The following is a 57,671-nucleotide window of genomic DNA, read 5'->3' on the forward strand; positions in this document are numbered from 1 at the left end:
TGAGCCTCGCCGCGGTCGGCTCCCTGATGTTCGCCTTTCCGCTCGCCTTCGACTTCGGCGACAGCGGGGCCGTCATCGCCATGCTGGGTCTGCTGATCTGCTCCTGTGCGGCCGGCTGGGGCATGATGGCTGCCCGCCGCGTGGGTTACACGTGGCCTGGGCTTCCGCAGCGTGGTTCCGGTCGCAGGCCGGACTGGCGCGTGGCGATCGCCTACATCGTGCTGGTCGCCGCCGTGGTCGTGCTCGCCGTCTGGCGCGTGGCCCGGCTGCGCTGATTCCCCACGCGCGCGGGGGTGTCGTACCCACCCCGTACGATCGAGGAATGAGCACGCGGATCGCCTTCCTCAAGGGGCACGGCACGGAGAACGACTTCGTGATCGTCCCGGACCCCGAGAACACCGTCGACCTCTCCCCGGCGGCTGTCGCCGCCCTGTGCGACCGCCGCGCGGGCATCGGCGGCGACGGACTGCTGCACGTCGTACGGTCCGCCGCGCACCCCGAGGCGAGGGGCATGGCGGCCGAGGCGGAGTGGTTCATGGACTACCGCAACGGCGACGGCTCGATCGCGGAGATGTGCGGCAACGGCGTGCGGGTCTTCGCGCGCTACCTGCAGCGCGCCGGATACGCGGGGGAGGGTGATCTCGCGGTCGCCACGCGCGGAGGTGTGAAGACCGTGCACATCGCCAAGGAGGGCGACGTCACGGTCGGTATGGGCAAGGCGCTGCTCCCCGAGGGGGACGTCACGGTCAGCGTCGGCGAGCGCGACTGGCCCGCGCGGAACGTGAGCATGGGCAACCCGCACGCGGTCGCCTTCGTGAGCGACCTGGCGCACGCGGGCAACCTGTACTCCCCGCCGCCGTTCAGCCCGGCCGCCGCCTATCCGGACGGGGTCAACGTCGAGTTCGTGGTCGACCGCGGGCCCCGGCACGTCGCCCTGCGGGTGTACGAGCGCGGCGCCGGCGAGACCCGCTCGTGCGGCACGGGCGCGTGCGCCGTCGCCGTGGCCGCCGCCCGCAGGGACGGCGCCGACCCGGCCGTCACCGGCACTCCGGTGACGTACACCGTCGACGTGCCCGGCGGCACCCTGGTGATCACCGAGCGGCCCGACGGCGAGATCGAGATGACCGGCCCCGCCGTGATTGTCGCCGAGGGGGAGATCGACGTGGAGTGGCTGGGAAGCGCGCTCCGCTGACCGATTGGGGTCAGAAGATGCGCAATCGTAAACCTATAAACCTTCGCTCGATTGGGTGATCCGTTTCACGCTCGACGAGAGGCGGTCAGTCGGCCGTGATGGGCTCGGTAGCATCAAGCACCGGCCCGGACGGGGGACAGATGCCATCCCCTGAGCCGCGTCAGCCCTGGGGCACCCGTCCGCCGGTCCACAGCCGGAGGTGCCCATGAGTGCAGAGGCCTCGAACCCTGCGACCCCGGGCCCGGTGGTGACATCGGGTCCGGCCACAGCGGATCCTGCCCTGCCGACGGCGCCCCGCAGAAAAGCCCGGGCCCGGATCGACCTGCGCCGCCTCGGCCGGGCCGCGCTGCTCGGCCCCGCCGCCCGTGACCGGCTGCCCGACGCCATCGGCCATGTGGCCGAGGTGCATCGCGCCCATCACCCCGACGCCGACCTCGAACTCCTGCGCCGCGCCTACGTCCTGGCCGAGTCCTCGCACCGCGGTCAGATGCGCAAGAGCGGTGAGCCCTACATCACCCACCCGCTCGCGGTGACCCTGATCCTTGCCGAACTCGGCGCCGAGACCACCACCCTGACGGCATCTCTGCTCCACGACACCGTCGAGGACACGGACGTGACGCTCGTTCAGGTCCGCGAGCAGTTCGGCGAGGAGGTCCGCTTCCTCGTCGACGGCGTGACCAAGCTGGAGAAGGTCGACTACGGCGCCGCCGCCGAGCCCGAGACCTTCCGCAAGATGCTCGTCGCCACCGGCAACGACGTCCGCGTGATGTCGATCAAACTCGCGGACCGACTGCACAACATGCGCACTCTCGGTGTGATGCGTCCCGAGAAACAGGCCCGCATCGCCAAGGTCACCCGCGACGTCCTCATCCCGCTCGCCGAACGGCTCGGTGTCCAGGCGCTCAAGACCGAACTGGAAGACCTGGTCTTCGCGATCCTGCACCCCGAGGAGTACGCGCACACGCGGGAGCTGATCGTCGGCAACGCCTCCCGCGCGGACGACCCGCTCGCCGAGACGGCCGACGACGTCCGGGCGGTCCTGCGCGACGCCGGCATCCAGGCCGAAGTCCTCATCCGGCCACGGCACTTCGTCTCGGTGCACCGTGTGGCCCGCAAACGCGGCCGGCTGCGTGGCGCCGACTTCGGCCGGCTGCTCGTGCTGGTGAACGAGGATGCCGACTGTTACGGCGTCCTGGGCGAACTGCACACCTGCCTGACGCCCGTGGTCTCGGAGTTCAAGGACTTCATCGCCGTACCGAAGTTCAACCTGTACCAGTCGCTGCACACCGCGGTGACCCGCCCCCGGGGCGGAGCGGACTCGCCCGGGGGCGCCCCCATGGCCGGGCAGGTGGTCGAAGTCCTCATCCGTACCCACCAGATGCACAAGGTCGCCGAGGCCGGCGTCATCGCGCTCGGCAATCCCTACGCCACTCCTTCGGAGGAGCAGACCGACGCCAAAGACGGCGAGCGCGTCGACCCGACCCGACCCGGCTGGCTCTCCCGCCTCCTCGACTGGCAGGAGGCCGCCTCCGACCCGGACACCTTCTGGTCCACGCTCCGCGAGGACCTCGCCCAGGACCGCGAGATCACCGTCTTCCGCCCCGACGGCGGCACCCTGGGGCTGCCCGACGGCGCGACCTGTGTGGACGCCGCGTACGCGCAGTACGGCGAGGACGCGCACGCCTGCATCGGCGCCCGCGTGAACGGCCGCCTGGCGACGCTGAGCACGGTCCTGCGGGACGGCGACACCGTCCAGCTCCTCATGGGACAGGACCCGGCCTCCGAGCCCTCCAGGGAATGGCTGAAGCACGCCCACACGCCCGCCGCCCGGATCGCCATCCAGCGGTGGATCGCTACGCATCCGGTGCCCGTCGCGGCGCCGGAGGACGAGCAGGCGTCGGCCCTCCAGGCCTCCGAGACAGCCTTCAGGCCCGCCGCCGACAGCCTCGCCCCCCGGAACGCCTCCCGGAACGCCTCCCGGAACGCCTCCCGGAACGCGCCTCGGGCCACCGCCGACCGTCTGGCTGCCGGGCAGGCCGAAGAGCCGGACACGGCCGACCGCCCCACCGTGAACGCCGTCGTCGACCTGCCCGGCGCGAGCGTACGGCTCGCCGGCTGTTGTACGCCTGTACCGCCCGACGAGGTGACCGGCTTCGCCGTACGTGGGGGAGCCGTGACCGTCCACCGCGTGGAGTGCGCGGCGGTGGAGCGCATGAAGCTCGCGGGGCGCGCGGAGGTCGGCGTGCGCTGGGGGGATACCACCGAGTGCCGGGTGACCCTGTTCGCTGAATCGTTCGGCCGCCCGCACCTGCTCGCGGACCTCACCGAAGCGATGGCCCTGGAGGGCGCGGAGATCGTCTCGGCGACCGTCGAACCCCCGAGCCGGCAGCGTGTCCGCCACACCTACACCGTCCAACTTCCGGACGCGGCCCATCTGCCGGCCCTGATGCGGGCCATGCGCAACGTGCCCGGCGTCTACGACGTGAGCCGGGCACAGCCCCAGGCGCTGGAAGACTGAGTGCTAGAGGGCTGAGTGTTGGCGGGCTGAGTCCGGGCGGGCTGAGCCTTGGAGGACGGAGTCACCTGCCGGTCACCCGTCCCACCCGTTCGGGTGGGACGATCGCGCGCCGCCGCCGAAGCGCACGCGCGCGCTGGTAGCGGTGGGGCATGCTGCTCACCCCCCGCACCCCGGTTCCCCGCGCCCTCCGCAGGAGCCTCCGCCGCCTGAAGGCGGTGGCACTGCTCGCCTCCGCCGTCGCCCTCATCGCCGCGAGCACCCCCGCCGCCCCGCTCGGGGTCGGCGACCGCCTCTTTCCGTACCTCGGCAATCCCGGGTACGACGTGGCGTCGTACGACCTGTCCTTCGTCTATCCCGGCACCAACAGCAAGCCGCTCCAGGCGGTCACCACGATCGACGCGTGGACGACGACCTCACTGGACCGCGTGAACCTCGACTTCGCGCGCGGCGAGGTCGACTCGGTCGACGTCGACGGAGAGCCCGCGGCCTTCACAAGCGCCGGCGAGGACCTGGTCGTCACGCCCGAGGAGCCGCTGCCGGAGGGGAGCTGGACGCGGATCACCGTCCGGCACACCAGCGACCCGGTGTCCGCCGAGGACCGTGACGGCGGCTGGGTACGCACCGCGGACGGTCTCGCCATGGCCAACCAGGCCGATGCCGCCCACCTGGTGTTCCCGTGCAACGACCACCCCTCCGACAAGGCCATGTTCACCATCCGGGTGAGCGCGCCGAAGGGCTACACGGCGGTGGCCAACGGTCTGCCCACCGACGTGGAACGGGCCGGCCGGGCGACGACCTGGACGTACCGGACACAGCACCCCATGGCCACCGAACTCGCACAGGTCTCCATCGGCCGCTCCACTGTGCTGAGCCGCACCGGCCCGCACAACCTGCCGGTCCGGGACGTCGTGCCCACCAAGGACCGGGCCGCACTCGAGCGGTGGCTGAAGAAGACCCCCGACCAGATCGCCTGGATGGAGGACAAGGTCGGGCCGTACCCCTTCGAGACGTACGGCCTGCTCATGGCCGAGGCCGACACCGGTTTCGAGCTGGAGACGCAGACTCTCTCCCTCTTCGAGAGGGGTCTGTTCACCGAAGCCGGATACCCCACGTGGTACGTCGAGTCGATCATGGTGCACGAGCTGGCGCACCAGTGGTTCGGCGACAGCGTCAGCCCGCGCACCTGGTCCGACCTGTGGCTCAGCGAAGGGCACGCGACCTGGTACGAGGCCCTGTACGCGGAGGAGGAGGCGGACCGGTCGATGGTGGACCGTATGAAGGCGGCCTACAGATCCTCCGACCGCTGGCGCGCCGCCGGCGGGCCCCCTGCGGCCCCCAAGGAGCCCGACCCCGGCCACAAGATCAGCATCTTCCGGCCGAACGTCTACGACGGTGCCGCACTCGTCCTGTACGCCCTGCGCCAGGAGATCGGCCGCCCGGCCTTCGAACAGCTGGAACGCGTCTGGGTGAGCGGCCACCAGGACGCCACGGCGACGACCGACGACTTCGTGCGCCTCGCCTCCCGGTTCTCCGGCCGCGATCTCGGCGGGTTCTTGGAGCCCTGGCTCTACGGCGACACGACTCCGCCGATGCCCGGCCACCCGACCTGGAAGTCGGCCGCACCCCAGCGCGCGGGTGCGGAATAACTCAGTGACGAGACGTGCCGTGCCGTGCGACCATCGTCAGGTCGGCGCGGCACGGGGCACGGGAATCTCCCGAGGTACTCGTGCGTTGTGAGTGGTGACGCAGCAGCTCAGAAGCTCCGCTTCCGCTCTGCCGCCGCACTGTCGGAATCCCCATCGACGTAAGGACCCAATGACCTCCTCTTCATCTTCTTCCCAGGACTCCCAGCGTCTCGCGGATGCCTACCACGAAGGTCTTCGGGCCGATGCCCTGATGGAAGAGGACGTCGCCTGGAGCCACGAGACGGACGGAGAGCGGGACGGCGAGCAGTTCGACCGTTCCGAGCGCGCGGCACTGCGCCGCGTCGCGGGCCTCTCCACCGAACTCGAGGACGTCACCGAGGTCGAGTACCGGCAGCTCCGCCTGGAGCGGGTCGTGCTCGTCGGCGTCTGGACCTCGGGGACCGCGCAGGATGCGGACAACTCCCTCGCGGAGCTCGCCGCCCTCGCCGAGACCGCGGGCGCGCTCGTGCTCGACGGCGTTATCCAGCGCCGCGACAAGCCCGACGCGGCCACCTACATCGGTTCCGGCAAGGCCGACGAGTTGCGGGACATCGTGCTCGAAACGGGCGCCGACACCGTCATCTGCGACGGTGAGCTCAGCCCGGGCCAGCTCATCCACCTCGAAGACGTCGTCAAGGTCAAGGTCATCGACCGTACGGCCCTGATCCTCGACATCTTCGCCCAGCACGCCAAGTCCCGAGAGGGCAAGGCGCAGGTCGCGCTCGCGCAGATGCAGTACATGCTGCCGAGGCTGCGAGGCTGGGGTCAGTCGCTGTCCCGTCAGATGGGCGGCGGCAAGGGCGGCGGCCTCGCCACCCGTGGTCCCGGTGAGACCAAGATCGAGACGGACCGGCGTCGGATCCGCGAGAAGATGGCGAAGATGCGCCGGGAGATCGCGGACATGAAGACCGGCCGCGAGATCAAGCGCCAGGAACGCAAGCGCCACAAGGTGCCCTCGGTCGCCATTGCGGGTTACACCAACGCCGGCAAGTCCTCGCTGCTCAACCGCCTCACGGGCGCGGGCGTGCTGGTGGAGAACTCCCTGTTCGCGACCCTCGACCCGACCGTGCGCCGGGCCGAGACCCCGAGCGGCCGGCTGTACACGCTGGCCGACACGGTCGGCTTCGTACGGCATCTGCCGCACCACCTGGTCGAGGCGTTCCGCTCCACCATGGAGGAGGTCGGCGAGTCCGACCTGATCCTGCACGTGGTGGACGGCTCGCACCCCGACCCCGAGGAGCAGCTGGCCGCCGTGCGCGAGGTGATCAGGGAAGTCGGTGCCACCGGCGTGCCCGAGATCGTCGTGATCAACAAAGCGGACGCGGCCGACCCGCTGACGCTACAGCGACTGATGCGGATCGAGAAGCGTTCCATCGCGGTCTCGGCTCGTACCGGCCGGGGCATCGCCGAACTGCTCGCGCTGATCGACAACGAACTGCCGCGACCGTCGGTCGAGATCGAGGCACTCGTGCCCTACACGCACGGCAAGCTGGTCGCCCGCGCGCACGACGAGGGCGAGGTGATCTCCGCGGAGCACACCCCGGAGGGCACCCTGCTCAAGGCGCGGGTGCACGAGGAACTGGCGGCGGATCTCGCGCCGTATGTTCCGGCGCCGCTCGCCTGACGGCGCAGCTCTTCAGGAGGGCCCTTCAAAACGGCCCTTCGAAAGCCTGGAAGGCCCGCCCCTGCTTGCCGCAGGGGCGGGCCTTTTAGTGCATACGTGTCACTGGCCGCCGTACGTCTTGCTCAGCTCGCCGGTGTGACCGAGGCCGCCTACCTCGTACCGCAGGTCATGGCCCTACGCGGGCGTGGTGCACGGTGGGCCGGCCTGTCGACCGGCCCATCGTGGGGTCACTGGCCCGCGAACTTCTCGTTGACCGAGTCGTACACACCCTTGGCCACCTCACCCAGACGCGGACCGGCCAGCCAGCCTGCGGTAGCCGGGCCGATCGAGGTGTTGGAGACCAGTGCCGGCTTGCCGTCCGAGCCCGTCGCGACCCAGCCACCGCCGGACGAACCGCCGGTCATGGTGCAGCCGATCCGGTACATCGTCGGGTCCGCCTTGTCGATCGACAGCCGACCCGGCTTGTCCTGGCACTGGTACAGCGCCTGCCCGCCGAACGGCGGCGCCGCCGGATAGCCCGTCGCCGTGATGCTGTCGACCTTGGTCACCGCCGGAGCGTTGAAGTCCACCGGAAGAGCCGAACCGACCGTCTCCTCCAGGGACTTGCCCTTGCCGCCCTGCTCCGGGGTCACATGAATGACCGCGAAGTCGTACGAGGCGCCGTCACCGCCCGTAGCGCCACCCTGCTCGATCCACTGGTCCGAGGTCTGCGCCCACTCGCCCCACCAGACGCCGTACGGAGAGACCTCCTCCTGTGTGGCGTTCCGCAGTTCCTCGCCCGACTTGCCCTCGTCGTTGTACGACGGCACGAACGCGATGTTCCGGTACCAGCCGCCCTTCTTGCCGGCGTGCACACAGTGGCCCGCCGTCCACACCGTGTTGGACTTGCCGGGATGCTCGGGGTCCTCCACGACCGTCGCCGAGCAGACCATCGTGCCCTCGGGGGAGTCGAAGAACACCTTGCCGGCCTCCGGCGCGTTGGCATGGTACGTAGGCGATACGGCCTTCGCGTCCACCGGCTCGGGCGTCGGGTCGGTCACACCCTGGTCACCGGAGAGGTCGCTGTTGTCGACGGCGTTGTCCGGGTCATCGGCGTCCCGCATCCGGTCCGGGTTCCACAGACCCTTGATGATCGGGTTGATGTACTCGTCGGCCTCGCGCAGCCAGTCGTCCTTGTCCCAGTTCTTCCAGGCGCCGTTCTTCCACTTGTCGATGTCGATACCGTGCTCTTTGAGCTTGTCCCTGACGTTGTCCGGGATCGTGATCTTGCCGTCGCCCTCGGATGCCGCGGAGGCGCTGGCCTCGCCGCCCGCCTCGGCATCGCCCGAGTCGCAGGCGGTGGCGGTGAGTGCGAGCGCCGACGCGAGCGCGACGGCAGCCAGCACGGGGGAGGTTCTGCGGCGCGCGTTCCTCCCCCGACGAGTGGCGAACGACGGCCTTATGGATCGCATGTCTGACTCCCCCTGAGTGGACGAACGTGGTGCTCTGGCCGTGGACCGCGGGCTGGACACCGCCGATCTCACACTGATCTCACGGCGGGTTCATGTCGGTCTCACGGACTTCGGGAACGGCCTCACACGATATGCGTTCGCAGTGGGGGACTTCGCACGGAACAGCATCGGTTCCGTCACACCAAGGATCTTGAGGCAACCCGTAACCCGGTGTGCGGCACGGGGTTGGTAGCGGTGGGGGGCTTGCTGCCGGTGGTGGCCGGCTCGGTCCCTTGTGCCCAATTCCCCGCAGATTTCGAGTCGAGGCTCGCGGGGGTTCGTATGTCGGGACGGGCGAGGACGCGAGTGACTGCACGCACCCTGGACAGCGGGAGGACGGGGAGAACCGTGACCGAGACTGCGCCCGGGGAGACCATTGGCGACGCGCAGACAACTGCGGCCGTGACCGACGGGGTCGCCGCCGCGGCCCGCAGAGTCGCCCCTGCCACCGCCGCCGCGCTCGCAGGAGCCATCGTCGATGGGTCGGGACGTTCCCCCGTCGGCGAGCCGGGGAACGCCGTGGCCGACGTGCCAGGGAACGCCGTGGCCGACGTGCCGGGAAAGGTCGCGGTCGTTGTGTCGGGAAGGGCGGTGGGTGCTGGGCTCGCAGATGCCGCGGTCGCTGTGGCCGGAGATGCCACCATCGCTTTGCTCGAAAATGCCGTCGACCGTGCACTTGAGGGTGCGGAACACGGCATGGGGGACGGCGGCACCGCTGAGCTTGGGGTGGCAGTGGTGCGGCGCGCCGGCGGCGGTGCCGGGGCTCCCGCCGGGACGCGTTCCCCGTACGAGGGCATCCTGAGGCGTCAGTCGGCGCGCGAGCCGGCGGCGCGCACCTACGCGCGCGCCCTGCCGATCGTCCCGGTGCGCGCGCGGGGGCTGACCATCGAGGGCGCGGACGGCCGCCGTTACCTGGACTGTTTCTCCGGCGCGGGGGCTCTCGCCCTCGGGCACAACCATCCCGTCGTCCTGGAGGCGATCCGCAAGGTCCTTGACTCGGGCGCGCCCCTGCACGCCCTCGATCTGGCGACCCCGGTCCAAGACGCCTTCACCGCCGAGCTGTTCCGCACTCTGCCGTCCGGACTCGCCGGCCGCGCGCGGGTGCGGTTCTGCGGACCGGCCGAGACGGACGCGGCGGGAGCAGCCTTCAAGCTCGTCCGCGCCGCGACCGGCCGCAGCGGCCTGCTCGCCTTCACCGATGCCTCGCACGGCGCGACCGCCGGGGCGGCGTTCGAAGCACTTGGGGCCCGCGACACACGGTTCGTACGTCTGCCCTATCCGCAGGATTACCGTTGCCCCTTCGGTGTCGGTGGCGCCCGCGGCGCCGAACTCGCGGCCAGTTGGGCCGAGTCCGCCCTCGACGCCCCCCAGTCGCGCACATCGCTGCCCGCCGGGATGATCCTCGAACCAGTGCAGGGTGAGGGCGGGGTGTTCCCCGCCCCGGACGAGTGGATGCGCCGCATGCGGCAGATCACCGCCGCACGGTCCGTCCCCCTGATCGCCGACGAGATCCAGACCGGCGTCGGTCGCACCGGAGCCTTCTGGGCGGTGGAACACAGCGGAGTCACCCCTGACGTGATGGTCCTCTCCAGGGCCATCGGCGGCAGCCTGCCCCTGGCCGTCGTGGTCTACCGCGACGATCTCGACAACGGGAGACCCGGCGCCCACACGGGCACGTTCCGCGGCAACCAACTCGCCATGGCCGCGGGAACGGCGACCTTGGCCTACGTCCGCGGAAACCGCCTCGCCGAACGCGCGGCCACGCTGGGCTCCCGCATGCTGACTCAACTCCGGGAGCTGGCCCGGGAGTTCGCGGTGATCGGTGAGGTGCGGGGGCTGGGGTTGATGATCGGCGTGGAGATGGTTGAGGCGGTCGGGGCGGTGGAGATTTCGAAGCGCGAGGGTGAGGCCGAGGGAGAGGGGGCCGGGCGCGGTGGGGGCGACGGTGGTGGTCGTGGTCGCGATGAGGGGCCTAGGGCGGATGGTGGGGGTGCCGACGGTGTCGGCCTGGAGGCTGCGGCGGATCCCGCCCGCGGACCTCGGGCCGCCGCTCCCGAACTCGCGGCCGCCGTCCAACGGGAGTGTCTGCGACGCGGCCTGATCGTCGAACTCGGCGGTCGTCATGGCAGCGTCGTACGGCTGCTTCCGCCGCTGACGATCAGCGACGAACAGGCGACCGCGGTGCTGGACAGACTGGCCGACGCGGTGGAGGCGGTGGCTCGCGGTCACGCACATGGCCACCAGCAGCGCCAACCGTGAGGGGGCCGGTGCGAGGGCAGTCCGCCGGTGCGTACCAGGGGGCTTGTGCACCCTCTCAGGCCTGTGGATGAGCAGGGAGGCACGGTCCCGAACACGGGCGCGCTCTCGCACGGGCTTGAGCGTCCACATCCGCTCGCGTGTCCGCCCCGGTCCCTTCATCCACGCAGGTCCGTATGAACGCGTTTGCCTGGTCGGCTCGCGCTTCGCCGACCGACATGTCCTGAACATCGCTCACCTCCAACAATCCCTTCGACTTAGGCAGGCCCCAAGCCTCAAGCCCTGTGGACGCCCTTTGCGCCCACACGTTGTCGATTCGTCCCGGCCACACGAGCCAGAACCACCCCGAGGAACACGCTTTGAACGTCAACTCCAACCCCCTGGGCCGTTTCCCCGCCCACTCGCGAGAATCCTCCGGTGCCGTTTCGCCGGGTGCCTGCGACGATCAGGCCTCCTGCCAGATGTCACCCGCGCCGACCGCCACCTCGGTCGAGCAACGACCAGCAGAGCCTTCGGTCCCAGGAGGAGAACCCTCGCCGGTGCGAGAGGAGCCCCCCGCACAGCGAGAGAACGCGCCGGCCCACACGACGCCGGCCCAGGGGAGCGCTCCGGCGGCCGAGTCGTTGCGTGGGGCCGCCCTCGACCTCTTGGAGCATCCCGACCCGCACACCGCAGCCGGGGCTGCGGCCGTGGAGAACCTGTTGCGCTGCTGGGTACGCGAGGCCAACCTCGCCGCCCCCGGCAACGGCATCCTGCGCATCCCGCTCCGGGCCAGCGGCACAGCTCTTCTCGCCCCCGTCCAGTACTGGTCCCCGACGGGATGGCACCGCTTCGGCCTCCCGTACCTCGCCGACGCCCCCGCGGAGTCCCCACCGGCCGACGCGGTCACGATCGCCGCGCTGCTCGCCAGGGAGACGCTGAACGACACGTCCTCGGATCTCGGCCCCGTCGAGTGCACCGCCGACAGCACCGCCGACAGCCCGGAGCCGAACGCCACTCCTTCCTCACCGCTCGACACCCCGACACCTCCCGCCCCCGTCACCCCCTCCATCACCCTCGCGGCTGACACGGCTCCCCCCGCGACCGGTGCAACCGTCCCCGAGGCCACTGCTCGGCCCCGCCCCCATTCGGCCATCGACACCGCCGACCTCGTCGCGCGTGTGGCCGACTCCGTTCGCCGAACCGGCACCTTCCTCAGCGACCGCCGTAAGCACCCGACCGACGCCCCCGACCTGTTTCTCGCCGCCGAACAGGCGCTCATGTTCGGTCATCCTCTGCACCCGACTCCCAAGAGCCGCGAGGGTCTCTCCGAAGCCGAAGCCCGGCTGTACTCGCCCGAGTTGCGCGGCTCCTTCTCCCTGCACTGGTTGGCTGTCGCTCCCTCCGTGCTCGCCTCCGACTCGGCCTGGACCGAGCGCGGCCGCCCCGTCCCCGCGGCCCAGCTCACCGCACGCCTGGCAGGCGCGGATCTGCCGCTGCCCGAAGGCCACACGGCCCTGCCGCTGCACCCCTGGCAACTGCGCGAGGTCCGGCAACGTCCCGAGGCGGCGGCCCTGTTCGAAGACGGGCTGCTCCAGGACCTCGGCACCCACGGCGCCCCCTGGCACCCCACCTCCTCGCTACGAACGGTCCACCGCTCCGACGCCCCCGCCATGCTCAAGCTGTCGCTGGGACTGCGCATCACCAACTCCCGTCGTGACAACCTCCGCAAGGAACTCCACCGAGGCGTCGAGGTGCACCGGCTGCTCCGCAGAGGCCTGTCCAAGCAGTGGCAGGCCGCTCACCGTGGTTTCGACATCGTCCGCGACCCGGCCTGGCTGGCCGTCGACGCATCGGATGGCCACCCCGTGCCCGGACTCGACGTGATGATCCGGCACAACCCCTTCAGCCCTTCGGACGACGTCTCCTGCATCGCCGGACTCGTCTCACCCCGCCCCCATGTCCCACCGCCGGCCGCAGGATGCCGAGGCTCCGACCGGCCTGTTATGCGATCCCGCCTGGCCGATGTCGTCACCCGCCTCGCCGGCCGGACCGGTCGTCCCCGAGGAACCGTCGCCGCCGAGTGGTTCCTGCGCTACCTCGAACAGGTGGTCCGTCCGGTCCTCTGGCTGGACGCGGAGGTAGGGATCGCCCTGGAGGCGCACCAGCAGAACACCCTGCTCCTCCTGGACGGAGACGGCTGGCCCGCCGGGGGCCGCTACCGCGACAACCAGGGCTACTACTTCCGCGAGTCCCGACGCGCGGAACTCGATGCCCGGCTCCCCGGAATCGGCGAACACAGCGACACCTTCGTCTCCGACGAGGTCACCGACGAGCGATTCACGTACTACCTCGTGATCAACAACGTGCTCGGTCTCATCGGTGCTTTCGGCTCCCAAGGTCTGGCCGACGAACGGCTTCTGCTCGCCGCCTTCCGCCGTTTCCTCACAGACGTGGCACATGGACCGGCCCGCCTGCGCGGCAACCTGCCCGCCCGCCTCCTCGACTCACCCGTCCTGCGCTGCAAGGCCAACCTGCTGACCCGCCTGCACGGCCTCGACGAACTGGTCGGCCCGGTGGACACCCAGTCCGTCTACGTCACCATCGCCAACCCCCTGCGCTGCTGACCAGCACGTCTGACCCGCGCCAACTCTCTTCTCCCTTCACCTCTGAGGAACATGACCCACCCCGCCATCCGAGAGGAGCGTCGCCGTGCCTCCCACCGACGCCCACGTCAACGCCTGTACCAGTCCGATCACAGACACCGTTGCCAGTGCCAGACCTCGTACCGGCGAAAGCAGAACCGGCATGGGCGGTCGACTGGGTGGTCCGGACGGCGAGGACACGCTGGACCTGCGCCTGCCCGACCAACTGCTCGCGCACGTCCAGGAGGTGGGAACCGGCCCTGGCTCCGCACGGCCCGGAACCGCAGGCACGGCACCTCTCACCTCCGCCCTCCCGACAGCTGACGACCTGCTCGACGGAATCGCCGGCCGGGGGCCGATCGCCACCCCCGTGGGCGTGTTCCAGCTCGTCCCGGTCCGGATCGAACGGGACCTGACGCTCGTCAGCCGGTGGATGAACGACGCTGCAGTCGCGGAGTTCTGGGCGCTCGCAGGACCTCAGGCCGCCACCGAGGAACACCTGCGGGGGCAACTCGTCGGTGACGGTCGCAGCGTCCCGTGTCTCGGCGTGCTGGACGGCACGCCGATGAGCTACTGGGAGATCTACCGCGCGGACCTCGATCCGCTGGCCCGTCACTATGCCGCCCGGCCTCACGACACCGGTATCCACCTTCTCGTCGGCGAAGTCTCCGCTCGTGGAAGAGGGCGTGGCAGCGTTCTGCTCAACGCCGTCGCTGATCTTGTGCTCGACACACGTCCCACCTGTGCCCGCGTCGTCGCGGAACCCGACCTTCGCAACATTCCCTCCGTCGCCGCCTTCCTGAGCGCCGGCTTCCGCTTCTCCGCCGAGGTCGACCTGCCCGCCAAGCGGGCCGCCCTCATGGTCCGAGACCGGTCCCTGCGCCATCTTCTGTAACGCCACGTCGCAGCGTCATCACTTTTGGTACACCGCTCGCGCCGATGCGGTTCCCACTCGCGCCGAATGGCTTTCCAGCCGAAGCGATCTCAGCCGAACCCGACCTCGTGATCCGGCCCGCGCCCCGCCGACGTATGGACCGTGACCTGCTAAGTCTCCGCCCAGACTGGTGGGATCTCCCCGGCGAACCAGCGGGGGCACCGCCCGGATCGGCTCCGCGATTCGTGCCTTGCGGTGGGTACGGAATCCGTCGCGACCAGCACAGCCACCGCCGTGCCCGGCCCACCCCGAAACCCGACCGACCCCTCGCTGCCCGAAACCGATGCGATCCCGGCTCGCAAGTGATCCACCCCGAACCCGAACACGCCAACTCCCGCTGCTGTCGGACTCATTCGATCCGCAACCGAGGAGCACCTGGTCTTGATCCCGTCCCTTCGCCGCGCCTTGACCACCCCTTTGTCGGTGCCGGGCCGTAGGGTGGTCGCGCTATGACGAAGCCCTCACTCCCCGAACTCCTGCATGCTGCCGTCACCGCCGTCGGCGGTACGGAGCGCCCCGGCCAGGTGACCATGGCCGAATCCGTCGAAAATGCGATCGACGACGGCTCCCATCTGCTGGTCCAGGCCGGCACCGGCACCGGAAAGTCGCTGGGCTATCTCGTGCCCGCGCTCGCGCACGGGGAACGTGTCGTCGTGGCGACCGCCACTCTCGCCCTGCAGCGCCAGCTCGTGGAGCGGGACCTGCCGCGCACGGTGGAAGCGCTGCACCCACTGCTGCGCCGCCGTCCTGAGTTCGCGATGCTCAAGGGCAGGTCGAACTACCTCTGTCTGCATCGCCTGCACGAGGGCGTCCCGCAGGACGAGGAGGAGGGCCTCTTCGACCAGTTCGAGGCGGCGGCACCGACCAGCAAGCTGGGCCAGGACCTGCTGCGGATGCGTGACTGGTCGGACGAGACCGAGACCGGCGACCGCGACGACCTCACGCCCGGCGTGTCCGACCGTGCCTGGGCGCAGGTGTCGGTCTCCTCGCGAGAGTGCCTGGGCGCCTCCAAATGCGCGTACGGCGCCGAGTGCTTCGCGGAGATGGCCCGCGAGCGCGCCAAGCTCTCCGAGGTCGTCGTCACCAACCACGCGCTGCTCGCGATCGACGCCATCCAGGACGCGCCGGTTCTCCCGCAGCACGAGGTGCTGATCGTCGACGAGGCGCACGAACTGGTCTCCCGGGTCACAGGGGTCGCCACCGGGGAACTCACCCCCGGCCAGGTGAACCGCGCGGTGCGCCGCGCCGCGAAGCTGGTCAATGAGAAGGCCGCCGATCAGCTCCAGACCGCCGCCGAGGGCTTCGAGAGACTGATGGAGCTGGCCCTGCCGGGCCGCCTGGAAGAGGTCCCGGAGGATCTCGGCTACGCGCTCATGGCACTGCGCGACGCCTGCCGCACCGTGATCTCCGGGATCGGTGCCACCCGCGACAAGTCCGTCCAGGACGAGGACGCGGTCCGTAAACAGGCGCTGGCCTCCGTGGAGACCGTGCACGACGTGGCGGAGCGAATCACGAACGGCTCCGAGTGGGACGTCGTCTGGTACGAGCGCCACGACCGCTTCGGTGCCTCCCTGCGTGTCGCGCCCATGTCCGTCTCGGGCCTGCTGAGGGAAAAGCTCTTCGCGGACCGCTCGGTGATCCTCACGTCCGCGACCCTGAAACTGGGCGGCGACTTCAACGGCGTCGGCGCCTCCCTGGGCCTCGCCCCCGAGGGCACCGAGGGCGAGGATGTACCGCAATGGAAGGGCGTCGACGTCGGCTCGCCCTTCGACTATCCCAAGCAGGGCATCCTGTACGTCGCCAAGCACTTGGCGCGTCCCGCGCGGGACGGAGACCGTGGGGACATGCTCGATGAGCTCACCGAGCTGATCCAGGCGGCCGGCGGCCGCACGCTCGGCCTGTTCTCCTCGATGCGGGGCGCCCAACTGGCCGCGGAGGAACTGCGCTCCCGTATCCCCGAGTTCCCGATCCTCCTGCAGGGCGAGGAGACCCTCGGTGAGCTGATCAAGAACTTCTCGGCGGATCCTCAGACCTGTCTCTTCGGTACGTTGTCGCTCTGGCAGGGCGTGGATGTGCCCGGGCCCAGCTGCCAGCTGGTCGTCATGGACAAGATCCCGTTCCCGCGGCCGGACGACCCGTTGATGAGTGCCCGCCAGAAGGCGGTCGAGGACGCCGGCGGCAACGGCTTCATGGCGGTCGCCGCCACCCACGCGGCGCTGCTCATGGCTCAGGGCGCCGGTCGCCTCGTACGCGCGTCGGGAGACCGCGGTGTGGTCGCCGTACTGGACCAGCGACTGGCCACAGCGCGATACGGGAGCTACCTCAAGGCGTCACTGCCTGATTTCTGGTACACGACGGACCGCAACCAGGTGCGCAGGTCGCTGGCCGCGATCGACGTGATGGCGAAGCAGGGGGAGGACGCGGTGGCGAAGCAGGCGGAAGAGGACGAAGCGCAGTGATCGGGGTTGGCCTGTCCCGGCTCCGGGACAGGCCAACCCCGATCACAGCCGGCTGCCACATGGGGCCGCGCAGCACAGGGCCCCGGAACCGGCGCAGGGGTCCCGGGGCCCGGTCAGAGGGCGGGGGCCTTGGAGGCCGCCCGCCGCGGCCGTCACACGCGCCGCAGGACGGCGACCACCTTGCCCAGAATGGTCGCGTCGTCGCCGGGGATCGGCTCGTAGGCGGAGTTGTGCGGGAGGAGCCAGACGTGGCCGTCCTCGCGCTTGAAGCGTTTGACGGTGGCTTCGCCGTCGAGCATCGCGGCCACGATGTCGCCGTTCTCGGCGACCGGCTGGCGGCGGACGGTGACCCAGTCGCCGTCGCAGATCGCGGCCTCGATCATGGAGTCGCCGACGACCTTGAGGACGAACAGCTCACCGTCACCGACCAGCTGGCGGGGGAGAGGGAAGACATCCTCGACGGATTCCTCGGCGAGGATCGGGCCACCGGCGGCGATGCGGCCGACCAGCGGGACGTACGACGCCGCGGGCTTCCCGGCGGTGTCGGTGGGCTGTACCGACGAGGCCTGGTCCGAGCCGCGTACCTCGTACGCGCGCGGGCGGTGCGGATCACGGCGCAGGAAGCCCTTGCGCTCCAGTGCCATCAGCTGGTGGGCGACGGAGGAGGTGCTGGAGAGGCCGACGGCCTGGCCGATCTCCCTCATCGACGGCGGGTAGCCGCGCCGCTGCACGGAGTCCCTGATGACCTCGATCACCCGGCGCTGCCGGTCGGTGAGTCCGGAGCTGTCCGCCCGGATGCCTGGAGGTCGGCCCGGCAGGGAGCGCTTGTGCCCCTCGGGATTCGTGGCTTCGTTCATCGCATGCACCGGCTCAAGTCGGCCCTGGGAGCGGTCCTGGGCAGTGATGGTGGCACTGTCTGCGGTGGTGGTCACGTCGGCCCCTCTCGATGGTCTCCCTGCTGGACAACGGTAGTTGCTTTCGAAAGGTTGCGCCAAACACACGTTCGAGTGAAAAATCGCGAATAGCCCGACTGGACCATGTGTCTGGGTGTATGGCTGACGTGGCACCTAGCGGGCAAAAGGGCTCATTGTTGTACTCTTCGCCGCCAGGATGGCGACCTCGTGGGTGCCGACCCAGTCTGCCATCCGCCCTCCCGGCAACCGGGAACCGGCCCTCATCTCTGCGGGAATCCCACGCTCCCTCCGTGCGGCGCCCACGCTATCTCCGCATGTGGCGAAGCGATACTGCTGCGTGCTCCCGAGTGTCGGCGCGGCGTAGGGGGCGACGGTGCATGCCCATGCCGGTGCGACACGCGCGGACGGCGTGCATGTATGGGCCAATCCCCACATCTAGTGGTTGGATTGCAGGAGTGGCCCAGAAGTTGTGGTCCCCCGGGTCTTCGGGCCCTCGGCGATCGCTTATGCTTGGGGCTGCTTCGTGGGGCCCGGGAGGCCTCCTGAGGCTATTGAGTCTGCTGTGAGGAGGGTTGGAAGTTCATGCACTGCCCCTTCTGCAGGCACTCCGACAGCCGTGTCGTCGACAGTCGTACGACCGACGACGGCACGTCGATCCGTAGGCGCCGCCAGTGCCCTGACTGCTCCCGTCGTTTCACGACCGTGGAGACGTGCTCGCTCATGGTGGTCAAGCGGTCCGGAGTCACCGAGCCTTTCAGTCGTACCAAGGTCATCAACGGTGTGCGCAAGGCATGCCAGGGACGGCCTGTCACCGAGGACGCGCTCGCTCAGCTCGGCCAGCGGGTCGAGGAGGCGGTGCGGGCCACCGGGAGCGCCGAACTGACCACCCACGACGTGGGGCTGGCCATGCTCGGCCCGTTGCAGGAGCTCGATCTCGTCGCCTATCTGCGATTCGCTTCCGTCTACCGGGCGTTCGACACGCTCGAGGACTTCGAAGCCGCGATCGCGGAACTCAGGGAGACGGGACCCTCCACCGCGGACGAAGAGGACCGCGTGGACGCCGACGACGGCGGGGGCGCTGTCGTGGGGAGCCAGGAAGACGACCGCGGGTCCGGAGGGACTGCACCAGCCCCCGAACCCGCGCGCGCCGCCGACTGACCGGCGGGACGGACCGGAGCCTCGGGCTGCGGATCCGGCCGGGCGGCGGCGAGGAGAAGACCTGTTGCGGGCCGTAGCGAGAGGCGCCCGCAACACCAGACAGAACATCGTGCCCGGGAACATCGGGGCACTTCAGGGCGTTTTAGCCCGTACAGGGAGGCGGCATGACAGAGACGGCGAGCGGTCCGGCACGGAGTTCCCGCGCCAAGGGCACCAAGGCGACCAAGGGACTGCGTATCGAGCGCATCCACACGACCCCCGGCGTGCATCCGTACGACGAGGTGTCCTGGGAGCGCCGTGACGTCGTCATGACCAACTGGCGCGACGGCTCGGTCAACTTCGAGCAGCGTGGCGTCGAGTTCCCCGGCTTCTGGTCGGTGAACGCGGTCAACATCGTCACCAGCAAGTACTTCCGCGGTGCCGTGGGCACCCCGCAGCGTGAGGTGAGCCTCAAGCAGCTCATCGACCGCATTGTGAAGACGTATCGGAAGGCGGGAGAGGACCACAAGTACTTCGCCTCGCCCGCTGACGCGGAGATCTTCGAGCACGAGCTGGCCCACGCCCTCCTGCACCAGATCTTCAGCTTCAACAGCCCCGTCTGGTTCAACGTCGGCACTCCTCAGCCGCAGCAGGTCTCCGCCTGTTTCATCCTGGCCGTCGACGACTCCATGGAGTCGATCCTCGACTGGTACAAGGAAGAGGGCATGATCTTCAAGGGCGGCTCCGGTGCCGGCCTGAACCTCTCCCGCATCCGCTCCTCCAAGGAGCTGCTGTCCTCCGGCGGCAACGCTTCGGGCCCGGTCTCCTTCATGCGCGGCGCCGACGCCTCGGCCGGCACCATCAAGTCGGGTGGCGCCACCCGCCGCGCCGCCAAGATGGTCATCCTCGACGTCGACCACCCCGACATCGAGGACTTCATCCAGACCAAGGTGAAGGAAGAGGAGAAGATCCGCGCCCTCCGTGACGCGGGCTTCGACATGGACCTGGGCGGCGACGACATCACGTCCGTCCAGTACCAGAACGCCAACAACTCGGTCCGCGTGAACGACACGTTCATGAAGGCCGTCGAGGCGGGCGGGAAGTTCGGCCTGACGTCCCGCATGACCGGCGAGGTCATCGAGGAGGTCGAAGCCAAGAGCCTCTTCCGCAAGATGGCCGAGGCCGCCTGGGCCTGCGCGGACCCCGGCATCCAGTACGACGACACCATCAACCACTGGCACACCTGCCCGGAGTCCGGCCGCATCAACGGCTCGAACCCCTGCAGCGAGTACATGCACCTGGACAACACGTCCTGCAACCTCGCCTCGCTGAACCTGATGAAGTTCCTGAAGGACGACGGCGAGGGCCACCAGTCCTTCGAGATCGAGCGCTTCTCGAAGGTCGTCGAGCTCGTCATCACCGCGATGGACATCTCCATCTGCTTCGCGGACTTCCCGACCCAGAAGATCGGCGAGAACACGCGCGCGTTCCGCCAGCTCGGCATCGGCTACGCCAACCTCGGTGCCCTGCTGATGGCGACCGGCCACGCGTACGACTCCGACGGCGGCCGCGCCCTGGCCGGCGCCATCACCTCCCTGATGACCGGCACGTCGTACAAGCGTTCCGCCGAACTCGCCGCGGTCGTCGGTCCGTACGACGGCTACGCCCGCAACGCGCAGCCGCACCTGCGTGTCATGAAGCAGCACTCCGACGAGAACGCCAAGGCCGTCCGCGTGGACGACCTGGACACGCCGATCTGGGCCGCCGCCACGGAGGCCTGGCAGGACGTCCTGCGCGTCGGTGAGAGGAACGGTTTCCGTAACTCCCAGGCGTCCGTCATCGCCCCGACCGGCACCATCGGTCTCGCGATGTCCTGCGACACCACCGGCCTTGAGCCCGACCTCGCGCTGGTCAAGTTCAAGAAGCTGGTCGGCGGCGGCTCGATGCAGATCGTCAACGGCACCGTGCCGCAGGCCCTGCGCCGCCTGGGCTACCAGGAGGAGCAGATCGAGGCGGTCGTCGCCCACATCGCCGACAACGGCAATGTGATCGACGCCCCCGGCCTCAAGCACGAGCACTACGAGGTGTTCGACTGCGCGATGGGCGAGCGCTCCATCTCCGCGATGGGCCACGTCCGCATGATGGCCGCGATCCAGCCGTGGATCTCCGGCGCACTCTCCAAGACGGTCAACCTGCCGGAGTCGGCGACCATCGAGGACGTCGAAGAGGTCTACTTCGAGGCCTGGAAGATGGGCGTCAAGGCGCTCGCCATCTACCGCGACAACTGCAAGGTCGGCCAGCCCCTCTCCGCGAAGACCAAGGAGAAGGAGAAGGTCGAGGTCACGGAGAAGGCCGAGGAGACGATCCGCGCGGCGGTCGAGAAGGTCGTCGAGTACCGTCCGGTCCGCAAGCGCCTCCCCAAGGGGCGCCCCGGCATCACGACGTCCTTCACCGTCGGCGGTGCCGAGGGCTACATGACCGCCAACTCCTATCCGGACGACGGTCTCGGCGAGGTCTTCCTGAAGATGTCGAAGCAGGGCTCCACCCTTGCGGGCATGATGGACGCCTTCTCCATCGCGGTCTCCGTCGGTCTCCAGTACGGCGTGCCGCTGGAGACGTACGTCTCGAAGTTCACGAACATGCGCTTCGAGCCGGCCGGCATGACGGACGACCCGGACGTGCGGATGGCGCAGTCGATCGTCGACTACATCTTCCGCCGCCTGGCGCTGGACTTCCTGCCCTTCGAGACGCGTTCCGCGCTCGGCATTCATTCCGCCGAGGAGCGTCAGCGCCACCTGGAGACCGGTTCGTACGAGCCGTCCGAGGATGAGGTCGACGTCGAGGGCCTGGCCCAGTCGGCGCCGCGCGCCCAGGAGCTGAAGGCCGTCGCCACACCGACGGCCGAGGTCGAAGCGGCCAAGCCCGCCCCGCAGCAGGCCCACACGAGCGCCGAGCTCGTGGAGATGCAGCTGGGTATCCAGGCGGACGCCCCGCTGTGCTTCTCCTGCGGTACGAAGATGCAGCGCGCCGGTTCCTGCTACATCTGCGAGGGCTGCGGCTCGACCAGCGGTTGCAGCTGATTCTGGGCACCCCCCGGGTGCGGATCTGATGGTCAGGGCGGTGGCGCCGGTTTCTCGGCGCCACCGCCTTCGGCGTTTGTGACGCCCGGCCGTTGTGCCCGAATGCGACAGGGGCCCGCGTAAGTGGTCTGTCGCGGCGTAGACGACCGCGGAACCGGCGGTGCCGTGCCCGCGGCCCGCCCGGCCGCCTCCTGGGGGCGGTGCCCCTGGCCCGCTCCTCGCGGTAGCGGGAGACCACGAACAGGGAGTATTCGATGCCGACCGCGAGCCCGAGCATCATGGCCAACTCGCTGGTCGTCGAGGACAGACCGAAGACATGGCCCAGGGCGCTGATCGAGGCGATGCTGATGCCGGCGCCGAGAAGGGTGGTGAGCAGCAGCAGCCCGGCGGCGGCCAGTGAACCGAAGGTGATCAACACCACCGCGGCGATGCCGACCGTCGCCACGGGTCGTCGATGGCCGCGCGGTTCACGGCCGAGGTGACCTTCTGCCCGTCCGCGACGGCGAAGACGATCCGGGCACTCGCACCGTCCGCCTCGGCCCCGGGGAACCGCTGGTTGATGTGGTCGAACGGCGGGAAGAGGAGGCCTCAGCTCAGGGGTTGCGCACCCGGCCCATGGTCGCGCTGAAGGTCGCCGGGTCGTCCTCGAAGCCGTTGAGGCCGGGGTGGAAGTCCCACGTGCCGGTTTCCTGGCGTACGAACTCGGCGACCGTCGACGCGGTCGCTCCGAGTACATCGCCGAAGTCGTCCTCGGCCAGGACGGTGTACCCCTCGCGGATACGCAGAGCCGGATTGACGACGCTGACGAAGGTGCGGCGGTCCGGGTGCTGCTGGATGACGACGCCGACCACCACGCGCGCGTAGCGGGCGTCGAGCCGGTCGAGTTCGACCGTCATGACCTCGTCCCAGCCGAAGCCCTTGCCGTCCTTGCTGTCACGGTTGAGGTAGATGGTGCCGTCGGGGGAGCGGCTGTCGAAGTGCACCACGTTGGCGGGAACTTCGTAGGGATCGCTCGCGAGATAGGTCGCCGCCACTATGTCCAGATCGGTCGGCGGCTGCCCCGCCGCACTCGGGTCCCATTTCAGGGCGATCTCGACCTTGCGGATCCCCTTGCTGAGGCCGTTCACCAGACTTCCCCTTCACCGTATGGCGCCGGCCCGAAGTGCCGGGCAGGCAAGGCAGGTTGTCCATCCTGCCACGCGCGCGGGTGAGCTTGCGGGCCAGTTCTCCTTACGAGAGTGACCAACGCCACGCTCCGTGGCCTTACCATGGCGCGGTGCTGGTCAAGTGGATTCGCTGCACCGTGGTGGACCGCCGCGGTTTCGAGCGGGGGCAGCGGAAGTGGGCGGGGCTTCTGGGGGAGCCGGGGTTTCGGGGACAGGGTGGTGGCTGGAGCCGGGGGCGGCAGGGTGTGGCGCACGTCTTCGCCTTCTGGGAGAGCCGTGCTTTCTACGACTCCTTCATGGCGCGATCCCATGATCGGCTGGCGGCGGCCCAGTCGGGCACCTTCAAGGACATCCAGGTCAAGCTGTTCGACTACCGCTTCGACGTGAAGACCGGCTTCGAACCCCGGTTCACGGACGCCGACCTGGTACGGGTCGCACTCTGCCGCGTCCACGAGGAGCGCGCCGAGCACTTCACCCTGATGCAGGAGAAGGTCTGGAACCCTGCGATGGCCGGTTCTCCGGGCATGATCCGCGGCCTGTTCGGCGAGGCGCCGGGCCATGAGTTCCTGGTGCTGTCGATGTGGCGGTCGGCTGCCGAACACGGCAAGTACCGGACCGAACGCGTGGAGCGACTCGCCCTGCGGGCTCAGACGGAGGCCGACATCGCCTCTTTGACGGGCGACATCGTGGAGCTCGAACCGACCTGGATCGTTTGAATCGGGGCCTGTTATTCGTGCGTCCCGACGCGGCCCGGGGGGCGGGAACTGTGTGACCTACGCCGTATGGGGGCCGTAGTGGTGCTCGACAGGGCCTCACCCGATCTAGGGTTTTGGCATGGCACGACCACGGCGCATCGTCCTTGTCCGGCACGGCGAGTCAACGGGCAATGTTGATGACACCGTTTATGAGCGCGAACCCGACCACGCCCTCGCCCTGACGGAGAGGGGGCGGCAGCAGGCAGAGGAGACCGGCAAACGGCTGCGTGAGGTCTTCGGCCGCGAGCGGGTCAGCGTGTACGTCTCCCCCTACCGACGCACGCACGAGACGCTACGAGCCTTCCACCTCGACCCCGCGGTCATACGGGTGCGCGAGGAGCCCCGGCTGCGTGAGCAGGACTGGGGAAACTGGCAGGACCGCGACGACGTCCGCCTCCAGAAGGCCTACCGGGACGCCTACGGGCACTTCTTCTACCGATTCGCCCAGGGCGAGTCCGGTGCCGATGTGTACGACCGGGTCGGCGGCTTCCTGGAGAGTCTGTACCGAAGCTTCGAGGCGCCCGACCACCCGTCGAACGTGTTGCTGGTCACCCATGGTCTGGCCATGCGGCTGTTCTGCATGCGCTGGTTCCACTGGACGGTCGCGGAGTTCGAGTCGCTGGCCAACCCGGGGAACGCGGAGATGCGGATGCTCGTTCTCGGAGACGACGGCAAATACGCGCTGGACCGGCCCTTCGAACGCTGGCGGGACCCCGAGCCATACGGAATCACCGGATAGAGTGACAGAGCGATGACCACTGACTTCCCTCCCGAAGGCCGCCTGGAGCGCGCTCTGGCGAGCCTGCGCGGACTGGCTGTGGGGGACGCGCTGGGCTCGCAGTTCTTCGTACCGGTGAACTACCCGCTGCTGAAGGAGCGCGAGCTGCCGTCCGGGCCCTGGCAGTGGACCGACGACACGGAGATGGCGTGCTCCGTGGTCGCTGTTCTCGCCGACCATCACCGCATCGACCAGGACGCCCTGGCCCGCTCCTTCGCCGAGCGCCACGACTTCGACCGCGGGTACGGCCCCGCGGTCAACCGCTTGCTGCGGCTGGTCCGAGAGGGCGGTGACTGGCGCGAGCTCGCCTCCGCGCTCTTCAACGGACAGGGATCGTGGGGCAACGGCGCCGCGATGCGCGTCGCGCCGTTGGGCGCCTGGTACGCGGAGGACCCCGAGCAGGCGACCCACCAAGCGGAGATCTCGGCCTACCCGACACATCAGCACCGTGAGGGTGTGGTCGGTGCCATGGCCGTCGCCGCTGCTGCCGCGCTGGCCGCTGCTCCGGGCGGACCGCCGACACCCGAGATGCTCCTCGACGGCGTCATCGCGCTGGTCCCGAAGAGTGCTGTCGGCGCGGGCCTGCGACGGGCCCGGGACATGCTCGACTACGCGGATCCCGCCACCGTCGCGGCCGTACTGGGCTGTGGGCGGCGCACCACGGCCCACGACACCGTCCCGTTCGCACTCTGGTCGGCGGCACGGTCTCTCGGGGACTACGAGCAGGCGTTCTGGGCGACCGCGCAGGTCGGCGGCGACGTGGACACGACCTGCGCCATCGTGGGCGGAGTGATCGCGTCCGGGAAGGCGGGGGCGCCGCCTGCCGACTGGGTGGCGCGGACGGAAGCCGTGCCTGGGTGGGTTCCTGCCTCTGCCTGACGGGGCCTTGCGCTGTCTCGCCCACGCCTGCGGTCGTCCACCCGGGCGCGAGTGTCGACATGCGTCGAAACTCTCTGTGTGTGCCGGGAACTCTGAGTGACCGCTCGGGCGTTCTCGTGGCATCCGCCGTGTGAGGCATGGCTCATGTAAGGCGACTGACACGTGGGCCCGGAGGAGGTGATCATGCAACTCGTACTGGATCTCGTGGTGCTGGTGCTGGTGCTGGTGGCTCTGGCGGTGAGGTTGGCGTGGGCAGTGCCGGTGGTGCCGGTGGTGCCGACGTCAGCTCCCGGTGCGCGGAGGGCCGGACCGGCGTCCTCGCCAGCCGTTCCCTGGACTCGATCCGGCCATCCGTGGCTTTTTGTGGGGCGACCCGGGTCAGCCGAGGCCCGGTCCGGCCGTGCCGGCGAGAGCCTCCAGATCGCTCTTGCGGACCTTGATCACCAACCAGGCGGTCGCGAGGGCGAGTACGGCCATCGCCGCAGCCGCGATGAAGCCCGTCGAAATGCCCTGGGCGAGCACCTCATGACCCCAGGGCGCCGGCAACTGCTGCGTCTTGGTGAACTCCGCCTTCTGCTCAGCGGTCCCGTCGGCGAGGAACTGCGGCAGTTGCTTCTCCGCCTCGTCCTTGCTGGCCGAGCCGAACACCGTGGTCAGGATGGACAGGCCCAGCGAACCTCCCACCTGCTGCATGGCGTTGAGCAGTCCGGAAGCCGCGCCGGCCTCGTGCTGGGCCACGCCGGAGACAGCGGTGAGCGTCAGCGTGACGAAGTTCAGGCCCATACCGAAGCCGAACACCAACATCGGCCCGAGGACCCCGCCGACGTAGGAGCTGTCGGAGCTGATGAGGGTCTGCCAGGCCAGTCCGATCGTTGCGAGCGCCGAACCCACGAGCATGAACGGCTTGGGGCCGAGGACCGGCAGGAAACGCTGCGACAGGCCCGCGCCCAGCGCGATCACGACCGTCACCGGCAGGAAGGCGAGACCGGCCTTGATCGGGCTGTAACCCAGCACGTTCTGCACGAAGAGAACTATGTAGAAGAACATGCCGAACATCGCCGCGGCGAGGCTCAGCATGATCACGTACGTGCCCGAGCGGTTGCGGTCGGCGAACATCCTGAGTGGCGTGATCGGTTCCTTTGCACGGGACTCGACGAAGGCGAAGGCCAGCAGCAGAACCACGGCGGCCCCGAAGGAACCGATGGTCAGGCTGTCCCGCCACCCGCTGTCGGCCGCCCGGATGAACCCGTAGACGAGCAGGGCCATTCCCGCGGTCGAGGTGAGTGCGCCCAAGATGTCGAAGCGGCCGGTGTGCCGCTCGGACTCGCTGATGTACAGCGGTGTGAGCACGGCGATCAGTACACCGATGGGCACGTTGACGAAGAGCACCCACCGCCAGTCGAGCCACTCCGTGAGCATGCCTCCGGCGAGCAGACCGATGGCACCGCCACCTGCGGAGACCGCGGCGAATACGCCGAAGGCCCGGTTCCGTTCCGGCCCTTCGGGGAACGTGGTGGTGATGAGGGCCAGCGAAGTGGGCGACGCGATCGCGCCACCCACGCCCTGCAGGACACGGGCTGCCAGCAACTGCCAGGGTTCCTGGGCCAGTCCACCGAGCAGCGATGCGAAGGTGAACAGCAGGATGCCGACCATGAAGACCCGGCGCCTGCCGAGGATGTCGCCGGCCCGGCCGCCCAGGAGCAACAGTCCGCCGAAGGTGAGCGTGTAGGAGCTGACGACCCAGGTGAGGTCGGTGGTGCTGAACTTGAGCGCGTTTTGAATGTGCGGGAGTGCGATGTTCACAATCGTCGCGTCGAGTACCACCATGAGTTGGCAGGCAGCGATGACGGTGAGCGCGAGGCCGGGATGTCCCTCCCGGCGGGCCGTACCTGGTTTCTGATCCTGAATCAACTGAGAGGTTGTCACTATGGGTCCCCCACAAATGCCTTAGTGAACGATTGCGTTCACTGTCGCGTCAACGGTAGTGAGTCCCCACTAGTGAACGCAAGCGTTCACTCTCCTCGTTGTCGCGCGTTACATTCCCTCTGTCGTCGCGCAGTGCTCCCCGTCCCCCGAAATCCCCGCTCCCTCGTTTGCTGGAGACGCTCAGATGGTTACCTCGCACTGGACGGCCACCCCCGCTCAGGCCTCTCTACGCCGACGTGGCGCCGTGCTTGAACGGGCGATCCTCGATGCCGCCCTGGAGCAACTCAGTACGGTCGGCTGGAAGGGGTTGACGATGGAAGGTGTCGCCGCAGGCGCTCAGACGGGCAAGGCCGCCGTCTATCGACGCTGGCCGTCCAAGGAGGACCTGGTCGCGGACGCGCTGCAGGCCGGACTCCCACGGCTTGAGGACGCCCCCGATCTGGGAGGCGTGCGGGAGGATCTCCTCACGCTGTGCCGACGAGCCCGCGACGCGATGTTCTCCAGGCCGGGGTTCGCGCTTCGCGCAGTGATTCACGAATGCGATCCGGCGCAGGCGGAACGTCTCCATGATGTGATCATCAAGGGGGTCGTCGAGCCCACGGTCAAACTGCTCCGAGAGGTGATCACCCGCGGAATCGAGCGGGGTGAAGTGCGATCCGATGCCGCGAACGGCTACGTCTTCGATGCCATCCCGGCGATGATGATGTATCGCGCCAAGCTGTGCGCGAGTGAATGGAATGATAGGGATCTGGAGGAGCTGATCGACCAGTTGATGCTTCCGCTGCTGCGGCCGACGCGTGGATGAGTGGGGCGTGCGGCGGCGGTGAAGTCCTTCAAGGAAACCGGGGTGTCGGACGGTGATCCGAGCGGCGTAGGCTAAGGGCGCCATGCCGTACGAACCTCCTACTCACACCGTCGAGCGCTCCCTCCGCGCAACAACCGGAGCGAAGATCATTGCCGGGATCGACGAGGTGGGACGCGGCGCCTGGGCCGGCCCCGTCACCGTCTGTGCGGCGGTCACCGGTCTGCGTCGACCTCCCGAAGGCCTCACCGACTCCAAGCTGCTCACCGTCAAGCGACGCACAGTTCTCGCCGAGGCGCTGCGTGGATGGGTGACGTCATACGCCCTGGGGCATTCCTCTCCGGAGGAGATCGACCAGATGGGGATGACGGCCGCCTTGCGCGTGGCGGCTGTGCGCGCCCTGGAGGCCCTGCCCGTCCGTCCCGACGCGGTGATCCTCGACGGCAAGCACAACTACCTCGGATCGCCGTGGAACGTCCGTACGGTGATCAAGGGCGACCGTTCGTGTGTGGCTGTCGCGGCGGCGTCCGTGATCGCCAAGGTTCAGCGCGACAAAATGATGGCCGAACTGGGCATCGACCATGCAGACTTCGACTTTGCGGGCAACGCCGGGTATCCGTCGCCCGTACACAAGGCCGCACTGGCGGAGCGGGGCCCCACCCCGTACCACCGGTTGTCGTGGGCGTATCTTGATGCGCTGCCCCGGTGGCAGCACCTCAAGAAGGTCCGCAGCTGGGCGGACGGAAGCGTTCCGGAGATTGAGGGGCAGCTCGGCTTCGATTTCTGACGACTCCGCTCGCACTCATGTGCCACCCGCCGAGGCGAGCCGTACCAATGTTTGATAAATATCAGCTCATGCCTCTCATTCCCGAGGAGCCTCAGATTCACGAGAGTGCCCAGGGTCCCCGCGTCACTCCGGCCAGTGGCCGTACCGCGCCGACCCCCCATCCTGTACCTGGTCCCCGCCCCGCGGCGCATCCGCGTCCCGGTCGCCCCGGCCCGCTGCGGCCGGCGCCCCCGGTGCAACGTTCGCCGCATGACGTGGCCGTGGCCAAGCCCGGACCGTCGGGCCCCGCCACCCCTGTCGCGGCCGCTCCTGTTGCGGCTGCCCCGCAGATCCAGCTGATCCCGGCCTCTGCCGAGGGTGCGCTCGATGCTGCCGAAGAAGCCGTCGACCTGCTCCTGGACGCGGGACGAGCCCCCGGTGATGTGCTGGTGATCACCACCGGCGAACAGCACCCGTGGGCCGTCCATGAACTGTCCTTCGGTGAAGCCTCCTACTGGGCACAGCACGACGCGGGCGACGACGTCTTCTACATGGACGCCGCCGTCGCCTCCCGCGCCGCCACTCGCCCCGTGGTCGTGGTCGCCGTCAACGGTGGCCCCGGTGCGGCTGCGGCCGACGCCCTGCCGCTGGCGCACGCCCGGGCCGGTGCCCTGCTGATCGTCTGCGGCGACCCGCAGCAGATCAACTCGATCCTGGCAGCGGGCGTCTGACCTGCATCCGGCACGTCCCTGGGGGCGGAGTGGGACAAGGTGCCGTCTCGGCGGCACCTGCACGGCGGACGTCTCGCCCTGCCCACATCGCCCCTTGGGTGCTTTCGCCTCTGCGGAGGACGGGAGGGTGGTTCCGGGGGCGCGCCCCCGGGCCCGGTCCGTGAAGCCGTCCGCCGTCACGAGGCTGACGTGGTCTGCGAGGTGGAGGCCCGGCGCATGCGGTGGGTGCCGAGAGCTCGTTCGTCGTGCGAGTGAGCTCTTTGCTGTACCGCCGGCGCCGGAGCGATCCCTACCGCCCAGTGGCTTGAGCCCTCGCATGGAACAGTCCCCACGGCGTGCTCATAACGCTGCGGGGACTGTGCATGACACGGGCACGCGCCCGGGAACCGGCCCGCCGCCGGCGTCAGCGGGCCGCCGCGCGGCGCAGTACCTCTGAGGCGGCGCCACCTGTACGCGGTAGCGGAGGCGGTGCCTCGGACAGACCGAAGGGCTCCGGAGTCGAGTCCGTGTTCGGTCGGCGCCCGCCTCGGCCCTCGCCCAGAACCTGCCAACCGTCCCGGGTCAGCGTGATGTACGCCCCGCAGCGCAACCCGTGCAAGGTGCAGGCATCACGCAGCCCCCACATCCACGCACCGTCCTCTTCCGTCCAACGCGCGTCGCCCTCACGGCAGTAGAGCAGCACGGCGGTGCGCACGGGCGTGCGCCGCCGCAGATCGTGCGGGATCACTCGGCGCAGTTGGGCGAGCAGCATGTTGCGGAACATCCAGCCGTCCGCCGGCGCCGAGCGGCGGGTGAACGAGGCGCTCGCCGCCAGCCGCTCGTCGGGATCGAGGACTGCCAAGATCGCGGTCTCCGGTCTTGGGCGATGCCGTGTGTGCAGCCCGCTGACGACCTCGCGAGGATTGCGCAGCAGGGGGATCCCTGCGGCGGCCCACTCCGCGGGTTCGAGCATGCGAGCCAGAGAGTTGGCGGGTGCGGCGGACAGATCGGCAGATGACGACGTCGACGCCGCGGAGGACGGAGCGAATCCGAAGGTCACGGTCCTCCCTTCGGCTACGCGCCCACACTGCGGGCGGGGTCGGATTCAGGGGAGCGCGCACCGCAGCAAAGCCCTACCGGGCCACGGGTGAGCCGTGCGGGGAGCGGACTTCAATTCTTCCTGTCGAACTTGGTTGCGGCAACGAGCAATTGGGCCTACCGACCCTTATTTAGAGGTTTGTGATTTATATCCCTACCCAGTGTCCCCCGGGGGCCAGGCTTGGGACGATCGAGCACGACACGTTCGTACAGCGAAACGGGCTCCCGAGGTGGGGATTGGATCTGTCGAGGTGTGGCGCGGACTCAGCCCCGTACAGCCAGGACCAGTGGCAACACCCCCTGTGCGCCGGACCGCAGGAGCTGGCGGGCGGCCACGGCGACGGTCCAGCCGGTCTCGGTCATGTCGTCGACGAGCAGCACGGGGCCGTCTGCGGCTTGGAGCGCAGCCCGTAGCGACGGGGGCACTGTGAGCGCTCCGCTCAGGGCTCGGAGGCGTTGGGCGCTGTTGGAGCGGGGCAGCGGCAGATCCGCCGCGTCGTCCGTGTACGCCAGTGACCCCAGCAGCGGCAGGCGTCCGATCGCGGAGATTCTGGCGCCGAGCGACTCGATCAACTGTGGCCGGGTGCGCGAGGGCATGGTCACCACCCCGGCCGGGCGCGGTGGAGCGTCCGACGCTCCCGACGCCCAGCCGTCCGGCGCTTTCGCCCAGTCGGCCAGCACGGTCACGACGGCGGTCACCACATCGTCCGGGGCGGGGGCGTCCGGGGTCTGGGGGGCGAGCAGCGGGCGGAGTCGGTTCCCCCAGCCGATGTCGGAGAGCCGGCCGAGTGCCCGGCCCGGTGTGGACTGTTCGGCCGGCGGGATGCGGCCCTTGAGATCGACGCCGATGGCGGGAAGGCCGGTCGGCCACATCCGGCGAGGCTCCACCACGACGCCGGCCCGGGCGAGCGAGCCGCCGGCCGTATCCAGGGCGGCGGGCGAGACCTCGGCCGTGAAACGGGGACCGGCACAGTTGTCACAACGGCCGCAGGGTGCCGCTTCCTCGTCGTCCAGCTGCTGCCGTAGGAACTCCATCCGGCAGCCGGACGTGGTGGCGTAGTCGCGCATGGCCTGTTGCTCGGTGGCGCGTTGCTTGGCGACCCAGGCGTAGCGCTCCGTGTCGTACGACCAGGGGGTGCCTGTGGAAACCCAGCCACCCTTGACGCGGTGGACGGCGCCGTCCACGTCGAGGACCTTGAGCATGGTCTCCAGGCGGGTGCGGTTCAGCTCGACCAGCGGCTCCAGCGCGGGCAGCGAAAGCGGTCGGTCCGCGCGTGCGAGGACATCGAGGGTGCGGCGGACGGCCTCCTCGGGCGGAAAGGCCACTGAGGCGAAGTAGGCCCAGATAGCTTCGTCCTCGCGGCCGGGCAGGAGCAGTACTTCGGCATGCTCGACACCGCGTCCGGCCCGGCCGACCTGCTGGTAGTAGGCAATCGGGGAGGAGGGCGAGCCGAGGTGGACGACGAAGCCAAGGTCCGGTTTGTCGAACCCCATGCCGAGTGCGGAGGTGGCCACCAAGGCTTTGACCCGGTTGGCGAGAAGGGCTTCCTCGGCCTGCTGTCGCTCGGCGTTCTCCGTCTTGCCCGTGTACGAGGACACGGTGTGCCCGCTCTGGCGCAGGAAGGCGGTGACCTCCTCGGCGGCGGCCACGGTGAGGGTGTAGATGATCCCGGACCCCGGTAGATCCCTAAGGTGATCGGCAAGCCATGCCAGCCGGTGGGTCGCGTCCGGCAGTTGCAGCACGCCGAGGCTCAGGCTCTCGCGGTCCAACGGGCCACGCAGCACCAAGGCGTCCGAGCTGGTTCCTGTGCCGAGCTGCTCGGCCACGTCCGCGGTGACCCGGGCGTTGGCGGTGGCGGTCGTGGCGAGCACCGGAACGCCCTGCGGGAGATCGGTGAGCATCGTGCGCAGCCGGCGGTAGTCGGGCCGGAAGTCGTGGCCCCAGTCGGAGATGCAGTGGGCCTCGTCTACGACGAGGAGCCCGGTGGCGGCGGAGAGTTCGGGTAGTACGTTGTCCCGGAAGTCCGGGTTGTTCAGTCGCTCGGGGCTCACCAACAGGACGTCGACCGTGCTCGCGGCGACCTCGCCCCGGATGGTCTCCCACTCCTCGGTGTTCGAGGAGTTGATGGTCCGGGCGCGGATGCCGGCGCGGGCGGCCGCTTCCACCTGGTTGCGCATGAGCGCGAGCAGCGGAGAGACGATCACGGTCGGTCCCGCCCCGCGCTCCCGCAGCAGGGCGGTCGCCACGAAGTACACCGCGGACTTGCCCCAGCCCGTGCGCTGCACGACGAGAGCGCGGCGCTGGTCGGCGACCAGCGCCTCGATCGCCCGCCACTGGTCCTCGCGCAGCCGGGCCGAGCCAGTGCCGTCCCCGACGAGTCGGGCGAGGACCGCATCGGCGGCCGCACGCAATTCCGCGTTGCTCGTGTGCGTCATGCGTCCATACAACAGGACGGTTCTGACAGGCGGGCTGACGCATGTGGAAAAGCCAGGACCGTGAGCGTCCATTGATGTGTCCCTGATTGGACTTATCCACAGGCTCAAGCGGAACTTCGCGATCCGCGAGATCGTCTGCGCATGACGAATCACAGCGAAACGACTGGATCTGCCGACAACGGCGACATCGACGGACAAGACGGATACAGGGCGCATGGAGAGCAAGGCGCGGGCGGCGAAGACGCCGGAGCCGGCGAGCAGCACGTCGAATGCGTCACGTACGACGCTCACGGAAGCGATCACCAGGTCACCCTGCGTACACCGGGCGAACTCGCCGACGCCCTGCCCTATCTCCTCGGATACCGCCCCGAGGACAGCATCGTCCTGGTCGCCCTGCACGACCGAGGCGGACGCGGCCGCTTCGGAGGGCGGGCCCGGCTCGGCATTCCCACGAACGAGGACGACTGGGACTCCGCGGCGCGGCAGCTGGCCCAGGGCTTGATCACGGGCAGCGAGAGGAGGGGGGCCAAGCCGGAGCAGATGGTCGCCTACCTCTGCCAGGAACCGGCAAAGGGCGAGTCCGGGCAGCGGGTGATGCAGCGGCTGACCCGACTCGCCGGGCTGATGCGCACGGAGTGCGGCCGACTCGACGTGCCCGTGATCGAGGCGCTGTGCATTTCCGACGGGCGCTTCTGGTCGTACTGCTGCCCGAGCGAAGGGTGCTGTCCGGCCGAGGGACTTCCGATGGGACTGCCTGGCACATCGGTGCTGGCGGCCGCCGCGACCTACGCCGGGCTGCAGGTGCGCGGCACACTGCGCGAGTTGCGGGGCAGGCTGCTGCCGTGGGAGACCTCAGCGGCGTTGGAACAGGAGATCGTCCTGGACACCACCAGCATGGCGCAGGTCCCCAGGATGTTCGACGAGGCCGGCCGCGTGGCCGTGGCCGAGGAGACGATGGAGCTCGCCGAGCGGATCATGACCCGGTTCACCGAGACGCCACCCGTCTCCGACACTCTCGATGCGGACCTGCGCGACGACGCACTGCTCGGACATGAAGAAGCGGCCACGCTGATCCTCGGCCTCCAGGACCGCACGACCCGTGATCGGGTCGCCGAGTGGATGGAGGGCGACGAGGCCGGCCCGGCACTACGCCTCTGGCGCGCCCTGGCCCGCCGCTGCGTCGGACCGTACGGCGAACACGCGGCGGCGCCGCTCACCCTCGTCGGCTGGGTCGCGTGGTCGACCGGTGACGAGATCGAGGCCAGGGAAGCCTTGGCCATGGCGCTGGGTGCCGACCCTGATTACCTCTTCGCCCGGCTCCTGCACCAGGCCTGCAACGAGGGCCTGGACCCGGAGTCCATCCGGCGCTGCCTCCGTGCGGAGCGCGAGACGCGCAGTGTGAGTGCGCGGTCACGAGCCGGAGGAACCGGGGTGGCGCAGGAGGCCGAGGCCCTCGCACAGCCGCTCGACGAAGCAACGACCCACCAGGAAACCGACGCCACCGCATCACAGAGCGTGCCCAGCGACATCGGTGCGGAGCCCTCGTCCCCCTCACCCGACGCATCCCCCCGACGCCGACGACGGACACGTTCCGGAGCCCTTTCTGACAGCCACCCTCGTCTCTCGGGAACGGGAGGACGACCATCGGAAAGGGACGAGCCCCGCGACCGCGCACGGCCTGCGGTCGGTTTGCGTCCCAGTGCCCCGCGAAAGGGAGGAACGCGTCATCGGTCCCCGTGGAAGGACAGCTCGCAGCCCCGCCCCTCGGGGAGGGAGAACGCGCGAGGCCATGGCGCCCGCTCCGAAGGCGTGCGGCCGGGAGGTGATGCCACCGAGGGGACGCCATGAGGCACTCTCGGCTCAGGAGGGGCCCTCTCCAGCGGCTGGGTGACCGATTGCGGCGGACGGCGGGCGCACTCCGGCGGACAGTGGGCAGCTGCGGGATGCCCTCCCACAGCTGCCCGTCCCGCCGCTGGTCGGTCGGCTTCCGCGACCGCGGGCGTGACTCCGAAGAGGCCCGTCCCGTTCACCTGAGTGGAGGTACGCCTGACCCGGCGACACCGCCGTACCGCCCTTGTCCCTCAGGAGCCCCGCACCCGGCGCCGAACACGCCAGAGGCACACAGAGTGCAAAGGAAGTCTTCCTTGCATCAGCCGACTCCGCTCTCCGTCACCGACGACGACCGCCCGTCCCTCGGTACACCCACACCGACAGGGAAAGGAGGCATCACCCCGCCATCGGACGAACTCTCCTGCGTGACCTCAGGACAGGTGAAGCGACCGCAGAGCGAGCAGGCCGAACAGCCCGTGGGGCAGGAGCGGCTCTCGCGCTCGAATCAGTCTTTCCGTCCCACCCCGTCGACGTCTCAGGGCTGGTCGTCGGCGGCTACGGGCCGGGCTCCGTCCCCCACCACGGGCCGTCGCCCACCTCCATCGGTCTCACAAGGCCACCCGGCACCCGCGCCGATCCCGGTTCCCCGCCCCTCGCCCGAACTTCCCTCTGCCCACACCACCCTCATCTGCGTCGCGCTCCCCGGCCTCGCCATCTCCACGGACCAGGGGCAACTGACCGGTCAAGGACTGGAGGGGTTCTACCGAGCGGGCCGACGCGTGCTCTCGCGCTGCCAGGTCCGCGTCGCCGGACGCGAACCGATCGCGGTCCAGGGCCGGACCACCGCGGCGGACCGGGCACGCTTCGTGGGAGCGCTTCGCTCGTCCCCCAGTACCGGCCCGGACCCGGACGTCGTGGTCGAACGCACCCGCCATGCGGACGGCACGGAACGCATCACCCTCCACAGCGCGGCCCCGCGCCCGCTGCGGCTGCCGGTGGAGGTCGCCCTGGGTACGGACCTGGCGGACCTGGGAACGATCGCCTCCGGCCGCGCGGGGCCCGAACTGCCTGCCAGCGTCCACGACTCAGGCCTGCGATGGTCCGGCGCCGGAGTCAGCGCCTCGGTCACGGCCGACCCGCCGCCCACCGACGCCCTGGCATCCGCGGGGCTGCTGCGCTGGGAGTTCGAAGTACCGCCAGGCGGCACAGTGACTGTGGAACTGCGCGTACAGATGGATGGCGCAGGGCCCGTTCGGGCTGTGGGACGCGCGGCGACGAGTCCCTTGGCACCAGCCCGCGCGACCGGCGACCACCCCGGCGTACAGGCGCTGCTGCACACGAGCATCGAGGACCTCCAGGCCCTGCTGCTGCGCGACTCGGCACACCCGGCCGACACATACCTGGCGGCCGGCGTGCCCTGGCGCTGCGGCATGGCCCCGGCCGAGGCACTCGCCGCCGCTCGCATGACGCTGCCCTTGGGGACCCGACTCGCGGTGGGCACGCTGCGCACTCTCGCGCGAACGCAACTCCTGGCGCCCGGACCGGGGTCGGGCATGATCCCCGGCCCTCGTCGGGATGCCGGACCTCACCTGCCGCCGAACTGCACGGGCACGGAGGCGACCCTGCTCTTCCCCGTGCTGCTCGCGGAATCCCGCCGCTGGGGCCTTTCGCAGCAGGAGACGGAGGAACTGCTCCCGGCCGCCGAGCGCTGTCTTGCCTGGCTGCGCACGACCGTGGGCGACGGAACGTATCTGAGCGATCCGCACCCCGCAGGCCCTGTCCGCTGCGAGACACAGGCCCATGCCCACCGTGCGGCGCTCCTCGGCGCCGACCTGCTCGATGCGTGCGGCCGACCGGGTGGCGACGGGCTGCGGCAGTGGGCGCGGCAGCTGCGGGCGGCCTTCCGCGAGGAGTTCTGGGTCGAGGACCGCGGCGGCGGTCGACCCGCGGCAGCCCGTGCCCCGGACGGGCGCCTCGTGACGCAGTTCGGTGCCATGGCCGCTCACCTTCTCGACACCGGGCTGCTGGGGGGAGGTTGCCACGCGCCAGGGCTGCTTGACCGGGTGCAGACCGAACAACTCGCCCGGCTGTTCGCAAGCCCAACACTGGACTCCGGTTGGGGCCTGCGCGGACTGGGTGTGAAGGAGGGGGGCTACAACCCGTTCGGGCACCGTGCCGGTGCCGTTCGAGTTCAGGAGACGGCGATCGCCGTAGCGGGCCTGGCTGCCGCAGGCTACGAGAAGGAGGCGACTTCGCTGCTCAGGGGAGTCTTGGCAGCCGCCGAGACCTTCGGCCACCGGCTGCCCGAGATGTACGCGGGGGAGCAGCGCACCGACGGCAGCAGCCCGCTGCCCCATCCTGCGGCCTGCCGTCCCTCGGCCACGGCAGCGGCCGCGGGAGTTCTGCTGCTGACAGCCCTCGCGGGCATCCGTCCCGACGCCCCGGTCGGCGCGGTCACGCTGCGTCCGGTGCGCAGCGCGCCACTCGGCGAGATCGGACTGACCGGACTGAGGGTCGCGGGCGCCCCCTTCTCGGTACGTGTCAGCCGACTCGGGCTCGCCATGGTCGAGGAGGCGGTCGAGGGATTGCAACTGGGGGTGTGACCTCGAAGGACACACCGTCGAGGGAGAACCGTGAGCCTCGCCGAACCGAAGTGGATCAGGCCCCGATACGACTGACGAAGGGAGTGTTTATCGTCAAGCAGACGACTATGATCGCCGCATGCCCTACGACCCGTCAGCCTTCCCGCCCTTTGCCGTCACCGTGGACCTGGTCGTGCTGACCGTGCGCCGCCACGCCCTGTGCGCGCTGGCGGTGCGTCGGGGCGAGCCGCCGTTCCAGGGGCGTTGGGCGCTCCCCGGCGGCTTCGTACGGGCCGACGAGGACCTGGCGCAGGCGGCGGCACGCGAGCTGGCCGAGGAGACCGGACTGCGCGCTCACGACCCGTCCGTCCCCGTTCAGGACAACGGCGCCCATCTGGAACAGCTCGCGACCTATGGCGACCCCAAGCGCGACCCCCGGATGCGCGTGGTCAGTGTCGCCCACCTCGCCCTCGCTCCCGACCTGCCCGCTCCCCGGGCGGGCGGCGACGCCAGCAATGCGCGCTGGGCACCCGTCGAGGAGTTGTTGCAACACAACGGATACGGCCGCGACGGCGAACCGATCGCACCGCTTGCCTTCGACCACGCCCAGATCCTGGCGGACGGCGTGGAACGGGCCCGCTCAAAGATCGAGTACTCATCGCTGGCCACCGCCTTCTGCACACCCGAGTTCACCGTCGGGGAGCTGCGCCGCGTCTACGAGGCGGTGTGGGGCGTGGCGCTCGACCCGCGCAACTTCCACCGCAAGGTGACCGGCACACCCGGCTTCCTCGTGCCCACCGGGGGTACGACCACCCGTCAGGGTGGACGTCCCGCCCAACTCTTCCGCGCCGGCGGAGCCACTCTGCTCAACCCTCCGATGCTGCGCCCCGAGGTGTGACACCGGTGCACGCGGGACGGGAAGCCGACGGGTTCCCGCCCGAACGGTGAACCGCCCTCCGTTACGAACGGCACACAGTGGGCCGAAGGTGCCGCTCTTGCTGCGGAGTGGGCCCTGCGGTACCCGAAAAAACGGACATAGCGCGCTATCTTGATCCGGGTGATCCAGGCCTTCGGACTGACCAGCAACACCCGCAGGGACCTTCCGCCCGCTGTCGACGACCTCTCCTTCGAAGCGCGCGCAGGCCGTGTCACCGCACTCCTCGGAGCTCCGGGCGCGGGCAAGACAACCGCGCTCAGGCTGATGCTCGAACTGCAACAGGGCCGTGGCATCACCTACTTCAGAGACCGCCCTCTGCACCGCATCGCCCACCCGTCGCGTGAAGTCGGCGTGCTGCTGGGCGATGTGCCAGGTCATCCCGCCCGTACCGTACGGGGGCATCTGCGCATGCTGTGTGCCGCGGCGGGCGTACCGGTGCGGCGCGCTGACGAAGTCCTCGACGCAGTGGGCCTCGTCAGTCTGCGCGACGAACGCCTCGGCACCCTGTCGCGCGGCATGGACCGCCGGCTTGGTCTGGCCTGCGCGCTGCTTCCGGACCCACACGCACTCCTGCTCGACGAGCCCGCCGACGGGCTCTCCGCCCGCGAGTGCCACTGGCTCCACGGCATGCTCCGGGCCCACGCGGCCCAGGGCGGCACGGTCCTGCTCACCACGGCCGACCCCAAGGAGGCCGCACGCACCGCTGACCGTGTGGTCACCCTGGACAAGGGCAGGCTCGCCGCCGACCAGGACGTGACCGACTTCGCCCGTACGCGACTACGCCCCCGCGTCGCCGTCCGCACCCCCCACGCCGCCCGCCTCGCGACCCTGATCGCCAAGGAGGCCCGTACCACGCAGCGCTCCGTCGAGGTCGTTCGGGAGGGCGGCAATCGCCTCTCCGTGTACGGCAGTACCTGTGCCGATGTCGGCGAGACCGCGTTCCGCCACGGCGTGCTCGTCCATCAACTCGCAGACGAGGTCGGAGACATGGGGCCAGGAGCAGCGCGGCGCCCCTCGGGGAACGAGCAGGTGCCCGCGGAGACGCAGCCATGTGCCGCAGTGTCGGAACTCGCCGAATCTGATGAGCCCCACGACATCGAACCGTCCGTCGGCGCGAACGAGAGGGAGCGGCAGGTTCAGGAGGGCGCACGCTCCGGCGAAGCGCTCCGGCCCGCCGATCCGTTGTCGCCCCTCCCACCCCCCATTTCGGTCCGCTCCGCACCCAGTCCGCTACGCCCGCTGCGCTACGAACTGCGACGCGCCACCGGAGTGGGCACCGGGTTCCTCACCGCAGCCGCCGTCCTCGTCGTCTCCGCGCTCACCGCCGTCTTCCTGGCCCGTGTCGGACACACCCCTCAGCCACGCCTGCTGGCCGCGTGGCCGCGGGAACTGCCCTTGCCGCCCGCGGCCCTCGGCGCGGGTCTGCTCGGGGCGCTCGCCTTCGGTGACGAGTTCCGCCACCCCGCCCTGGCGGCGGACCGCGGCACCGTGCCCCGCCGACTCGGGCTGCTCGCCGCCAAACTCGCCGTCACCGCGGCCACGGCCCTCCTGCTGGCCTTCCTCACGGTGGGCTGCGACGCCGAAATGCTCTATCTCGTCTACGGACGGGAGCTGGCGGAAGTTCCCACCGACTGGCTCGCCCTGAGCGCCAGTTGGATCGGACTCGTGGTCGGCTGCGCCTGGGCGGGCGTGCTGGCCGCGGGCATCTTCCGGTCCACCACGGCCGGGCTCGCCGCCCTGGTGGCCGTACCCGTCGTCGTTCTGCCGCTCGTACAAAAGGCCTTCGAGGGGCCGTCCGTGCGGGCTGCGGCAGGGTTTCCCGTACGGCTGCGTGAGGTGTTCCTGCTGCAGTGGCCCTTCGGTGGAGAGCGCTATCTGGAGGCCGCAGCGCGCGTGGTCGTCCAACCCGTCGGCAGTGCGCTGACGTTGTCGCTCACCGCCCTGCTCTGCGCATATCTGCTCACGACCCTGCGTGGCAGGGTTCGCTGACGACCGTCCGTGCCTTTGCGGTTCCGCCCTGCGCACAACTTCCCGGGAAAGCCCATTTCTTTCCGATAAGGCGTCAATTGCGACGGGGTGAGCGATCACCCTTTCGTGTGCTTTTCACCAAAGACCTCAAGGGAGTTGGAAGCGGCGCCGACAAAGGATCCGTGAGTACCCTTGCGCACACCATGATGACCGCCGCCCGCTCCGCAGACTCCGGCCTCGCCGGCCCGGGCGAACTCGACCGCTATCCCTACGTGGAGGCCCCCACCGCCGGCCGCGTCGGAATCCCCTCGTGGGACAGCGCGGACCCGGAGCTGGGCCGGGTGGGCCGACGTGCCGCCGGCAGCCGCGGACGCGGGCTGCACGGCCAACTCGTTCAACAGCTCGGCCAGATGATCGTTTCCGGTGATCTGGGCGCCGACCGTCCACTGGTGCCCGAGGAAATCGGCCAGCGTTTCGAGGTGTCCCGCACCGTCGTCCGTGAATCGCTCCGCGTCCTGGAGGCCAAGGGCCTGGTCAGCGCGCGTCCGAACGTCGGCACACGCGTGCGCCCCGTCAGCGACTGGAACCTCCTCGATCCGGACATCATCGAATGGCGGGCCTTCGGGCCGCAGCGCGAGGACCAGCGCCGCGAGCTGAGCGAACTGCGCTGGACGATCGAACCGCTCGCCGCCCGGCTCGCCGCGGGGCACGGACGCGAGGATGTGCAGCAGCGGCTCGCCGACATGGTCGAGATCATGGGCCATGCCATGGCGCAGGGTGACGCTCTGACGTTCTCCCGTGCCGACGCGGAGTTCCACTCCCTGCTCATCCAGGTCGCCGGCAACCGTATGCTGGAGCACCTTTCAGGGATCGTGTCGGCCGCCCTTCAGGTCTCCGGCAGTCCCGTCACAGGCTGCGACCGGCCGAATGAGGCCTCTCTGGCGCACCATGCCCGGATCGTCGACGCGCTGGCCGCCGGGGACGGCACGGCGGCCGAGACCGCCATGCGGCAACTGCTCACCGTCCACCCCGATGTGGAGCGCGTGGTGCCCGCGCCGCGCGAGCACTGACCGCGCACCATGGTCGGCACAGGCGGGACTGCCTCTCCCCTCCGGTGATGCCCCCCGGTCTGTAGGCCGCCTCCCGTCGGACCCCGCAGAATCCCCAGGGATTCTGCGGGGTCCGACGGGAGGGCGAGGTGGTGTGTCCCACGAAGTGACCAGTTTCAGGCCGCGACTGGCCGCATATGTTCGCGTGTGACCGTTTTTGAGCGTTTACGGGATGTGACTCGGGCCACGCGGATTGGGCGTAACGCTCGTGGGAGCAGCGCGATGACCTAAGAGGTGACAGCCGCGGAGGGAATACGGACGCCGTACAAGGCGCTGTGCATCTTCCCGGCCCCCACCCGCGCCGTCGGCCCATCCCCAAGGCCGGTGGTCGGCTCCTGTCCATCATGGACGGGGCCGGAAGCCGTTTTCCAACGTTCCGAGAGGTTGTTCGTGTCGGCCAGCACATCCCGTACGCTCCCGCCGGAGATCGCCGAGTCCGTCTCTGTCATGGCGCTCATTGAGCGGGGAAAGGCTGAGGGGCAGATCGCCGGCGATGACGTGCGTCGGGCCTTCGAAGCTGACCAGATTCCGGCCACTCAGTGGAAGAACGTACTGCGCAGCCTCAACCAGATCCTCGAGGAAGAGGGTGTGACGCTGATGGTCAGTGCCGCGGAGCCCAAGCGCACCCGAAAGAGCGTCGCAGCGAAGAGCCCGGCCAAGCGCACCGCCACCAAGACGGTCGCGGCGAAGACGGTGACCACCAAGAAGGCCACCGCCACCGCCACCGCCACGGCGACGGCTTCCGCCGCCGAAGCCTCCGTCGAGGACGACGCGCCCGCCAAGAAGGCAGCAGTCAAGAAGACAACGACCGCCAAGAAGGCGGCCGCGAAGAAGACCGTCGCCAAGAAGGCGACGACGGCCAAGAAGACGGCCGCCGGCAAGGACGACGCCGAGGCCGTCGAGGACGAGGTCCTTGAGGACGCCAAGCCCGGCGAAGAGGAAGAGGAGGGGACCGAGAACAAGGGTTTCGTCCTCTCCGACGACGACGAGGACGACGCGCCCGCACAGCAGGTCGCCGTGGCCGGTGCCACCGCCGACCCCGTCAAGGACTACCTCAAGCAGATCGGTAAGGTTCCGCTGCTCAACGCCGAGCAGGAGGTCGAGCTCGCCAAGCGCATCGAGGCCGGTCTGTTCGCCGAGGACAAGCTGGCCAACGCCGACAAGCTGGCGCCGAAGCTCAAGCGTGAGCTGGAGATCATCGCCGAGGACGGCCGCCGCGCCAAGAACCACCTCCTGGAGGCCAACCTCCGTCTGGTGGTCTCCCTGGCCAAGCGCTACACCGGCCGCGGCATGCTCTTCCTGGATCTCATCCAGGAGGGCAACCTCGGTCTGATCCGCGCGGTCGAGAAGTTCGACTACACCAAGGGCTACAAGTTCTCCACGTACGCCACCTGGTGGATCCGTCAGGCGATCACCCGCGCGATGGCCGACCAGGCCCGCACCATCCGTATCCCGGTGCACATGGTCGAGGTCATCAACAAGCTCGCGCGCGTGCAGCGCCAGATGCTCCAGGACCTGGGTCGCGAGCCCACCCCGGAGGAGCTGGCCAAGGAACTCGACATGACTCCCGAGAAGGTCATCGAGGTCCAGAAGTACGGTCGTGAGCCCATCTCGCTGCACACCCCGCTGGGCGAGGACGGTGACAGCGAGTTCGGTGACCTCATCGAGGACTCCGAGGCGGTCGTCCCGGCCGACGCGGTCAGCTTCACGCTTCTCCAGGAGCAGCTGCACTCCGTCCTCGACACTCTCTCGGAGCGCGAGGCAGGCGTCGTCTCGATGCGCTTCGGTCTCACCGACGGTCAGCCGAAGACCCTCGACGAGATCGGCAAGGTGTACGGCGTCACCCGCGAGCGCATCCGCCAGATCGAGTCTAAGACCATGTCGAAGCTGCGTCACCCGTCGCGTTCGCAGGTGCTGCGCGACTACCTCGACTAGGTCGCGGTCGTACGACGTCGAAGGCCTGGTCCCCGAGTGTGAGTGGGGCCGGGCCTTCGTGCTGCCCCCGGCGACCGGCTCTCGTGCTGCGACCGGCGGTGCTCTGCATGACCCTGGGTGTCCGAACATCATCCCGGAGTGAGGAGCGTGCATGCGATCTCGCATTGCCCGGGCACTGGCCCGGCCGCTGACTCTGGCGGCCGTCGCAGCCGCCATACCACTGGTGTCGGCCGCCCCTGTGGTCGCCGACAACATCGTCGTCGGGGGTTTTCCGGTCGACGTGTCCGAGAGCCCGTGGACGGTGGCACTGTCCAGCCGTGACCGGTTCGGGGGTACGCGCGCGGGGCAGTTCTGCGGAGGTGTGGCCGTCGGCCGTTCCACGGTTCTCACCGCGGCTCACTGTCTGGGCGAGGACGTCCTGGGCGGCCCACCGGACAGCGTGCGTGACCTCAAGGTCATCGCGGGTCGTACGAATCTCCTCTCCGACGAGGGGCAGGAAATTCGCGTACGCGGAACCTGGGTGAACCCGTACCACGACAGTGTGAGCAACTCCGGTGACTTCGCCGTGCTCACCCTCGCCGAGCCCTTGCCGCAGGGCTCGGTGATCGCCATGGCGCCGACCGGGGATCCGGCGTACGAGCCGGGAACGGGGGCCGCGGTGTACGGCTGGGGGGACAGTACGGGCGCCGGAGACTATGAACACACTCTGCGGGCCGCACGCGTGCGTGTGCTGCCCGACGCCCTCTGCGAGCGGGCCTATCCCGGCAGTGCCGACGGGACGTACCTCGCCGACACGATGCTGTGCGCCGGGGAGGAGGAAGGCGGCCGCGATGCCTGTCAGGGAGACAGTGGCGGCCCGCTCGTCGCCGGGGGGAAGCTCGTGGGGCTGGTGTCCTGGGGGAGCGGGTGCGGTCGCGCGGGCAGTCCTGGCGTCTACACGCGGGTGTCCGACGTCCTGCGGGCGCTGGACTGGGGTGATGGCGTCGGAGGCCGTGTGGCGGCGCCTGGCGGAGGCTGAGGGCCTCTGTGCGGGTACGAGCACGGGCGGGCGCCCCTGGCAGCAGGGGCGCCCGCCCGTCAACCGGCCTGTGCCGGTGCTGGCTCGTCGTGGAACGCGAGTGTCAGCGATCTTCCTCGGCGGCTGCTGCGGGAGCAGCCGTCAGGCGCTCAGTCTCGTCCTGTATCTCAGCGGCGATCTTCTTGAGTTCCGGCTCGAACTTGCGCCCGTGGTGGGCGCAGAAGAGCAGTTCTCCGCCGCTCAGCAGGACGACGCGCAGGTATGCCTGGGCGCCGCAGCGGTCGCAGCGATCGGCGGCCGTCAGTGGGCTCGCGGGGGTCAGAACAGTAGTCACGTCGCCTCTTCTCTAGCTCGACGAGCTGTCGTACCAGGGTCAACATCCAACCAGCCCGAAAACGTTCCCGCTCGTGGCATTTCCTGGAAAAAATCTCTCCGGGCGGCTGTCTGTTGACGGTTGGCGGCGAATGTGCCGTATTGCGTGTCTTTGTGTCTTACGGGTTCGCACTGTCGGTCGGGGGTCTGTCCGGCCGGCTGGGTTGCCGGTTGTTCATGAGGACGTGCCCGGAGCCTAAATGGTTCATGCCTGGAAGGGAACGTGATATGTACTTCACTCAATCGAGGGATCGAACATGCATACGACTCTGGACTAGTGTGAGCTCAGACGAGGGTGGCGTTACATCGGCTCTACCAGGCCTCGGTACCCTCTGAGCGGCGACCGAAGCCGTGCCCTTACCCAGAAGGGCCCCACCTGAAATTCAGCGAGGAGCGAACCGCGTGACCGCCGAGACGTCCGTGCCGTCCACAGCGCTGCTGGCAGGAGCAGACCGGGACGGTTCCAACTACACCGCGCGGCACCTGCTCGTCCTTGAAGGACTCGAAGCCGTGCGCAAGCGCCCGGGCATGTACATCGGGTCCACGGACAGCCGCGGCCTGATGCACTGCCTGTGGGAGATCATCGACAATTCCGTCGATGAGGCCCTTGGCGGTTACTGCGACCACATCGAGGTGATTCTCCAGGACGACGGCTCCGTCGAGGTCCGGGACAACGGCCGTGGCATCCCGGTCGACGTCGAGCCCAAGACCGGACTCTCCGGCGTCGAGGTCGTCATGACCAAGCTGCACGCCGGCGGCAAGTTCGGCGGCGGCTCGTACGCGGCCTCCGGCGGTCTGCACGGCGTGGGCGCCTCCGTGGTGAACGCCCTGTCCGCCCGGCTGGACGTCGAGGTGGACCGCGGCGGTCACACGCACGCCATCAGTTTCCGCCGCGGCACCCCCGGAGCGTTCGCCTCGATGGGGCCCGACGCCAAGTTCGAGCCCACAAGTGGCCTGCGCAAGGCCAAGAGGATCCCGAAGACCCGCACCGGCTGCCGCGTGCGCTACTGGGCCGACCGTCAGATCTTCCTGAAGGATGCCAAGCTCTCCCTGGAGAACCTGCACCAGCGTGCCCGACAGACCGCGTTCCTGGTCCCGGGCCTGACCATCGTCGTCCGTGACGAGTACGGCCTCGGCGAGGGTGGCAGCAAGGGCGAGGAGTCGTTCCGCTTCGACGGCGGCATCAGCGAGTTCTGTGAGTACCTTGCTGCCGACAAGCCGGTCTGTGACGTCCTCCGCTTCTCCGGCCAGGGCTCCTTCAAGGAGACCGTCCCGGTCCTCGACGACCACGGTCAGATGACGCCCACCGAGGTCACCCGTGAGCTCGGTGTGGACGTCGCGATGCGCTGGGGCACCGGCTATGACACGAACCTCAGGTCGTTCGTCAACATCATCGCCACGCCCAAGGGCGGCACCCATGTCGCCGGCTTCGAGCAGGCGATCGCAAAGACGATGAACGAGGTGCTGCGCTCCAAGAAGCTGTTGCGCGTCGCCGAGGACGACGTCGTCAAGGACGACGCCCTGGAGGGCCTCACCGCGGTCGTCACCGTCCGCCTGGCCGAGCCGCAGTTCGAGGGGCAGACCAAGGAGGTCCTCGGTACGTCCGCGGCCCGCCGGATCGTGAACACCGTGATCTCCAAGGAGCTCAAGGCGTTCCTGACGTCCACGAAGCGCGATGCCGCCGCCCAGGCCCGAGTGGTCATGGAAAAGGCGGTCGCCGCGGCCCGGACGCGCATCGCCGCCCGCCAGCACAAGGACGCTCAGCGCCGGAAGACTGCTCTGGAGTCCTCGTCGCTGCCCGCCAAGCTCGCGGACTGCCGCAGTGACGACGTGGACCGCAGCGAGCTGTTCATCGTCGAGGGAGACTCCGCGCTCGGCACGGCGAAGCTCGCCAGGAACTCAGAGTTCCAGGCGCTGCTGCCGATTCGGGGCAAGATCCTCAACGTTCAGAAGTCGTCCGTCACGGACATGCTGAAGAACGTCGAGTGCGGCGCGATCATCCAGGTCATAGGAGCCGGCTCTGGCCGCACCTTCGACATCGACGCGGCTCGCTACGGCAAGATCATCATGATGACCGACGCCGACGTCGACGGCTCGCACATCCGATGCCTGCTCCTGACGCTGTTCCAGCGCTATATGCGGCCCATGGTCGAGGCGGGGCGGGTGTTCGCCGCGGTGCCGCCGCTGCACCGCATCGAGCTGGTCCAGCCGAAGAAGGGCCAGGACAAGTACGTCTACACCTACTCGGACCGTGAGCTGCGCGACAAACTCCTGGAATTCCAGAGCAAGGGGGTCCGGTACAAGGACTCCATCCAGCGGTACAAGGGTCTCGGCGAGATGGACGCCGACCAGTTGGCCGAGACGACGATGGATCCGCGTCACCGCACTCTGCGCCGGATCAACCTCTCCGATCTGGAGGCCGCCGAGCAGGTCTTCGATCTGCTGATGGGCAATGACGTGGCACCCCGCAAGGAGTTCATCTCGGGCTCGGCGGCGACGCTGGATCGATCGCGTATCGACGCGTAGCCGCTCCGCTTGGCCTTGGCTTTGGCCGGGATCTCGGGGGCCGGGGCCGGGGCTGAGGCGGGGGGCAAGGTCGGGCAGGGCAACCGGGAGGGGTGGATCGAGGCAGCTGGTCGGTGCGGGCTCGGGGTGCGGAGGCGCCGCGGAGGCGTTTGGCTCCGGCCGGGCTGCGGGCTGCGGGTTGCGGACGGTAGGTGACTGGGTCGGATCGGGCCGTTGTGGAAGCGCCTGGTTCGGCACGGAGTGCGTTGTCGGTTTGCGTCGGGGTGTCTCCACCCATGGGTGGAGGCCGTCGGCGTAGGGGATCCACCCATGATCCACCCCTGCTCCGATTTGCCGACCTGCGGATTTCCGTAGCGTCGAAGGCGTCGGCAGCGATCGCTGTCGGCACACCCTTCCTCGCTACGGAGGCTCTGATGCCCGGGCTCGTCAACGCGTTGGTGATCGTGGCCGTGGTCGTCCTGGTGGTCGTCCGACAGTTCCGCCCGAGCCGGATCGACACCGAGAAGCGGTGGTGGCTCGTGCCCGTGGTCCTGGCCGTCGTCGCGCTCCGCGAGCCGCACATAGTGGACGCCCATCACCAGACGGCATCGGTTGTCCTGCTCGCCGCCGAACTGCTCACCGGGCTCGCCACCGGAGCCGGCTGGGCCTGGACGACCCGGATATGGGTGGAGCCGGACGGCGCGGTGTGGAGCAGGAGTACCAAGGCGAGCGGGGGTGTCTGGGCCGTCGGCATCGGGTTGCGCGTCGGCCTCTTCGCGCTCGGCATGGCGCTCGGGCTTCACCAGGACTCGTCCGCGCTGCTGCTCGCCCTGGCGGCCACGCTCCTCGTACGCTCCGGGATTCTCGCCTTGCGAGCCCAGCCCCTGGGCCCGGCTGTCGCGGCGGGCCCGGCGTACGGTGACGGTATGTCCCGGCCCACGTGGACGGAACGTGTGTGACCGAGAACGCCTGGACACGTTGGCCCTCCAGGGAAGCGCTCGGGCTCACAGGCACCTCCGGTGCCCGTCGGCTGCTCGGCTGGGGCGCGCGCGTCCTGGTACTCGGCATGCTGCTCTGGGGTGTCTTCACTGGCAGCCACGTGCGGGGCTGGGGTGCGATCGGAGCCGCAGCGGGTGTCCTGCTGGCCGCGTTTCTCGCCTGGGCTCTCTACCGCACCACCCTCGCCCAACGACTCCTGCCCTCGCTGGCACTCCTGGCGCTACTGCTGGGGGTCGCGATCGCCGCCCAGACCGTGGGCTTCAGGGTCCCGGCCCTCGTCATCTGGTGCGGGTGCGCGATCACCGCTTTGGAGCGGCTGCCGGTCGCCGCCGCACTGCCGGTGGCGACCGTCGCCCTCGGGTCCTACGCGGCTGTGAACGACGACGCCTGGCTCACCACAGCGGTGACGACGGCCGGACTCGCCCTCGCCGGTTACGTGCTGCGGCTGGACGCCGAGGCACGTGGCAATGCCCAGCGGCTGCTCGCTCAGGAGCGGGCAGCGCGGGCCGCCGAGGCGGACTCGGCGGCGCTGGCGGAGCGAGCCCGCATCGCACGAGAGATCCACGACGTGCTGGCGCACAGCCTCTCGGCGCAACTTGTGCACCTGGAGGCGGCTCGGCTGCTGATCGAGCGGGGGGCCGACCGGCAGCAGATCCTCGAACGAGTGGTGGCGGCGAGGGGAATGGCCCGGGACGGTCTCGCCGAGACCCGGCAGTCACTGTCGGCTCTGCGCGGCGAGCTGACGCCGCTGGAGGACTTCCTGGCCCAGTTGGTCAGTACGACCGACAGCGCGGAGGCCACCATTACGGGTGAGCGCAGACCCTTGCCGGCGGAGGCTTCCCAAGCCGTACGCAGGGTCGCCCAGGAGGCGCTGACCAACGTCCGCAAGCATGCACCCGGGGCCAAGGTACGGGTGCGACTGGAGTATGGCGAGCACCAAGTGACGCTGGTCGTACGGGACTCGGGTGGGCCGCCGGGCGACCTCGCGGGAGCGGGCGGCGGGTACGGTCTTCTGGGCATGCGTGAGCGCGCCGAGCTGCTGGGCGGTTCGCTGGAGGCAGGGCCGGACGAGGAGGGGTTCGTGGTGTCGCTGAAGGTGCCCGTATGACGGAGGAGGGGCAGCGGCCGGCGCGGGTGGTGGTCGTGGACGACCAGACCGTGGTCCGTGAGGGGATCGTGATGCTGCTGGGCCTGCTCCCCGGCATCGAGGTCGTCGGATCGGCGGGGGACGGCAACGAGGCGGTGCAGCTCGTCGACGAACTCGCCCCGGACGTGGTGCTGATGGACCTGCGCATGCCCCGCTGCGACGGGGTGGAGGCGACCAGGCGTATCCGGGCGGAGCATCCGGAAACGCAGGTCGTGGTCCTCACGACCTATGCGGATGACGAGTCGCTGTTCCCTGCGTTGAGGGCAGGAGCGCGGGGCTATCTCACCAAGGACGCGGGGGGTGACGAGATCGTGCGGGCCGTGCGGAGTGTGCTGTCCGGGGACGCGGGACTGTCGCCGAGCATCCAACGGCGTCTGCTGGAACGCCTGTCGGCTCCCGAGCCGCAACCTGCGACGCCCGCCGAGGCGCCGGACGGGCTCACCACGCGCGAGACGGAAGTGCTGGTGCTGATCGCCGAGGGCCTCAGCAACCAGGAAATCGCCCACACACTGCATGTCTCCACGGCGACCGTGAAAACCCACATCAACAACCTCTTCGCCAAGACAGGGCTCAAGGACCGAGCGCAGGCCGTGCGTTACGCATACGCGAAGGGCCTGGCACGTCCGCCGACGGGTTGAGTCACCTGATGGGGTGAAGAGCGTGGAGAAGAAGAGTCGGGGATCTTCCCGTTCTGTCCATCCTTGGGCATGCAGTCAAGCAATGGTCGCCCCCGCGGAGTCGGCAGTGGTGCCGAGAGGTCGGTCGACCACCACGATGTCCATGATCCGGCTTCCACGGAGGCAGCCGGAGACGTGAGGTACGACGACCCCTGGTACGACGCCCTCGCATCCGGCTGGGGCGAGTCGGCCGGCGCCAGGGTGCCTGTGCCCGCGGACTCGTCGGGACGTCGGGAGTACGAGGCCCCGGTAGCCGCCGCGGCCGATGTGTACCTGGAGGTCCAGCGCAGTGACGCCTTCCAGGAGGTGCGCAGTCGGTACCGGAGGTTCGTGGCACCGGCTGCGGCGGGGTTCTTCGCTTGGTACCTGGCCTACGTGGTGACCGCCACGACCGCGCCGGGACTGATGGCACGGCCCGTGGCGGGTGCCGTGAACGTGGCGATGGTGGCGGGGCTAGGGCAGTTCCTCACGACCTTCCTGCTCACCTGGGCGTATGCCCGGCATGCGAGGCTGCGCCGGGACCGGGCCGCGCTGGAACTGCGCTGGGACACCCAGGAACTGACGCGCGGCCTGCGGGGAGGTTCGTCGTGACGCGAGACCATCAGACGCTGGCGTTGCTGCTGTTCAGCGCGTTCGTCGCGGTCACTCTGGGGATCACTACGTGGGTGAGCAGGCATCGGCAGGGTTCGGCGGAGGAATTCTACGCGGGCGGCCGTCTCTTCTCCCCGATGGAGAATGGTTTTGCCATCGCGGGCGACTACATGTCGGCCGCGTCCTTCCTCGGGATCTCCGGACTGATCGCCCTCTTCGGGTACGACGGGATGCTGTACTCGGTGGGGTTCCTCGTGGCCTGGCTCGTGGTGCTGTTCCTGGTCGCCGAACTGGTCCGTAACTGCGGGCGATTCACGCTCGCCGACGTGGTCGTGTCACGGATGAGTGAGCGGCCCGTGCGGATCGCGGCGGGAACTTCCTCGGTCACCGTGTCCGTTCTGTATCTGGTGGCGCAGATGGTGGGCGCGGGCAGTCTGGTCGCGCTGCTGCTCGGAGGGACCAGCGGAGCCGCGCAGTCCTGGACGGTCATCGGAGTCGGCGCGCTCATGGTGATCTATGTGTCGTTCGGAGGGATGCGGGCCACCACCTGGATCCAGATCGTCAAGGCGGTGCTGCTGCTCGGTGGCACCGTCACCCTGACCGTTCTCGTCCTGGTGCGATTCCGCGGCGACTTCGACCAGTTGCTGCTCACGGCGGCGGAGCGCAGTGGTCACGGCAAGGCGTTCCTGGCGCCCGGCCTGAGGTACGGCGGGGACTGGACGGCCCGCTTCGACTTCATCAGCCTGGGCCTCGCGTTGGTGCTGGGCACGGCCGGGCTGCCGCACATCCTGTCCCGCTTCTACACCGTGCCCACCGCGCGGGCCGCACGGCGTTCCGTCGTCTGGTCGATCGGGCTCATCGGCGGCTTCTACCTGATGACGATCGTCCTCGGTTTCGGCGCGGCGGCGATCGTAGGGCCGGAAGCCGTACGTGGATCGAACGCGGCCGGGAACACGGCCGTTCCGCTTCTCGCCCTTGATCTGGGCGGCGGGGCGGACTCGACGGGAGGAACGGTTTTCTTCGCGATCGTCGCCGCGATCGCCTTCGCCACGATCCTCGCCGTCGTCGCCGGGATCACGCTGGCCTCTTCGGCGTCCGTGGCCCACGATCTGTACGCGTCGCTACGCCGTCGGCATGCCAAGCCGCACAGTGAGGTGACCGTTGCACGGACCGCCGCGGTCGGTGTCGGAGTGGTCGCGATCGCCCTCGGCCTGTTGGCACGGGATCTCAACGTCGCGTTCCTGGTGGGCCTCGCCTTCGCGGTCGCCGCGTCCGCCAACCTGCCGGTGCTGCTCTACTCGCTGTTCTGGCGCGGTTTCACCACGCGCGGTGCCGTCTGGTCCGTCTACGGCGGCCTGATCCCGGCGATGGCCCTCGTGGTGCTGTCACCGGTGGTGTCCGGCAGCCCGGAGTCGCTGTTCCCCGGCGTCGACTTCCAGTACTTCCCGTTGCAGAACCCCGGACTCGTCTCGATCCCGCTGGGCTTCCTCGCCGGCTGGCTCGGCACGGTCACCTCGGCGGAACTGCCCGACGAGGCCAAGCACGCGGAGACCGAGGTGCGTTCGCTGACGGGGGCGGGGGCCGTGTAGGGGCGGCGCCTTCAGCGCCGTACGAGAACTGACTGAGGGGGCCGGCGCTGCGGACCGGGTCGTGCCTCAGGCGCGGGTCGCCCATACGTAACGGTGTTCCGGGCGGCCGGCGTCGCCGTACTTGAGGGTGAGTCTGGCCCGCCCGGTGCGCTCCAGGAGCTTGAGATAGCGCTGGGCGGTCTGGCGGCTCACCCCTGTGCGCTCGGCGATCTCCTGGGCCGACAGAGGGCCTTCGGCGTTCATCAGGGACCGCCGTACGAGCTCCGCGGTGGTGGGGGAGTGGCCTTTGGGCAGTCCGGGCTCGGACGGTGTCGACAGGGCGCCGAAGATGCGGTCCACCTCGGCCTGTTCCGCCTCGCCGCCACCGTCCAGGGTGCGCCGCAGCTGCGCGTAGGCCTCCAGTTTGGCGCGCAGCCCCGCGAAGGCGAACGGCTTGACCAGGTACTGCAGGGCACCCTGCCGCATCGCCGCCTGCACGGTCGTCACGTCCCGGGCCGCCGTCACCATGATCACGTCGGTCTGAAGGCCGCGCCGACGCATCTTCTGGACGACCGCCAGCCCCGTCTCGTCCGGCAGATAGTGATCCATGAGAACCAGGTCCAGACGGGTCGGCCCCTCCAGCTGTCTCAGCGCCTCCGCCGCGTTGTGCGCCACACCGGCCACATGGAAGCCCGGGACCTTCTCCACGTAGGCGGCGTTGACCCGCGCCACCCGGATGTCATCGTCCACCACCAGGACCTCGATCATCACGACTTCTCCTCGGGGGCGGACTGCGGGGTGGACCCCGGTGCGGACTGCGGTGCGGCCGGCGTGCTCAGCGCCGGCTCCCGGTCCGGCACGTCCAGTGCCTCGGGCAGGACGACGGTGAACTCCGCGCCACCGTCTCCCGCCTCACCGACGGTAGCGCTGCCACCCTGCCGTTCAGCGAGCCTGCGCACCAGGGACAGCCCGATTCCGCGCTTGCGATGTGCCGGAGGCGTCTTCGTGGACCAGCCCTCCATGAAGATCAACTCACGCTGTTCCGCCGGGATTCCGGGCCCCGTGTCACGGACCCGAAGGACGACGGTACGTCCCTCCGCCTCCAGCTCGACCTCCACGCGCGCGCGGAGCGTGCCCGCGACGGCGTCCAGTGCGTTGTCCACCAGGTTGCCGACCACCGTGACCAGCCCGCGGGGGTCGACCAGCCGGTCCGGCAGCCGGGTGTGGTCCGAGATCCACAGGGCGACTCCCCGCTCGGCCGCCACAGTCGCCTTGCCGACCAACAGCGCGGCCAGCAGAGGATCATGGATCTTCTCGGTCACCTGTTCGGCGGTGACGCGATGGTCACCGACGACCTCACCGACGAACTCCACGGCGTCCTCGTACATCTCCAGTTCCAGCAGCCCGAGCAGCGTGTGCATGCGGTTGGCGTGCTCGTGGTCCTGGGCACGCAGGGCGTCGATCAGGCCGCGCGTGGAGTCGAGTTCGCGGCCGAGCTGCTCCAGCTCGGTGCGGTCGCGCAGAGTGGCCACGGCGCCACCGTCGTCGGTGGGCATGCGGTTGGCGACCAGCACCCGCTGACCGCGGACGGTGAGCAGGTCGGTGCCTGTCACCCGGCCCGCCAGCACATCGGCCGTACGGCCCTCGCCGAGCGCTTCGTCGGGGGAGCGGCCGACGGACTCGTCCCCGATGCCCAGCAGCCGTTGTGCCTCGTCGTTGAGCAGGCGGACGCGGCCCACGCGGTCCAGGGCGACGACGCCCTCCCGGATGCCGTGCAGCATCGCCTCGCGCTCCGCGAGCAGCCCCGAGATGTCCGAGAAGGCGAGGTCCCGGGTCTGCCGCTGGACCCGGCGGGAGATGAGCCAGGCGGCCAGCGCGCCGACGGCCAGGGCACCTCCGGCGTACGCGAAGAGCCCCGGGATCGCGTGGATCAGCCGAGCCCGCACGCTGTCGTACGCGATACCCACCGAGACCGCGCCGACGATGCCGCCGTGGCTGTCGCGCAGGGGCACCTTGCCGCGCGCGGAGCGGCCCAGGGTGCCGCTGTCTATCTCCATGACCTCCTTGCCGGCCAGGGCCAGGTGGGGGTCGGTCGAGACGGTCCGGCCGACCTCTTTGGGAGTCGGGTGGGACCAGCGCACGCCCCGCCCGTCCATCACCACGATGTACTCGGCGTGGGTGGCCTTGCGGATCCGTTCCGCGATCTTCTGGACGGGCCCGTCGGCCGTCGGAGGTGTGGTCCTGACCTCGTCGGCGATCCCCGGCTCGGCGGCCGTGGTCTGCGCGATGGCGAGCGCGCGGCGCATCGCCTGGTCGTCCAGCTGAGCGCTGAGCGGCGCGAGGAACAGCCCGGTCGCGAGCACCGCGACTCCCGCGGCGATCGCCAACTGCATCAGCAGTACCTGCGAGAACATGCGCCTCGGCAGTCCGAGGCGCAGGCGGCGGGCGGGGGGAGTGGGGCTCATACCCATGACGGTACGTGGAGGCGCCGGAGCTGCCGTAGGGGTGTGGTGTGGATTACTTGATCAACAGTGATTCGCCTCGAGCCCCGGCGCCGCCCGTACGGGGAGCGCCGGGGCCGACGGCTCACAAGCGCCGACGCCGGTCAGCTCGCGAGCGCCCTCGTGGTCGTCACGTCGCGGATCTCCACCACGGCCATCCGCGCGGGTGAGCCGAGCACCGACGCTCCGCAGCTCTCCGGGCGGGCCGGCAGTGACGTGCCCTGGGCGACGACGACGCGCCATCGGCGTCCGTCGGTGTGGGCGACGGTCACCTCCCAGCGGGGCGCGGCCCCCTCCGTGCGGATCACGGCCAGCGTCTGAGCCGCGTACTCGCCCGCGGTCGTGCGCACGGCCAGCTCGGCCGCCTGGCCGGGGCGCTCCCAGGCCGAGTTCCCCCGACACCCCTCCACCACGATCCGCCCCTCCCGCGCGTTGTGCAGGACCTCCTTGACGGCGTGGGCCTCGGCCCTGCCGTAGGCGTAGCCGTACGGCAGGACGAGCAGCGTCGGGGAGAACCGATGACCACCCAGATGTGTGACCTCCCAGACTCCCTCGACGTCGGAGGCGGCCAGCTCGGCCGCGAGGGGCCGGCCGAGAAGCGCGCAGCAGCGGTCACGCTTGCCGTTGGTGCACACGAGCGCGAGCGGATCGCCGGTGTGGGGCCGCCCGTCGAGCGCGGAGTCGAAGGTGCCGTGCTCCCCGCGGCCGAGCGCGGCGAAGTCGATGTCGAGCAGTTGACGCGGGTCGCGGGTCGTGGCGGAGCGCAGCCACACCGAGCCGGGCACGGTGTGGGCCGCGTACACCTGGCGTGAGGCCGGCGTGCCGCTGTCGGCGTGTCGTCCGGGGCGGCGAATGAGCGCGACGCGTACGCCAGTGCCCTTCGCGGCCGCCTCCAGGGCACGGCCCAGCGCGGGATCCAGGTGGCTCGAAGTGAGCGCCTTGGCACCCCAGGGGCCGGCCTGCTCCAGGAGCAGCCAGGTCGTCGCCGTGGCCGCTGTTCCGGAAATCGGCTCGGCCAGGTTTCGGGAGACGGTTGAGCACGTACTCACAGAGGTGAGCCTAACCTGACTTGCTGCGGAGTGACTTCCGGGTGGCGTGTCTCCTACTCGGGCAGGGGTTGCGGGGGCCGTGGGCCCACATAGTGGCCACTTGGGCGCATACGCAGCGGGCGTTCCCCGTACTCCTCCAGAGCGTGGGCGATCCAGCCCGCCGTACGGGCCACTGCGAAGATCGTCTCGCTGGCCGTGGCGGGCATGCCGGAGGAAGCGGTGAGCACGCCCAGGGCCAGGTCGACATTGGCGTGCAGTGGAGCGTGACGAGCCGTGGTGGCCACGATGTCGCGGGCCGCGGCGAGGGCCGGTTCGGCTCTGGGAATGTCCTCGAGGAGATCGAACAGGGCACGCGCGCGGGGATCCTCGCCGGAGTAGAGGCGATGGCCGAGCCCGGGAATGCGCCGGCCGGCCCGCAGCTCGTCCGCGATCACGGGGGCGGCGTCGCCCTGGTCGAGTACCTCGAGCAGCAGCTTGTGGGCGAGTCCCCCGGCCGCGCCGTGCAGTGGCCCTTCGATCACGCCGAGCCCGGCGGAGACGGCGGCGTAGGCGTGCGCGCGGGCCGAGGCCGCGACGCGCACGGCGAGGGTGGAGGCGGCGAGGTCGTGGTCGACGAGCAGGGCGAGTGCCCTGTCCAGCGCACGCAGGGACGCCTTGTCGGCCGTCCGTACGCTGAGACGGGCCCACAGCCGCTGGGCCAGCGGGCCGCTGTCTCGGTGGTCGTGCCGGGCGAGGGGCAGGGCGGCGACCAGGGTCGGGATCAGGCTGCGCGCCGTACCGAGCACGGCTTCTTCGGACAGGTCGAAGCGCAATGGGTCCGAGGCCGCGGCGGCGATGGCCGCGACCCGCAACCGGTCGGCCGGCGCGGTGTGTTCGGGCAGCGCGTCGACCGCGCGGCGGGCGGCGGCGACGGCGGCCTCAGGCGCCGTGAAGGTGGCGCCGGGGCGCAACTGCCCGGTCCACAGCCACTCGGCGACCTCTTCGTAGGAGTGGCGCGCGGCCAGCTCGGTCGCGTCCACGCCGCGGAAGTAGTAGCGGTCGGTGTCGATGAGCGTGAGGCGGGTGCGCACGGACAGCTCGCCCCCGGAGCCCGAAGTCCCGCTGCTCTCCCGTCGGTTGCGCCGGGCGAGCGCCTCCACCTCCTTGGCGTCGAAGGTGCTGCCCCGGCCGCCGGGCACACGTCTGCTGCTGAGCTGCCCACGGCTGACGTACGCGTACACGGTCTCGGGCTTCACGCCCAGCAGCTCGGCGGCCTCTTTGGTGCTCAGCCGGTGTCCGACGGGGCCGGGGTGGGGTTCGTGATCGCGCATAAGACATCACCGTATCCGCAGCCAGGTATGTTGATTCGCATATGTTGATCTAATCAATATTGACACGCGTTCAGTCAATCATGGACAGTCAAATCAAGTCCAGGGAGGAATCATGTCCGTCAACAGGTCAGCAGGCACTCTCGTCGAGGTACCGCGCGGGCTCGCGGGAGTCGTCGTCACCGATACCGAGATCGGGGACGTCCGGGGGGTCGAGGGCTTTTATCACTACCGCCAGTACTCCGCGGTCGACCTCGCGCGGACCCGTGGGTTCGAGGACGTCTGGCACCTCCTGGTCCACGGTGAACTGCCGGACGCCGCTCGTTCAGCCGCCTTCACCGTCGAGA

General features: G+C 69.6%; 42 protein-coding genes and 1 pseudogene (2 of these 43 cut by a window edge). 31 read left to right on the plus strand and 12 right to left on the minus strand.

Going from position 1 to position 57,671, the window contains the following annotated elements:
* The 5 genes from AB0H86_RS30425 to hflX form a co-directional block, all read left to right on the plus strand.
* A protein-coding gene (locus tag AB0H86_RS30425) for a hypothetical protein (protein WP_362446130.1) crosses the window boundary here: on the plus strand, positions 1-275 show its 3' portion. The gene continues 229 nt to the left of window position 1, outside the view; only the last 275 of its 504 coding nucleotides appear in the window; its start codon lies off the left edge, out of view; its stop codon occupies positions 273-275.
* 47 nt (positions 276-322) lie between these two features.
* Positions 323-1,192, plus strand: coding sequence for a diaminopimelate epimerase (dapF, locus tag AB0H86_RS30430; protein WP_362445766.1), 870 nt, complete (start codon positions 323-325; stop codon positions 1,190-1,192).
* Positions 1,193-1,397: 205 nt separating this feature from the next.
* The gene (locus tag AB0H86_RS30435) at positions 1,398-3,710 is read left to right on the plus strand and encodes an HD domain-containing protein (RefSeq protein WP_362445769.1); all 2,313 of its coding nucleotides are present in this window, start codon (positions 1,398-1,400) and stop codon (positions 3,708-3,710) included.
* A gap of 149 nt (positions 3,711-3,859) precedes the next feature.
* The gene (locus AB0H86_RS30440; RefSeq protein ID WP_362445772.1) at positions 3,860-5,356 is read left to right on the plus strand and encodes a M1 family metallopeptidase; all 1,497 of its coding nucleotides are present in this window, start codon (positions 3,860-3,862) and stop codon (positions 5,354-5,356) included.
* 169 nt (positions 5,357-5,525) lie between these two features.
* Positions 5,526-7,019, plus strand: a complete 1,494-nt coding sequence (hflX, locus tag AB0H86_RS30445; protein ID WP_362445776.1) for a GTPase HflX — start codon at positions 5,526-5,528, stop codon at positions 7,017-7,019.
* A gap of 227 nt (positions 7,020-7,246) precedes the next feature.
* Here hflX and AB0H86_RS30450 read toward each other — a convergent pair whose 3' ends face one another.
* Positions 7,247-8,470: a hypothetical protein gene (locus tag AB0H86_RS30450; protein WP_362445778.1), complete on the minus strand. Its 1,224-nt coding sequence runs from the start codon at positions 8,468-8,470 to the stop codon at positions 7,247-7,249.
* A 387-nt stretch (positions 8,471-8,857) separates the two neighbouring features.
* On the opposite strand from AB0H86_RS30450, the gene AB0H86_RS30455 reads away from it, so the two are divergent.
* From AB0H86_RS30455 to AB0H86_RS30470, 4 genes are all read left to right on the plus strand, one after another.
* Positions 8,858-10,768 carry an aminotransferase class III-fold pyridoxal phosphate-dependent enzyme gene (locus tag AB0H86_RS30455; protein WP_362445781.1) on the plus strand — a complete coding sequence of 637 codons (1,911 nt, stop codon included), beginning with the start codon at positions 8,858-8,860 and terminating at the stop codon, positions 10,766-10,768.
* Between the two features lie 620 nt (positions 10,769-11,388).
* Positions 11,389-13,371, plus strand: a complete 1,983-nt coding sequence (locus tag AB0H86_RS30460; RefSeq protein WP_362446133.1) for an IucA/IucC family protein — start codon at positions 11,389-11,391, stop codon at positions 13,369-13,371.
* A 181-nt stretch (positions 13,372-13,552) separates the two neighbouring features.
* Positions 13,553-14,284, plus strand: a complete 732-nt coding sequence (locus AB0H86_RS30465) for a GNAT family N-acetyltransferase (protein WP_362445784.1) — start codon at positions 13,553-13,555, stop codon at positions 14,282-14,284.
* 488 nt (positions 14,285-14,772) lie between these two features.
* A complete protein-coding gene (locus tag AB0H86_RS30470; RefSeq protein WP_362445787.1) occupies positions 14,773-16,782 on the plus strand; it encodes an ATP-dependent DNA helicase in 2,010 nt (669 codons plus the stop codon).
* A gap of 152 nt (positions 16,783-16,934) precedes the next feature.
* Here AB0H86_RS30470 and lexA read toward each other — a convergent pair whose 3' ends face one another.
* The gene (gene lexA / locus AB0H86_RS30475) at positions 16,935-17,714 is read right to left on the minus strand and encodes a transcriptional repressor LexA (RefSeq protein ID WP_362445790.1); all 780 of its coding nucleotides are present in this window, start codon (positions 17,712-17,714) and stop codon (positions 16,935-16,937) included.
* Positions 17,715-18,278: 564 nt separating this feature from the next.
* On the opposite strand from lexA, the gene nrdR reads away from it, so the two are divergent.
* Positions 18,279-18,854, plus strand: coding sequence for a transcriptional regulator NrdR (gene nrdR / locus AB0H86_RS30480; RefSeq protein WP_362445793.1), 576 nt, complete (start codon positions 18,279-18,281; stop codon positions 18,852-18,854).
* Positions 18,855-19,018: 164 nt separating this feature from the next.
* On the plus strand, positions 19,019-21,913 hold the full coding sequence (locus AB0H86_RS30485) for a vitamin B12-dependent ribonucleotide reductase (protein WP_362445796.1): 2,895 nt from the start codon (positions 19,019-19,021) through the stop codon (positions 21,911-21,913).
* 135 nt (positions 21,914-22,048) lie between these two features.
* Here AB0H86_RS30485 and AB0H86_RS30490 read toward each other — a convergent pair.
* Both AB0H86_RS30490 and AB0H86_RS30495 read right to left on the minus strand, forming a co-directional pair.
* Positions 22,049-22,483: pseudogene (locus AB0H86_RS30490) on the minus strand (MMPL family transporter); the annotation flags it as partial.
* A gap of 23 nt (positions 22,484-22,506) precedes the next feature.
* Entirely contained in the window at positions 22,507-23,040 is a 534-nt protein-coding gene (locus AB0H86_RS30495; RefSeq protein WP_362445799.1) for a TerD family protein, read from the minus strand.
* A 149-nt stretch (positions 23,041-23,189) separates the two neighbouring features.
* On the opposite strand from AB0H86_RS30495, the gene AB0H86_RS30500 reads away from it, so the two are divergent.
* The 3 genes from AB0H86_RS30500 (at position 23,190) to AB0H86_RS30510 (ending at position 25,491) form a co-directional block, all read left to right on the plus strand.
* Complete coding sequence (locus AB0H86_RS30500) at positions 23,190-23,795, plus strand: YdbC family protein (protein WP_362445802.1); 606 nt, start codon at positions 23,190-23,192, stop codon at positions 23,793-23,795.
* Between the two features lie 118 nt (positions 23,796-23,913).
* On the plus strand, positions 23,914-24,573 hold the full coding sequence (locus AB0H86_RS30505) for a histidine phosphatase family protein (RefSeq protein WP_362445805.1): 660 nt from the start codon (positions 23,914-23,916) through the stop codon (positions 24,571-24,573).
* 12 nt (positions 24,574-24,585) lie between these two features.
* Complete coding sequence (locus AB0H86_RS30510) at positions 24,586-25,491, plus strand: ADP-ribosylglycohydrolase family protein (protein ID WP_362445808.1); 906 nt, start codon at positions 24,586-24,588, stop codon at positions 25,489-25,491.
* Positions 25,492-25,869: 378 nt separating this feature from the next.
* On the opposite strand, the gene AB0H86_RS30515 is transcribed toward AB0H86_RS30510, so the two are convergent.
* Positions 25,870-27,417 carry an MFS transporter gene (locus tag AB0H86_RS30515; RefSeq protein WP_362445811.1) on the minus strand — a complete coding sequence of 516 codons (1,548 nt, stop codon included), beginning with the start codon at positions 27,415-27,417 and terminating at the stop codon, positions 25,870-25,872.
* Positions 27,418-27,601: 184 nt separating this feature from the next.
* Here AB0H86_RS30515 and AB0H86_RS30520 point away from each other — a divergent pair, with 184 nt between their 5' ends.
* The 3 genes from AB0H86_RS30520 (at position 27,602) to AB0H86_RS30530 (ending at position 29,716) form a co-directional block, all read left to right on the plus strand.
* Positions 27,602-28,222, plus strand: a complete 621-nt coding sequence (locus AB0H86_RS30520) for a TetR/AcrR family transcriptional regulator (RefSeq protein WP_362445814.1) — start codon at positions 27,602-27,604, stop codon at positions 28,220-28,222.
* An 82-nt stretch (positions 28,223-28,304) separates the two neighbouring features.
* Positions 28,305-29,006 (plus strand): ribonuclease HII, encoded by a 702-nt coding sequence (locus tag AB0H86_RS30525; protein ID WP_362445817.1) that lies wholly within the window; start codon positions 28,305-28,307, stop codon positions 29,004-29,006.
* 68 nt (positions 29,007-29,074) lie between these two features.
* Positions 29,075-29,716 (plus strand): hypothetical protein, encoded by a 642-nt coding sequence (locus AB0H86_RS30530; protein WP_362445820.1) that lies wholly within the window; start codon positions 29,075-29,077, stop codon positions 29,714-29,716.
* Positions 29,717-30,119: 403 nt separating this feature from the next.
* Here AB0H86_RS30530 and AB0H86_RS30535 read toward each other — a convergent pair whose 3' ends face one another.
* The gene (locus tag AB0H86_RS30535; protein ID WP_362445823.1) at positions 30,120-30,755 is read right to left on the minus strand and encodes a hypothetical protein; all 636 of its coding nucleotides are present in this window, start codon (positions 30,753-30,755) and stop codon (positions 30,120-30,122) included.
* A gap of 302 nt (positions 30,756-31,057) precedes the next feature.
* Entirely contained in the window at positions 31,058-33,229 is a 2,172-nt protein-coding gene (locus AB0H86_RS30540) for a RecQ family ATP-dependent DNA helicase (protein WP_362445826.1), read from the minus strand.
* Between the two features lie 141 nt (positions 33,230-33,370).
* Between AB0H86_RS30540 and AB0H86_RS30545 the strand changes: the two genes are divergently transcribed.
* From AB0H86_RS30545 to AB0H86_RS30575, 7 genes are all read left to right on the plus strand, one after another.
* A complete protein-coding gene (locus tag AB0H86_RS30545) occupies positions 33,371-35,077 on the plus strand; it encodes a DUF4192 domain-containing protein (RefSeq protein WP_362445829.1) in 1,707 nt (568 codons plus the stop codon).
* A 668-nt stretch (positions 35,078-35,745) separates the two neighbouring features.
* Positions 35,746-37,662: a glycogen debranching N-terminal domain-containing protein gene (locus AB0H86_RS30550; RefSeq protein WP_362446136.1), complete on the plus strand. Its 1,917-nt coding sequence runs from the start codon at positions 35,746-35,748 to the stop codon at positions 37,660-37,662.
* Between the two features lie 118 nt (positions 37,663-37,780).
* Positions 37,781-38,539 carry an NUDIX hydrolase gene (locus AB0H86_RS30555; protein ID WP_362445832.1) on the plus strand — a complete coding sequence of 253 codons (759 nt, stop codon included), beginning with the start codon at positions 37,781-37,783 and terminating at the stop codon, positions 38,537-38,539.
* 159 nt (positions 38,540-38,698) lie between these two features.
* Complete coding sequence (locus AB0H86_RS30560) at positions 38,699-40,567, plus strand: ABC transporter ATP-binding protein (protein ID WP_362445835.1); 1,869 nt, start codon at positions 38,699-38,701, stop codon at positions 40,565-40,567.
* A 161-nt stretch (positions 40,568-40,728) separates the two neighbouring features.
* Positions 40,729-41,616, plus strand: coding sequence for a FadR/GntR family transcriptional regulator (locus AB0H86_RS30565; protein ID WP_362445838.1), 888 nt, complete (start codon positions 40,729-40,731; stop codon positions 41,614-41,616).
* 429 nt (positions 41,617-42,045) lie between these two features.
* Complete coding sequence (locus AB0H86_RS30570) at positions 42,046-43,590, plus strand: RNA polymerase sigma factor (RefSeq protein ID WP_362445841.1); 1,545 nt, start codon at positions 42,046-42,048, stop codon at positions 43,588-43,590.
* Between the two features lie 151 nt (positions 43,591-43,741).
* On the plus strand, positions 43,742-44,608 hold the full coding sequence (locus AB0H86_RS30575; RefSeq protein ID WP_362445843.1) for a serine protease: 867 nt from the start codon (positions 43,742-43,744) through the stop codon (positions 44,606-44,608).
* 103 nt (positions 44,609-44,711) lie between these two features.
* On the opposite strand, the gene AB0H86_RS30580 is transcribed toward AB0H86_RS30575, so the two are convergent.
* Positions 44,712-44,942 (minus strand): hypothetical protein, encoded by a 231-nt coding sequence (locus AB0H86_RS30580; RefSeq protein ID WP_362445846.1) that lies wholly within the window; start codon positions 44,940-44,942, stop codon positions 44,712-44,714.
* 440 nt (positions 44,943-45,382) lie between these two features.
* On the opposite strand from AB0H86_RS30580, the gene AB0H86_RS30585 reads away from it, so the two are divergent.
* The 6 genes from AB0H86_RS30585 to AB0H86_RS30610 all read left to right on the plus strand — a co-directional run bounded on the left by AB0H86_RS30585 (position 45,383) and on the right by AB0H86_RS30610 (position 52,488).
* Complete coding sequence (locus AB0H86_RS30585) at positions 45,383-47,506, plus strand: DNA topoisomerase IV subunit B (protein ID WP_362445848.1); 2,124 nt, start codon at positions 45,383-45,385, stop codon at positions 47,504-47,506.
* 413 nt (positions 47,507-47,919) lie between these two features.
* The gene (locus tag AB0H86_RS30590; RefSeq protein WP_362445852.1) at positions 47,920-48,444 is read left to right on the plus strand and encodes a DUF1453 domain-containing protein; all 525 of its coding nucleotides are present in this window, start codon (positions 47,920-47,922) and stop codon (positions 48,442-48,444) included.
* Positions 48,441-49,592 (plus strand): histidine kinase, encoded by a 1,152-nt coding sequence (locus AB0H86_RS30595; protein WP_362445855.1) that lies wholly within the window; start codon positions 48,441-48,443, stop codon positions 49,590-49,592. Before AB0H86_RS30590 ends, AB0H86_RS30595 begins: the two co-directional genes overlap by 4 nt.
* Positions 49,589-50,269, plus strand: coding sequence for a response regulator transcription factor (locus tag AB0H86_RS30600; protein WP_362445858.1), 681 nt, complete (start codon positions 49,589-49,591; stop codon positions 50,267-50,269). The genes AB0H86_RS30595 and AB0H86_RS30600 overlap by 4 nt, the downstream gene beginning before the upstream one ends.
* Before the next feature lie 69 nt (positions 50,270-50,338).
* On the plus strand, positions 50,339-50,899 hold the full coding sequence (locus AB0H86_RS30605; protein WP_362445861.1) for a DUF485 domain-containing protein: 561 nt from the start codon (positions 50,339-50,341) through the stop codon (positions 50,897-50,899).
* Positions 50,896-52,488 carry a cation acetate symporter gene (locus tag AB0H86_RS30610; protein ID WP_362445864.1) on the plus strand — a complete coding sequence of 531 codons (1,593 nt, stop codon included), beginning with the start codon at positions 50,896-50,898 and terminating at the stop codon, positions 52,486-52,488. Before AB0H86_RS30605 ends, AB0H86_RS30610 begins: the two co-directional genes overlap by 4 nt.
* Before the next feature lie 66 nt (positions 52,489-52,554).
* Here AB0H86_RS30610 and AB0H86_RS30615 read toward each other — a convergent pair whose 3' ends face one another.
* The 4 genes from AB0H86_RS30615 to AB0H86_RS30630 form a co-directional block, all read right to left on the minus strand.
* Entirely contained in the window at positions 52,555-53,235 is a 681-nt protein-coding gene (locus AB0H86_RS30615; RefSeq protein ID WP_362446139.1) for a response regulator, read from the minus strand.
* Positions 53,235-54,932 carry a sensor histidine kinase gene (locus AB0H86_RS30620; RefSeq protein ID WP_362445867.1) on the minus strand — a complete coding sequence of 566 codons (1,698 nt, stop codon included), beginning with the start codon at positions 54,930-54,932 and terminating at the stop codon, positions 53,235-53,237. Before AB0H86_RS30620 ends, AB0H86_RS30615 begins: the two co-directional genes overlap by 1 nt.
* A 140-nt stretch (positions 54,933-55,072) precedes the next feature.
* Complete coding sequence (locus tag AB0H86_RS30625; RefSeq protein ID WP_362445870.1) at positions 55,073-56,017, minus strand: sucrase ferredoxin; 945 nt, start codon at positions 56,015-56,017, stop codon at positions 55,073-55,075.
* 53 nt (positions 56,018-56,070) lie between these two features.
* Positions 56,071-57,327 (minus strand): citrate synthase, encoded by a 1,257-nt coding sequence (locus AB0H86_RS30630; protein WP_362445873.1) that lies wholly within the window; start codon positions 57,325-57,327, stop codon positions 56,071-56,073.
* Positions 57,328-57,439: 112 nt separating this feature from the next.
* Here AB0H86_RS30630 and AB0H86_RS30635 point away from each other — a divergent pair, with 112 nt between their 5' ends.
* Positions 57,440-57,671: the 5' portion of a citrate synthase/methylcitrate synthase gene (locus tag AB0H86_RS30635; RefSeq protein ID WP_362445876.1), read on the plus strand. Its footprint extends 935 nt past the window's final position; only the first 232 of its 1,167 coding nucleotides appear in the window; its start codon is at positions 57,440-57,442; its stop codon lies beyond the right edge, outside the window.

This window comes from Streptomyces sp. NPDC050997, assembly GCF_040660135.1.
Classification (GTDB): Bacteria; Actinomycetota; Actinomycetes; order Streptomycetales; family Streptomycetaceae; genus Streptomyces.

Excerpts from the sequence above, each read along its gene's own strand:
- AB0H86_RS30540 (WP_362445826.1), bottom strand. The coding sequence starts at position 33,229 with ATGACGCACACGAGCAACGCGGAATTGCGTGCGGCCGCCGATGCGGTC.
- nrdR (WP_362445793.1), top strand. The coding sequence starts at position 18,279 with ATGCACTGCCCCTTCTGCAGGCACTCCGACAGCCGTGTCGTCGACAGT.
- AB0H86_RS30465 (WP_362445784.1), top strand. The coding sequence starts at position 13,553 with ATGGGCGGTCGACTGGGTGGTCCGGACGGCGAGGACACGCTGGACCTG.
- AB0H86_RS30575 (WP_362445843.1), top strand. The coding sequence starts at position 43,742 with ATGCGATCTCGCATTGCCCGGGCACTGGCCCGGCCGCTGACTCTGGCG.
- AB0H86_RS30510 (WP_362445808.1), top strand. The coding sequence starts at position 24,586 with ATGACCACTGACTTCCCTCCCGAAGGCCGCCTGGAGCGCGCTCTGGCG.
- AB0H86_RS30470 (WP_362445787.1), top strand. The coding sequence starts at position 14,773 with ATGACGAAGCCCTCACTCCCCGAACTCCTGCATGCTGCCGTCACCGCC.
- AB0H86_RS30615 (WP_362446139.1), bottom strand. The coding sequence starts at position 53,235 with ATGATCGAGGTCCTGGTGGTGGACGATGACATCCGGGTGGCGCGGGTC.
- dapF (WP_362445766.1), top strand. The coding sequence starts at position 323 with ATGAGCACGCGGATCGCCTTCCTCAAGGGGCACGGCACGGAGAACGAC.
- AB0H86_RS30630 (WP_362445873.1), bottom strand. The coding sequence starts at position 57,327 with ATGCGCGATCACGAACCCCACCCCGGCCCCGTCGGACACCGGCTGAGC.
- AB0H86_RS30600 (WP_362445858.1), top strand. The coding sequence starts at position 49,589 with ATGACGGAGGAGGGGCAGCGGCCGGCGCGGGTGGTGGTCGTGGACGAC.
- AB0H86_RS30555 (WP_362445832.1), top strand. The coding sequence starts at position 37,781 with ATGCCCTACGACCCGTCAGCCTTCCCGCCCTTTGCCGTCACCGTGGAC.
- AB0H86_RS30450 (WP_362445778.1), bottom strand. The coding sequence starts at position 8,470 with ATGCGATCCATAAGGCCGTCGTTCGCCACTCGTCGGGGGAGGAACGCG.
- AB0H86_RS30605 (WP_362445861.1), top strand. The coding sequence starts at position 50,339 with ATGCAGTCAAGCAATGGTCGCCCCCGCGGAGTCGGCAGTGGTGCCGAG.
- AB0H86_RS30485 (WP_362445796.1), top strand. The coding sequence starts at position 19,019 with ATGACAGAGACGGCGAGCGGTCCGGCACGGAGTTCCCGCGCCAAGGGC.
- AB0H86_RS30590 (WP_362445852.1), top strand. The coding sequence starts at position 47,920 with ATGCCCGGGCTCGTCAACGCGTTGGTGATCGTGGCCGTGGTCGTCCTG.
- AB0H86_RS30525 (WP_362445817.1), top strand. The coding sequence starts at position 28,305 with ATGCCGTACGAACCTCCTACTCACACCGTCGAGCGCTCCCTCCGCGCA.
- AB0H86_RS30440 (WP_362445772.1), top strand. The coding sequence starts at position 3,860 with ATGCTGCTCACCCCCCGCACCCCGGTTCCCCGCGCCCTCCGCAGGAGC.
- AB0H86_RS30620 (WP_362445867.1), bottom strand. The coding sequence starts at position 54,932 with ATGAGCCCCACTCCCCCCGCCCGCCGCCTGCGCCTCGGACTGCCGAGG.
- hflX (WP_362445776.1), top strand. The coding sequence starts at position 5,526 with ATGACCTCCTCTTCATCTTCTTCCCAGGACTCCCAGCGTCTCGCGGAT.
- AB0H86_RS30545 (WP_362445829.1), top strand. The coding sequence starts at position 33,371 with ATGACGAATCACAGCGAAACGACTGGATCTGCCGACAACGGCGACATC.
- AB0H86_RS30435 (WP_362445769.1), top strand. The coding sequence starts at position 1,398 with ATGAGTGCAGAGGCCTCGAACCCTGCGACCCCGGGCCCGGTGGTGACA.
- AB0H86_RS30505 (WP_362445805.1), top strand. The coding sequence starts at position 23,914 with ATGGCACGACCACGGCGCATCGTCCTTGTCCGGCACGGCGAGTCAACG.
- AB0H86_RS30520 (WP_362445814.1), top strand. The coding sequence starts at position 27,602 with ATGGTTACCTCGCACTGGACGGCCACCCCCGCTCAGGCCTCTCTACGC.
- AB0H86_RS30530 (WP_362445820.1), top strand. The coding sequence starts at position 29,075 with ATGCCTCTCATTCCCGAGGAGCCTCAGATTCACGAGAGTGCCCAGGGT.